Origin of the sequence: Bacteroides sp. D1 (assembly GCF_000157095.2) — a bacterium.
GTDB lineage: Bacteria > Bacteroidota > Bacteroidia > Bacteroidales > Bacteroidaceae > Bacteroides > Bacteroides xylanisolvens.
The window spans coordinates 78619-123233 of sequence record NZ_JH114334.1 but is presented as its reverse complement, the minus strand read 5'-3'; the positions used below and the strand labels follow the sequence as shown (position 1 = coordinate 123233).

Annotated in this window: 31 protein-coding genes, 1 tRNA gene and 1 rRNA gene; 16 read left to right on the top strand and 17 right to left on the bottom strand. The window is 39.6% G+C overall.

Going from position 1 to position 44615, the window contains the following annotated elements:
• Positions 1-222 precede the first annotated feature (222 nt).
• Genes BSAG_RS16145 through metA form a run of 4 tightly spaced genes read right to left on the bottom strand, consistent with a single transcriptional unit; the run spans position 223 to position 4711 of the window.
• The gene (locus tag BSAG_RS16145) at positions 223-741 is read right to left on the bottom strand and encodes a GNAT family N-acetyltransferase (RefSeq protein WP_004314570.1); all 519 of its coding nucleotides are present in this window, start codon (positions 739-741) and stop codon (positions 223-225) included.
• 36 nt (positions 742-777) lie between these two features.
• Complete coding sequence (locus tag BSAG_RS0222810) at positions 778-1971, bottom strand: hypothetical protein (RefSeq protein WP_008771510.1); 1194 nt, start codon at positions 1969-1971, stop codon at positions 778-780.
• Entirely contained in the window at positions 1968-3797 is a 1830-nt protein-coding gene (locus BSAG_RS16150) for a peptidase U32 family protein (RefSeq protein WP_004314572.1), read from the bottom strand. Before BSAG_RS16150 ends, BSAG_RS0222810 begins: the two co-directional genes overlap by 4 nt.
• Positions 3794-4711: a homoserine O-succinyltransferase gene (metA, locus tag BSAG_RS16155; protein ID WP_004314573.1), complete on the bottom strand. Its 918-nt coding sequence runs from the start codon at positions 4709-4711 to the stop codon at positions 3794-3796. Before metA ends, BSAG_RS16150 begins: the two co-directional genes overlap by 4 nt.
• Before the next feature lie 180 nt (positions 4712-4891).
• Here metA and BSAG_RS16160 point away from each other — a divergent pair, with 180 nt between their 5' ends.
• Positions 4892-5062 carry a DUF362 domain-containing protein gene (locus tag BSAG_RS16160; RefSeq protein WP_002559159.1) on the top strand — a complete coding sequence of 57 codons (171 nt, stop codon included), beginning with the start codon at positions 4892-4894 and terminating at the stop codon, positions 5060-5062.
• 255 nt (positions 5063-5317) lie between these two features.
• On the opposite strand, the gene BSAG_RS16165 is transcribed toward BSAG_RS16160, so the two are convergent.
• The 4 genes from BSAG_RS16165 to BSAG_RS16180 all read right to left on the bottom strand — a co-directional run bounded on the left by BSAG_RS16165 (position 5318) and on the right by BSAG_RS16180 (position 10178).
• Entirely contained in the window at positions 5318-6511 is a 1194-nt protein-coding gene (locus BSAG_RS16165) for a pyridoxal phosphate-dependent aminotransferase (protein ID WP_004306402.1), read from the bottom strand.
• A gap of 82 nt (positions 6512-6593) precedes the next feature.
• Positions 6594-7811: a bifunctional 3,4-dihydroxy-2-butanone-4-phosphate synthase/GTP cyclohydrolase II gene (locus tag BSAG_RS16170; protein ID WP_004309056.1), complete on the bottom strand. Its 1218-nt coding sequence runs from the start codon at positions 7809-7811 to the stop codon at positions 6594-6596.
• A gap of 5 nt (positions 7812-7816) precedes the next feature.
• Positions 7817-9715 (bottom strand): LptF/LptG family permease, encoded by a 1899-nt coding sequence (locus BSAG_RS16175; protein WP_008771508.1) that lies wholly within the window; start codon positions 9713-9715, stop codon positions 7817-7819.
• A 76-nt stretch (positions 9716-9791) separates the two neighbouring features.
• Positions 9792-10178 carry an START-like domain-containing protein gene (locus BSAG_RS16180; RefSeq protein ID WP_004314575.1) on the bottom strand — a complete coding sequence of 129 codons (387 nt, stop codon included), beginning with the start codon at positions 10176-10178 and terminating at the stop codon, positions 9792-9794.
• Between the two features lie 224 nt (positions 10179-10402).
• Here BSAG_RS16180 and BSAG_RS16185 point away from each other — a divergent pair.
• Positions 10403-10476: transfer RNA gene (locus BSAG_RS16185), tRNA-Met, on the top strand.
• A 209-nt stretch (positions 10477-10685) separates the two neighbouring features.
• On the opposite strand, the gene guaA is transcribed toward BSAG_RS16185, so the two are convergent.
• Positions 10686-11993, bottom strand: coding sequence for a glutamine-hydrolyzing GMP synthase (gene guaA, locus BSAG_RS16190; protein WP_004314576.1), 1308 nt, complete (start codon positions 11991-11993; stop codon positions 10686-10688).
• A gap of 285 nt (positions 11994-12278) precedes the next feature.
• On the opposite strand from guaA, the gene BSAG_RS16195 reads away from it, so the two are divergent.
• The 14 genes from BSAG_RS16195 to BSAG_RS16250 all read left to right on the top strand — a co-directional run bounded on the left by BSAG_RS16195 (position 12279) and on the right by BSAG_RS16250 (position 35860).
• Positions 12279-12860, top strand: a complete 582-nt coding sequence (locus BSAG_RS16195; RefSeq protein ID WP_004314577.1) for an RNA polymerase sigma-70 factor — start codon at positions 12279-12281, stop codon at positions 12858-12860.
• Positions 12861-12942: 82 nt separating this feature from the next.
• Complete coding sequence (locus tag BSAG_RS16200) at positions 12943-14133, top strand: FecR family protein (protein WP_004314578.1); 1191 nt, start codon at positions 12943-12945, stop codon at positions 14131-14133.
• A 24-nt stretch (positions 14134-14157) separates the two neighbouring features.
• Positions 14158-17487 (top strand): SusC/RagA family TonB-linked outer membrane protein, encoded by a 3330-nt coding sequence (locus BSAG_RS16205; protein WP_004314579.1) that lies wholly within the window; start codon positions 14158-14160, stop codon positions 17485-17487.
• Positions 17488-17498: 11 nt separating this feature from the next.
• Positions 17499-19001, top strand: coding sequence for a RagB/SusD family nutrient uptake outer membrane protein (locus tag BSAG_RS16210; RefSeq protein WP_008771507.1), 1503 nt, complete (start codon positions 17499-17501; stop codon positions 18999-19001).
• A gap of 11 nt (positions 19002-19012) precedes the next feature.
• Positions 19013-19873, top strand: coding sequence for a DUF4843 domain-containing protein (locus BSAG_RS16215; protein ID WP_004314581.1), 861 nt, complete (start codon positions 19013-19015; stop codon positions 19871-19873).
• A 21-nt stretch (positions 19874-19894) separates the two neighbouring features.
• Positions 19895-21574 carry a PKD-like family lipoprotein gene (locus BSAG_RS16220; protein ID WP_004314582.1) on the top strand — a complete coding sequence of 560 codons (1680 nt, stop codon included), beginning with the start codon at positions 19895-19897 and terminating at the stop codon, positions 21572-21574.
• Between the two features lie 33 nt (positions 21575-21607).
• Positions 21608-24193, top strand: coding sequence for a zinc-dependent metalloprotease (locus tag BSAG_RS16225; RefSeq protein ID WP_008997411.1), 2586 nt, complete (start codon positions 21608-21610; stop codon positions 24191-24193).
• 14 nt (positions 24194-24207) lie between these two features.
• Positions 24208-26751, top strand: a complete 2544-nt coding sequence (locus BSAG_RS16230) for a zinc-dependent metalloprotease (RefSeq protein ID WP_008771505.1) — start codon at positions 24208-24210, stop codon at positions 26749-26751.
• A gap of 81 nt (positions 26752-26832) precedes the next feature.
• Positions 26833-27252, top strand: coding sequence for a carboxypeptidase-like regulatory domain-containing protein (locus BSAG_RS16235; RefSeq protein ID WP_004309031.1), 420 nt, complete (start codon positions 26833-26835; stop codon positions 27250-27252).
• 39 nt (positions 27253-27291) lie between these two features.
• Positions 27292-28020, top strand: a complete 729-nt coding sequence (locus tag BSAG_RS25510; RefSeq protein WP_232287647.1) for a carboxypeptidase-like regulatory domain-containing protein — start codon at positions 27292-27294, stop codon at positions 28018-28020.
• Positions 27935-30076: an outer membrane beta-barrel protein gene (locus BSAG_RS0222805; RefSeq protein ID WP_232287646.1), complete on the top strand. Its 2142-nt coding sequence runs from the start codon at positions 27935-27937 to the stop codon at positions 30074-30076. Before BSAG_RS25510 ends, BSAG_RS0222805 begins: the two co-directional genes overlap by 86 nt.
• Before the next feature lie 185 nt (positions 30077-30261).
• Entirely contained in the window at positions 30262-31197 is a 936-nt protein-coding gene (locus BSAG_RS16240) for an ABC transporter ATP-binding protein (RefSeq protein WP_004309029.1), read from the top strand.
• Between the two features lies 1 nt (position 31198).
• Complete coding sequence (locus tag BSAG_RS16245) at positions 31199-33520, top strand: Gldg family protein (RefSeq protein WP_008017707.1); 2322 nt, start codon at positions 31199-31201, stop codon at positions 33518-33520.
• A 12-nt stretch (positions 33521-33532) separates the two neighbouring features.
• Positions 33533-35860 carry a Gldg family protein gene (locus BSAG_RS16250; RefSeq protein ID WP_004312965.1) on the top strand — a complete coding sequence of 776 codons (2328 nt, stop codon included), beginning with the start codon at positions 33533-33535 and terminating at the stop codon, positions 35858-35860.
• Positions 35861-35939: 79 nt separating this feature from the next.
• On the opposite strand, the gene BSAG_RS16255 is transcribed toward BSAG_RS16250, so the two are convergent.
• The 8 genes from BSAG_RS16255 to rrf form a co-directional block, all read right to left on the bottom strand.
• Positions 35940-37379 (bottom strand): ATP-binding protein, encoded by a 1440-nt coding sequence (locus tag BSAG_RS16255; protein ID WP_004312964.1) that lies wholly within the window; start codon positions 37377-37379, stop codon positions 35940-35942.
• A gap of 19 nt (positions 37380-37398) precedes the next feature.
• Positions 37399-38529: a sensor protein KdpD gene (locus BSAG_RS16260; RefSeq protein ID WP_008640697.1), complete on the bottom strand. Its 1131-nt coding sequence runs from the start codon at positions 38527-38529 to the stop codon at positions 37399-37401.
• Positions 38530-38612: 83 nt separating this feature from the next.
• Positions 38613-39377 (bottom strand): hypothetical protein, encoded by a 765-nt coding sequence (locus tag BSAG_RS16265; protein ID WP_004312962.1) that lies wholly within the window; start codon positions 39375-39377, stop codon positions 38613-38615.
• A 121-nt stretch (positions 39378-39498) separates the two neighbouring features.
• Positions 39499-40071, bottom strand: a complete 573-nt coding sequence (locus BSAG_RS16270; protein ID WP_004312961.1) for a K(+)-transporting ATPase subunit C — start codon at positions 40069-40071, stop codon at positions 39499-39501.
• Between the two features lie 16 nt (positions 40072-40087).
• Complete coding sequence (gene kdpB / locus BSAG_RS16275) at positions 40088-42121, bottom strand: potassium-transporting ATPase subunit KdpB (RefSeq protein WP_004312960.1); 2034 nt, start codon at positions 42119-42121, stop codon at positions 40088-40090.
• 18 nt (positions 42122-42139) lie between these two features.
• On the bottom strand, positions 42140-43846 hold the full coding sequence (kdpA, locus tag BSAG_RS16280) for a potassium-transporting ATPase subunit KdpA (protein WP_004312959.1): 1707 nt from the start codon (positions 43844-43846) through the stop codon (positions 42140-42142).
• 31 nt (positions 43847-43877) lie between these two features.
• Positions 43878-43958, bottom strand: a complete 81-nt coding sequence (locus BSAG_RS26160) for a potassium-transporting ATPase subunit F (protein WP_073343870.1) — start codon at positions 43956-43958, stop codon at positions 43878-43880.
• Positions 43959-44405: 447 nt separating this feature from the next.
• Positions 44406-44516, bottom strand: a 5S ribosomal RNA gene (gene rrf, locus BSAG_RS16285).
• Positions 44517-44615: the final 99 nt, after the last annotated feature.

The window sequence follows — 44615 nt, the reverse complement described above, 5'->3', positions numbered from 1 at the left end:
TCAAAAGCCAGACATGCTTCGTCTGGCTTTTGACTTTATTATAGCTTGGAGAGAAATACGGGCGAGGCCGAATGCTTACGTACCTTCACACAACTATACCGGCATCTTAACGGAACTATACCGGTGTCCTGGCATTACTTTACCTACAGTTTCCTATTGGTTTGCTTATATCTAAGATTATCTTGTCTACATCTAATACACTTCAACTACACTCCACCACGATTAAGCAAGTTTCTCTGTTCCATCAGACACACGCGTCATTTGATAAGCGATACGCTCTGTACCGTTCTTTACATAAATGATACCACAACGTTGAAAGCCATACTTCGTCAATATATGCTGCATGACTTTATTGTCCCGATGAGTATCTACCCGGAGATTGGGCCAACGTTCGAAACACCAGTTCAAGCAGGTTTCCGATACCCCCTTCTGTTTTCCGTTCGTTGCCAGCCGATGAATCACTCCATAAGGTTCATTATTGAGCCATGTTCCTTCATAAATCTGTTGATAAGTAGGGTCGTCTCCCAAGATAAAACAAAAAGTCCCCAAAATTTCTCCCTGTTCATCTATGCAGACAAAGCTATGTCCATCTTCAATTTCCTGACGAATCAATACTTCAGAAGGATAACCGTCAATCCATTGAGTAGTATTTCCGGTTGCACGCATAAAGGCACGGGCATAGTCATAAATCTCCATCACTAAAGGGAGATCTTTTATTTCGGTAGATCTGATTTCCATCATTTGAAAAGTTATTCAAGAATAAAACAGATAATAAAATTACTCATTGATAGCTCCACAATGGGGGCATACACCTTTTTGCTTCAACTTTTCCCCACAACGCCCACAACGATACTTATACCCAATGTTCCGATGGACTTTCTTCGCAAAAACCAGCATAAAAAAGGCAAGGAACAGATAACCGATATAAATATGTGTCATCAGGATAAAGAAGAAATAGCAGAAAATACAGCAAGACATCAACCCCAGCAGATAAAAGATAGCTGCAGCGGGAGTTAACTGTCGGAACAAATCATCCAGCACCGCCAAAGCGACTATCAAAAACAGCCAAATACTCAACAAGAAGACAGAGAGAATAAAAGGAACTTTGAACGGCGACAAAGTAGGATTGAAATAAAAATGCTCCCACGTTTCAGGCACAAAGACCTGCATCGATTCGTAAATCGTTGCACTGAAAGCCATCAACAAACAAAGAAATAACGGATAAACACTATCTATATCATTAAAATAGACCATCTGCAACTGCTTTCGACGAAAAGCGCGAAACAGATATACACCGACGAATAAAGCGAAGATGATAATGAAATAAGAAGCATGCGTATCACTGAAAAGATGAATGGCCTGCGAAATACTATCAGTCGGCACAAATGACTTCTTGAGTTCTTTTTCACGTATCCAGCCCTGTTCATCCTGCGTATGAGCCAGCTTCACCCAAACACTGTCTACACTATCGGCAGGGTGAACCGCAAACTCTGCCACCACTACCCTATCCCCTTTATTCAACTGAATAAAAGTATCTTTTATCGGAAGACATTCCAAAGAGATGGAATCATCGACTACTTCCAAGTTTGTATTCCATGTATAATGCCGTTCGTACAAGTAAGTCAACGAGTCTTTCGTCTTCTTCGACAGTTCTTCCGAATCCAAAGCCGGTGCTTTATAATAACAAGATGAGAGCAAAAGTAAACATAGTAGTAGGTTCATCACTGTTTTCATCACTGTTTTCACCACAGAGGACGCAGAGGACACAGAGGATAAAAAGGATAAAGAGGGTAAAAAGGGGAAAGAAGGTAAAGAAGGTAAAGAGAAAAACTTTCTACACTTTTTCCAAAAAACACTCAAACAGTCTGTATCAGAAGAATGAGTGAAGATGTTACCTCCACTATATCCTCTGTGTCCTCTGCGTCCTCTGTGGTGAAAACTGTGGTGAAAATTGTGAATAATGATTCTCATTGAGCCGCTTTTACTTTCATTTGACAATTCTTACAATCAAATTCCAGACGAAAACGTTTGCCGTCATTTGACACCAGGTAATAGGGTTCTTTATAAGGTGAACGTACCCGTTGATGGATGGGACACCATCCCATACTGTAACGCAAACAATGTTTGCAGAACATCAGTACCGCATCTTCCACCGCTTCTTTTTCGTAAGCCGCTGCTACCTGTTGAACCCCATGCTCCTGATAGAAAGAGGCTGCACGAGTATTCATGACATTCCCCAAATAGGTTAGTGTCGTTTGTGGAAAAGCATGATTGGTTGACTTCCATACCGACAATTCTTGACGGTAATTGATTCGACGGGCAGTTATTAACCGGTCGATTGCCTGTCGGCGGAAATCGGCTAATACCGAAGCCGGCAGAAACCAGTTGTCGGTAAAAGAGATTTCTATTTCTTTTGCTTCGAAAGGCGTATTCCCCAATTTGGACAGTTGCGTTTTCAGGTTGTCCGTTTGTGGAGTCCGAGCCGGCTCTTTCTCACGTGGAAGGGTGATTGTGACGCTATTATCATCTTCGTCAGTCAATGTCAAAGAGAAACCGGAATGATGGTCGGCAAGCAACATTCGCACTGCGATTTTCCTTTCGGCAGACTTACGGGAAAGCACTCGTTCAAATTCTTGGTCGAAATTACGATATAATGTGGTACGAGGCTTGATGCGAGGCATTTCCTGTGGATATAGTTTGTTGCTGTCCACCCGGTTGATGCGGAATCCCTGTAAACGTCCCTGTTCGTCGATATAACAAACACCGTCTCCATTGTTAAAGGATTTAAGTCCCGCAACCGTCAGATAATTGCCGCGAATCTCCTTCACAGTCCCCATCTCCTCGCCCAACGACTTGGGAGTGTCGAAAGAGAAAATCTCTTTGTCACGTCCATGCAGGAAATAATGTGTGAATCCACGGCTGAAACTCTTATCCAGTTGCGGCTTAAACTCGAAATTGCACGTACCCGAAGAAGCCCTTACATATTCCGGACGACGGGCAAAGATGGCATCCAGCTTCTGACGATAAGCGGCCGTTACATTCTTCACGTAAGAAACGTCTTTCAGTCGCCCTTCTATCTTGAACGAGGAAGCTCCGGCATCCAGCAATTGCTCCAGTTCGTCACTTTGATTCATATCTTTCAAGGAAAGCAGATGTTTGTCTTTGACAATCACTTTCCCGTCCGCGTCTACCAGACTAAAAGGTAACCGGCAGAATTGCGCACATTCCCCCCGATTGGCACTGCGACCGAAACAGGCTTGGCTGACGTAGCACTGCCCGCTATAGCTGACACAAAGTGCCCCATGTACGAATACCTCTAAAGGCACTTCCGGACAATTTTCGTGTATCTTCTTTATTTCACGCAACGATAGTTCCCGCGCCAGGACTACTTGCCGGAAACCCGCCTCCCAAAGGAATTTTACTTTTTCCGGTGTACGGTTATCCATTTGTGTACTGGCATGAAGCGGTATCGGAGGAAGATTCAACTTCGTGATCCCCATATCCTGCACAATCAGTGCGTCTACGCCAATCCGATAAAGTGCATGAATCATCTCCTCCGTCTCTTTCAATTCTTCTTCTTTCAGAATCGTATTGACCGTGACATAAATACGTGCATGATACAAATGGGCATGCTGCACCAATGCTTCAATATCTTCCAATGAGTTCACAGCCGCCGCACGGGCACCGAACTTCGGAGCACCGATATATACAGCATCTGCCCCATGATTGATAGCTTCAATGCCACATTCCAGGTTTTTCGCCGGAGCGAGAAGTTCTATTTTACGCTGCTTTATCATTGAATATCGTTGATGTTGTAAGGTGTTTCCTGATAAACGAAGTAGTTCAGCCAATTGGAGAACAACAAATTAGCATGAGCACGCCAACGTACCAACGGGCCTTTTTCAGGATCATTGTCTATATAATAATTGCGGGGCATCTCTATCGGCAAGCCTTTATCGAGATCGCGACGGTATTCCGTGTCCAGTGTCAGCGGAGAATATTCGGAGTGTCCCGTGACAAAGAATTCACGACCGCCCCGTGCCATTGCCATATAGACACCGGCATCTTCCGATTCGGAAAGCAACGTCAATTCCGGAACTTTCAGAATGTCTTCCCTGCGTACTTCTGTATGACGGCTATGCGGCACATAGAAACAATCATCAAAACCACGGAAGATGGAGTGGAAAGGTTCCAATACCCGATGTTCAAAGATACCGAACATCTTCTCTTTCAACGGATATTTAGGAACTCCATAATGATGATACAATCCGGCCTGCGCAGCCCAGCATATATATAAGGTAGAAGTGACATGCGTACGTGCCCAATCAAAGATTTCCGTAATCTCATCCCAATAGGTCACCTCCTCGAAGTCCATCTGTTCTACAGGAGCTCCGGTGATAATCATACCATCATACTTCTCGTGACGCATCTGGTCGAAATCCGTATAGAACGTTTTCATGTGTTCTATCGGCGTATTCTTTGACGTGTGGCTCTTGATCTTCATAAATGAAATCTCCACCTGAAGAGGTGTATTGGAGAGTAAGCGCACCAAGTCTGTTTCCGTTGTAATTTTCAACGGCATCAGATTCAGAATCACAATCCGTAGCGGACGAATATCCTGTTGCGTAGCGCGGGAAGTGTCGATCACAAAAATATTCTCTTCCTTCAAAAGCTCTATCGCAGGTAGTTTATCGGGTAAATTTAAAGGCATAATCGCTATATATTAGTAATTTGAGTGCAAAAATACGAAAAATATAGCAGATTATAGGGAGGTAGCTTATTTAGAAGACGTACAAATTAAGTCAATTTAAACATAGAAGCATAACAACCAATCAATAAAAGCCTTATTTTTGCCGGAGAAATTAGTACTAATAATTTAAATCTTAGAAAAATGGCATACGTAATTAGTGACGATTGTATTGCTTGCGGAACTTGCATTGACGAGTGTCCGGTAGAAGCTATCTCTGAAGGTGATATCTATTCTATCAACCCAGATGTATGTACTGACTGTGGTACTTGTGCAGACGTTTGTCCGTCTGAAGCAATTCACCCGGCTGAATAATACAAGTTACAAAAAGAGTATAGGCTGCTTTCTATGGAAGGCAGCCTTTTTTTATTCCTCTTTCTTCACCACAGATTACACAGATTAACACAGATTAATTCACAATCACACGGATAGAAAAATACAAAGAAGTTCCTTAAACAAAAAATCACCCTTACTGCATACTGTAGTAAGGATGATTTTATTAATCTAATATTTTTCAGACAGACAATCTCTTTTCAATCTGTGTCAATCTGTGTAATCTGTGGTGAACTCTTATTTCAACTTAGCCAATGCTTCTTTGATACGACGGATAGCCTCTACGATATTTTCATCGCTTGTAGCATAACTCATACGGATACATTCAGGAGCACCGAAAGAGGCACCACCTACACAAGCCACGTGAGCTTCTTCAAGCAAGTACATTGCCAAATCATCCGAATCTGCAATCTTACGTTCGCCGTTGCTCTTTCCAAAGAAAGCATCGCATTTCGGGAACAGATAGAAAGCACCTTGCGGAACGTTTACCTCAAATCCCGGAACTTCCTTAGCCAACTTCACAATCAGGTCACGACGGCGTTGGAATGCTTTCTGCATTTCTTTTACCGGTTCTTGTGTTCCTGTATATGCCACTTCAGCAGCTTTTTGAGAAACAGAACAAGGACCTGAAGTGTACTGACCTTGCAACTTGTTGCAAGCTTTTACAATCCATTCCGGACCGGCAATGAAACCGATTCTCCATCCTGTCATAGCGTAAGCCTTGGATACACCGTTTACAATCACTGTACGTTCCTTCATTTCTGGGAATTGAGCGATACTCTGATGTGCACCAATATAATTGATATGTTCATAAATCTCGTCAGCGATTACTATCACCTGCGGATGTTTAGCCAATACTGCTGACAATCCGGCCAATTCTTCTTTTGTATATACAGAACCTGTCGGATTAGACGGAGAACAAAGAATCAATGCTTTGGTCTTCGGAGTAATAGCTGCTTCCAGCTGTTCCGGAGTAATCTTGAAATCTTGTTCGATACCTGCCGAAACAATTACGGGAGTACCTTCTGCCATTTTCACCATTTCCGGGTAGCTTACCCAGTAAGGAGCCGGCACGATGACTTCGTCACCCGGATTTACCAATACAAGGATGGTATTACAAACAGATTGTTTGGCACCATTGGCACACGAAATTTGAGCGGCTGTATATTCCAGACCGTTTTCTTTTTTCAGTTTCTCAACAATAGCATTGCGCAAAGCCGGATAACCCGGTACCGGAGAGTAACGAGAAAAGTTATCATCTATGGCTTTTTTCGCAGCTTCTTTGATGTGGTCAGGAGTATTAAAATCCGGTTCTCCTACACTTAAGTTAATAACATCAACACCCTGTGCCTTGAGCTCGTTGCTCTTTTGCGACATGGCAAGCGTCGCCGATGGCGACAAGCTGTTCAAACGATCTGATAATTGATTCATTTTGTATCTATTTTATTGTTGTTGAGTGAAAATCGTTGCAAAATAAGCGATAATATTTGATATATGAAAACAAATTGGCAATTTACTTATTAAAATGTAAAGTATGCCCCATTCTTTCTTTCTTTGTTCTCAAGTATCGTTCATTATACGGATTAGGAACTGTTTCAACAGGTACATTTTCTACTATCTCCAATCCGTATGCTTCCAAACCAACACGTTTCACCGGATTATTTGTCAAAAGTCTCATTTTGTGTACTCCCAGTTCACGAAGGATTTGTGCGCCTACTCCGTAATCACGCTCATCGGCAAGGTGTCCCAAACAAATATTCGCGTCAACGGTATCCATACCGTCTTCCTGCAACTTATATGCTTTCATCTTTTCCATCAGACCGATGCCACGTCCTTCCTGATTGAGGTAAACCACCACGCCTTTTCCTTCTTTTTCGATCATTTCCATCGCTTTATGCAGCTGCTCTCCACAGTCACAACGTTGTGAGCCAAGGATATCCCCAGTAGCGCAAGAGGAATGGACACGTACCAAGATCGGTTCGTCTTCACTCCATGTTCCTTTAAATATAGCCATGTGCTCCAATCCGTTTGATTTCTGGCGGAAAGGAATCAGACGGAACTTTCCGTGTTCGGTAGGCATATTTACTTCTACTCCTTTTTCTACAATGGATTCCTGTTTCAGGCGATAAACGATCAGGTCATGGATAGAAATCAGTTTCAGTCCGTGTTCGTCTGCCATCTGACGGAGTTCGGGCAAACGTGCCATTGTTCCGTCTTCACTCATGATTTCCATCAAGGCACCTGCGGGGTAAAGTCCTGCCAGACGAGCCATATCAATCGTAGCTTCTGTATGTCCGGCACGGCGAAGTACTCCTTTTTCTTGCGCATACAACGGATTGATGTGTCCGGGACGCCCGAAAGTAGCCGGTGTAGAAGTCGGATCGGCCAACGCCTGAATAGTAGCGGCACGGTCGGAAGCGGAAACACCTGTTGTACAGCCCTCCAATTTGTCAATAGTAACCGTAAAAGGAGTTCCCAACACGGAAGTATTATCACTTACCTGATGCGGTAAATCCAACTCCTTGCAACGAGACACTGTGACAGGTGCACAAAGTACGCCACGTGCATGTTTCAACATGAAATTTACTTTTTCGGGAGTTATCTTTTCAGCTGCAATAATCAAGTCGCCTTCGTTTTCGCGGTCTTCATCATCCACTACTATGACAAACTTGCCTTCTTTGAAGTCGGCAATCGCATCTTCTATTCTATCCATTTTAATAGTCTCTTTCATAACACTTATTTATTGATTTTCTGTATGATGAATTGAATTTGTTCATTGTTCTTTATAATCCGTTCCATATCCTTAGCCAGATGAACGCGGAACGCCCAGATGCGGAAATAGAAAAATAAACCGATAGGGAAAATGACTCCGGCTACCAGATTCAACCAATATATATGGAACGGGCGCACATGAGCAGAAACGGAAATAACCGGATAATTGTTTAATGCACCGATCAAAGTGGCAGATTTCGTATTGGACATTTCTTCAACCAACGCTTCCAGCTTTTCATTGATTGCCATCACCTCGTTATCATCCTCACTCGCCATCCACAACTTAAAGTAATTCGGCGCTTTTTCCAATCGTTTCCTGGCGGCATACGCTTTACACTCTGCCGAAAGTTGTTCCAAATCACCCGTCAGACGTACGTAATCAGGATCATGAATAATCACTTCTTTCTTAAATATATGGCGCACACTACGAATTCCCACAATCTTTTTAAACCAGTTGATATAGGCATCTGCATTAAGCACCACAGAGTCTTTATTCGATTTATAAGTAAGGAAGATTCCTAACGGGGCAAGGACTGCGCTACTTGTCCACATCCCCATCCAAACAATCCACTTACCGTCGCGGGCCATTTTATATCCTGTATTATCAATGATATAATAAATGATAAACACCAACACTGATACGATGACCGGCATTCCCAGACCTCCTTTACGGATAATACCGCCCAACGGAGCTCCGATAAAGAAGAACAGCAGACAAGAAAGTGAAATCGTTATCTTCTTATGCCATTCCGTCTTATGTTTTCGAATACTATAATCATTGTTCTCCATCGTGAATTTCTTGAACCCAAGATCGTTAGCCACGTTCTCCGCACGACTGACAGCGGAAGAAATCACCTTCTGTTTCTGCGTTAAAGAGGCTACTTCGTAAAGGCTGTCTACATTATATTCATGAATATCCGCCTTTTCTATTTTGACCGTATCTTCTTTTGTCAATCCATAAGAAGGACGGAAATTTCCTTCTGCCACTTCCCTGTAATACTGTCGTCCGATACTATCTCCCACAACCGTCATCGAGTCAATGGAACTCTGCAACTGCGCCATGTCCTTAGCACTGGACTGCTTACCCATAATCTCACCGTCAACCATATTGAAATCGGAATTAAACTCAATAATGGTATGTTTTTCCCTGAATTCCTCACGTCGGTAAGGTACATTCTCCGATTTCATACTTTGAGCTTTCAGATTCTCAAATAAATCTCCGCTATACAAATGCAGCCAAAGATGCTGTTTATCCGCAGTCATCTCCAAACGCCCGGAATCAGCATATATAATACGTGCTTTCTCAAAGCCATCTTTCATACTATAAATCAGCACATCATATAGCATACCGGTCTTCCGGTTCTTCTTAGCTACCTTTAAATTATAGTCCTTGATTTCAGAATAGAAAACTCCTTCCGGAATGTCCAACTCCGGAGATTTTTGTTTCATCGAAAGAATCAGGGTTCCCAATTTAGCCTGGGCAATAGGACCTACTACATTTTGGAAATAGAATGAGACACCGACAAGCCCGCAAACGAAGAAAGCAAGCGGACGCATGATTTTAAGGAGAGAAATACCTGCGGCTTTCATCGCAAGCAATTCATAACGCTCGCCAAAGTTACCGAAAGTAATCAAAGAAGCCAGTAGCACTGCCAATGGCAACGATACCGGCACTAATGTTAACGCGGAATAAAAGAAGAATTGAGCCATTACGCTCATCTCCAATCCCTTTCCGACCAATTCGTCTACATATCTCCACAGGAACTGCATCATGAATATGAACAGACAGATGAAGAATGTACCAATAAAGAGCATCAAAAAACTCTTTACGATGAATATATCTAATTTCTTTATGCGTAGCATCTTAATAGGTTCGTGCAATTAGGATGCAAAATTAGCACAAAAAAAGGAGCATCGAAAATTTTTAGTTGAAAGTTAACTAAAAACCACAAGTTCTTCTTAATTTAGCTACTTGCGACTCCCACAATTCTTTCATATCGGCTACTTCATCCGGCTCTGCGAAATCGGTAATTTCCAACACATAGTCACTAGTCAGCTCATTATAAGTCATCTTGATTTCAAAATAATCGCGTTCGTTTTCATCATCCTGCCAACGGAAGCGGATAAAAGAGAAAGAGCGAATGGCAATAATCTCTGCTTTCCTCAGCTCTGTCTTCCCCCAATGGAACTCTACTATTTTATCGTCAGAAATAACTTTGTCGGCAAACCAGTCCTCCAACCCGGTCGGTGTACTAATAGCTCCCCAAAGAATATTTTTAGACGTTGCATTCAACAAATACTCCAAATGAATCTTTTCCTTTTTCATAGCAATTTCGAATTGTTTTTACGTGTGCCAAGATAAATACTTTTTTCTAAATACGCCGCATAAATCAGACACTTTATTTAATTATTCTTTCATTATCGAGCTTCAAACTTCCTGTTTATAGGGAAAATCAAACCCTTTCTTAAAGAAAAAACACAAAAAAGTTATGAATTGTTTTGGAGATTATAAAAAATCATCTATCTTTGCACCCGCAATCGAGAAACGATGGCGGGATAGCTCAGCTGGTTAGAGCGCATGATTCATAATCATGAGGTCCCCGGTTCAATCCCGGGTCCCGCTACTTGATAAGAATAAGGCATTTGGGAGGCTTCCACTTCTGGGTGCCTTTTTCTTTTATACATCAATTGGTGCCGGTTTACACCAACGCAAATCATATATCAATCAGATTAAACATCCGTCAAATTCAATGTGGCAAGGTTCAACATATTAAAAAAATAGCCTCAACTTACAAAAAATTGAGGCTATCGAAATATCACTTAAAAAGTCTCTCTATTCCCATTCTATAGTCGCATTAGGTTTCGGAGACATATCATAACAAACGCGATTTACATTCTTCACTTCTTTCAGTATACGGTCTGTTATCTTCATCAGGATAGGCCATTCTATCGGTTCGATAGTAGCCGTCATAGCATCTACCGTGTTGACAGCGCGAATAATCACCGGCCAATCAAAAGAACGGGCATTATCACGTACACCAACAGATTTAAAATCGGGTACTACTGTAAAGTATTGCCATACCTTTTTATCCAATCCGGCAATCTGAAACTCTTCACGCAAAATAGCATCGGACTCACGTACAGCCTCCAAACGGTCACGCGTTATAGCACCTAAACAACGTACGCCCAAACCTGGACCAGGGAAAGGTTGACGGTAAACCATCTCATAAGGCAATCCCAACTCCAAGCCACAAGCACGAACTTCATCTTTAAATAATTGGCGCAACGGCTCCACAAGCTCGAACTTAAGGTCTTCAGGCAGCCCACCTACATTATGGTGAGACTTCACCATTTTAGCAGTTTTCGTTCCACTTTCCACAATATCCGGATAAATAGTCCCTTGCCCCAAGAAGTCAATACCATTCAGCTTACGTGCTTCTTCTTCGAACACACGAATAAACTCACCACCAATAATTTTACGTTTCTGTTCCGGATCTTCCACACCTGCCAGTTTATTCAAGAAACGATCGGTTACATCTACATAAATAAGATTTGCTTTCAACTGGTTGCTGAATACCTCAACCACATCTTCAGACTCTCCCTTACGCATCAAACCATGATTAACATGTACGCAAACCAGATTGTTACCAATTGCCTTCAGAAGTAAAGCTGCTACCACAGAGCTATCAACTCCACCCGACAGAGCCAACAATACTTTCTTATCGCCCACCTGACGCTTAATCAACTCTATCTGATCATTGACAAAGTTCTTCATGTTCCAGTTAGCTTCAGCTTTACAAACATCGAAAACAAATGATTTCACTGCCGCCTTTATAGCCTCAATATCATCCGCAAATTCTGCCAACTTCACTTCACAAGTTGCTTTATCGTGACCTGCAGCCATGACGGGAATCCCCAAAGTATAGATAGCCGGATTTACATCAATAGCAACGCCATCAATTACATTATTCGGTCCACCATTAATTATAATACCCTTTACATTGGGCAATGCTTTCAGTTCTTCCACTGTGATATCGTGAGGATAAATCTCACTATAAACTCCTAATGCACGGATGGCGCGAGCCAACACCGTATTCTCATGACTACCCAAGTCAAGGATAACAATCATATCCTGCTTCATCTGATTTTGGTTGTTTTTTAAGTTATTGTATTGTTTATTATTCACTATCGTTTCCAAACGGTCTGCAAATATAAAGATTTTTAGAGAGACTATAATACATTGATTCTCTAAAGTTTCAGAACAGAGTCGCGTTTTTTTGCTGTTATATTATTCCAAAGAAAAAAATGAAGTTATACAGACAAGCAAAAATAAAAAAAGAAGCATTCACAAACACTATAGAGTTTGAAAGACTTCTTTTATCCTAGATATTTTATACATTTGCTGCATAAAACATAATATTTCACCATGAACGAAGAGAAAAGTTCCTTTATAAAAGGTATAAATGAGCAACACCCAGCCGCTTATCATCAGCTTTATAATGAATATTATAAAGCATTGGTGTTGTATGCCATCAACTTTCTCTCTTCCCAACAAGCTGCCGAAGATATTGTACAGGATCTTTTTGCAACTATGTGGGAAAAGAAAATGAGATTCTTATCATTGCCTTCTTTCCGAACTTATCTTTATAATTCTATACGAAATGCCTCTCTTAATTATTTAAAACATCAGAATGTAGAATCTCTCTATCTTGAACGCTTGGCAAGCACTTATCGAGAAATCACAGAAGAAGAAGATACCAATGAAGAAGAAGTATACCGACTACTATTCCGTGCTATCGATAAATTGCCAACACGCTGCCGGGAAATATTCTTATTACATATGGATGGAAAAAAGAATGAAGAAATAGCTACTGCACTAGGAATTTCGATTGAAACAGTAAAAACACAAAAGAAAAGAGCTATACAATCTATCAAAGAACAGATGGGCACATGCTATTTTTTGCTCCCCTTATGTGACATTTTGTATAGTTCCAAGTTTTTTTCGTAACCAAAATAATCTTTTTTAGAAAGTTTGTACCTCTTTTTAATCTTCATGTTGTCTTATTAACAAATGATAAGACAATAAATATATGAAAATAAAATCTGGTACAGAAGAATTAATAGCCAAATATCTCTTCGGTGATATTACAGAGCACGAGAAAAAACAACTTGACAATTGGATCAAGACCTCTCCACAACACGAAGAGTTTTTCAATCGTTTACGAACAAGCGCATCATTTCGTAAGCGCTACGAGGCATATACACAGATTAACTCACATCAGGCATGGAAACATTTCAAAAAGAAATATTGCCAAGTATCAGTCACATCAATTCTCCTGAAATATGCAGCTATTTTAATATTACCTATAATAATAGCAGCAGGAGGATGGTACTTTTATATTGCTTCCGAAAAACAAATATCTGACAATCTAGCCTTAGGAGATGCCATACAGCCAGGAATTCCTAAAGCTACATTAATTTTAGCCGGGAATGACAAACAATCGCTTACTCCAACATATCCAACACCAGTTAAGGTTAATCATTCCACAACTGCTATAGCTCAAAATGGTGCGCTCATCTATCCATCAACACCCAATATAAATATAGATATATCTCAAAAACAGCAGCCTGAAATAGTAGAAAAAAACACATTAACAACTGAACAGGGAAACGAATTCAGAGTAACCTTTGAAGATGGAACAACCGTACACCTCAATTATAATACAGAAATACGGTATCCTGTAAAGTTTAGTAAGACTAAACGCACGGTTTATCTAAAAGGGGAAGCCTATTTTAAAATAGCCAAAGATGCTCGTCCTTTCTACGTTGTCACTGACCAAGGAATAATCAAACAGTATGGTACAGAATTTAATGTTAATACATTCACCTCTGGACGAACAGAAGTCGCATTAGTGAAAGGGAGTATCAGTATTATTCCTCAAGGAAGTACACAGGAACAACTCATAGAGCCGGGCCAATTGGCACACATTGAACAGAAAGGTAACAATATATCTATATACAATGTAGACCTCACTCCCTACATAGCATGGAATGAAGGACGACTTATTTTCGAAAATCGTACTTTAGAAAATATTGTCGAAATTCTAGAACATTGGTATAATGTTAATATTTCCTTTGGCACTTCCGAGCTTAAACAACTGCGATTTACTGGTAATATGGATCGTTATGCCACAATCAGCCCGATATTAAAAGCAATAGCACGTACTACGAATTTACAAATAAAAATAGAAGGAAGAGAAATTTTAATCACAGACAATTAATTACTAATTAAACAAGAAGAAAGAATGAGAAAGACAAAAAGTAGAGAAAGAATCCGAATACTTTCTCTGGTAGTAGTATTATTACTATTACCCACAATGATGCTTGCCATTCCAGAAAGTGGCAAAAAAGTAACTTTAAATCTGGAATCTGTCACTGTCAAAGATTTTTTCGATGCTTTAAGACAACAAACCGGATTAAGCTTTGTCTACAATACAGAACAGACAAAGTCACTGAAACCCATCACTATCCATGTAAAAGATGAAACTGTGGATAACGTACTACGTACCGTACTCAATGGCACGGGTCTCACTTACAGCATGGAAAGAGATATTGTCACTATCTCTAAAGTGGAACAACAAGGAAGCAAACGTATCGCAACAGGTATCGTTTCGGATGAAGAAGGATATCCTTTGCCCGGTGTTAATGTTGTGATTAGTGATCTTCAACGCTTTGCCATAACAGATAATAATGGTAAATATAATATAGAGATTCCAGCTAATACCGCATGTACTATCACCTTTTCATATATCGGAATGTCTACTCAGCAAGTAATGATTAATAGTGGTCGGAATGATGTACGAAAAAATATTACTCTAAAAAGTGATACTAAATTAGATGAAGTTATCGTTACTGGAATTTATACTCGTAAAGCAGAAAGTTTTACTGGAGCAGCAACTACTATTTCGAGCAAAGATCTGATGCGTGTCGGAAATCAGAATGTGTTCCAGAGTTTGAAAAATCTGGATCCTACAATATACATTGCAGATAATTTTGATATGGGCTCCAATCCCAATAGTGTTCCGGATATGTCAATGCGTGGAACTTCCAGTTTTCCAACGACAGAAAGCAGTTCTTTGCGCAGCAACTATCAAAATCAACCCAATCAACCTTTATTCATTCTTGATGGTTTTGAAACAACTGCTGAGACAATAATGGACATGGACATGAACCGAATTGAAAGCATTACAATTTTAAAAGACGCCTCAGCAAAAGCTCTCTACGGTTCTAAAGCAGCCAATGGTGTAATTGTTATTGAAACAAAACGTTTAACCGGAAATCAACAGCGTATTACGTATAATGGTAGTATTTCTTTGGAAATGCCGGATTTAACCAGTTATGACCTTTGTAATGCATTTGAAAAATTGGAAGCAGAACGTTTAGACGGAGTATATACAAGTAGTAGCGCCAATACACAAATCCAATTAGATCAATTATATAATGGACGACGAAAACTTGCATTAGAAGGATTAGATACCTACTGGTTATCCAAGCCACTTCACACTGGCATAGGACATAAACATAACCTAAATATAGAATTAGGCGATTCCCAAAATTTACGTGCAATCTTAGACCTTACTTATAATCAGATTACTGGGGTTATGAAGGGATCTGACCGCCGCAATATATCGGGTGATATAAATTTATCATACAGACATAACAAACTATTACTAAAGAATATCCTATCAATCATATCTAACAAAAGTAATGAGTCCCCTTATGGAGAATTTAGCGAATATTCCAGAATGAATCCATATTGGCAAGCAACTGATGAAAATGGGAATATAGTTCAATGGGTAGAACAAATTGGCTCAACATCAAGCAAAGTAGCTAACCCTATGTATAATTCTATTATCGGAACCAGCTTTACTTCCAGTTATTTACAATTCACCAATAATTTTTATGCAGAATGGCAAGTTGATAAAAACTGGAAAGCAACAGCACGTATAGGAGTCTCTGAAAAACGAAATGATATGGATGATTTCTATCCCGCCTCACATTCCATTTTTGCAAATGTTAATGATATACTTAAGCGTGGTAAGTATATTATGGAAAATGGTAAATCCAGTTCTATTTCCGGAGACTTGAATATAAACTATAATAATCAATTTGGTAAACATACTATCTTTGGAAATGCCGGTGCCTTTATCTCCGGAGAAAAATCATCAGCATATCGACACACGGCAGAAGGTTTCCCCAATAATCAGAAGGCAGATATTTCATTCGCAAAACAATATGCAGAAAACAGTACCCCTACTGGTTATTCCACAATTAACCGTGAAGCCAGCTTCCTATTAGCCGCTTCGTATGATTATGACAATCGTTATTTAGCCGATGCAACTGTTCGGGAAAGCGCATCTTCCTTATACGGTTCAGATAACCGTTGGGCCAATAGCTGGTCTTTTGGTATTGGATGGAACCTGCACAATGAAGCCATCTTGAAAGGTGTTGGATGGATTAAACAGTTAAAACTTCGGGCCTCGATTGGTTTGACTGGAAATCAAAACTTTGATACCAACGCAGCAATTGCTACATATAATTATTACACAGGCGTCGTATATGGAGGCTTAGCTGGCAAATTTACAGGAGCTTATTTAGCATCTATGCCTAACTCCAAATTAAAATGGGAACAGAAAAAGGATCATAATATAGGAATTGATATGAGAGTTGCCGGATTATCCCTTTCTGTTGACTATTACTCAGCAGATACCAAGAATATGTTAACCGATGTAACAATCCCAACTTCTACAGGGTTCGCAATAGTAAAAGATAATTTAGGATTGGTACGTAATTCTGGAGTTGAAGCTAAAGCTAATTATACAATATGGCAAGGAAAAGAAGGTTTTGTAAATGTATATGGAACATTTGCCTATAACCGAAATAAAATAATTCGTTTGTCAGAGAGTATGCGGGCTTACAATGAAAAAATGATGAAACAAGCAGAAGATAATAATACCTCTGCACCTGTATTAATGTATCAAGACGGATTATCTATGAAAACAATATGGGCAGTTCCTTCAGCCGGTATTGATCCGCAAACCGGACAAGAAATATACATTAAAAAAGATGGTACCTACACCTATACTTATTCAGCCAATGATATGGTCGCTGCTGGTAACTCCGATCCTAAGTATCGTGGTACAGGCGGTTTCACAGCCGAGTATAAAGGTATCGGATTAAGCGCTACTATAAGTTATCTTGCTGGTTGTCAAATGTATAATTCAACCCTCGTCAGTCGGGTAGAAAATGCAAATATTGCTTACAATGTGGATCGCCGATTGCTAATTGGTCGTTGGACTACTCCCGGACAAGTAACACCATACAAGAAATTTAATTCTGAAACAACTACACGTGCTACCACTCGCTTTGTACAGGATCGGCGTGAATTATCACTTTCTTCCATCAGTGCATATTATGAGTTTCCCAGTTCCATTTATAGGAAATTAAGTATGCAACGTCTGCGTTTATCATTCTATTTAAATGATATTGCAACGTTCTCTTCTATAAAAATAGAACGAGGTTTAAATTATCCTTTCGCAAGAAATATGTCGTTCTCATTAACAGCCACTCTCTAAATTTTATAAAGATGAAAAAATACATATTAATCCTATTAACGTCCGTAGTAACATTATCCTCTTGCAGCGACTGGTTCGATGTTACTTCAGGGTCTGAAATTCGAGAAAAAGATCATTATAGCACTCTAGCCGGATTCCAACAATCTTTAATAGGTTGTTATATTAGCATGACAGACAATGCCCTTTATGGTAAAGAATTATCCTGGTATGCAATTGAAATATTAGGTCATCAATTTAATCCTGTGACTTCCAATTCAAGTAATAGTAGAGAAATGCAAGAATATGAAAAATTCAATTACGACCACACACAAATATTCTCGGACATCGAAAATATCTGGGCTAAAGCATATTCTGTAATAGCCAATGCCAATGAAGCATTAACTAATATGGAAGGACAGGAGTCAAGTCTGAACGAAGTCTATTATCATGTTATCAAAGGAGAACTTCTTGCCATTCGTGCATATATACATTTTGATCTGTTGCGCCTATATGGATATGGTGATTGGAAAAACCGTTCCGCAGAACTAAACTCTAAAAAAACGATTCCATATGTAACAACTTTATCATCGATCCCAACTCCTCAACGCACAGGAAAAGAGACACTTCAAATGATTATCAACGATTTGGAAGCCGCAGAAAAATTATTAAAGGAATACGACCCGATCACAAAAAAACATCCGGCTTCTTATTACACAAGTATAGATGCAGATGGTTTCTTCAAAGATAGAACTTTACGACTCAATTATTATGCAGTCAAAGCATTGGAAGCACGTGTATATTTATGGGAAGGCAGTAAAGAAAGCATAGACAAAGCTTTAAATGCTACTGAAGAGATAATCACAGCTATCGGTGATAATGGAATTGTTATGGACGATATGTACACTTACTCCTACCTGTTACCAGAAATTTCTCAATCTAACCGTTCTCTAGCATCCGAAGCTTTATTTAGCCTAAATGTTTCAGACGTTACGTCCAAAATTACCTCATATATAATACCCAACTTCGTCAACACAGACTATACAGCTATGTATATATCTCCAACAGATGTTGAAAATATATATGAAGGCATAAATTCAGATGTTCGTTTCACACGAATGTTAGATCAAACCCAAAGTGATTCCAGAGGATATGTCCCTATGAAAATTCATCAAGCAAGTTTAGACGAATTCAATAAGAACCGCTTGTCTCTAATACGCTTGCCTGAAATATTCTATATTGCTGCAGAATGCTATGCAACAAGTGCAACCCCAAATCTTGACATGGCATTACAAAGGCTAAATAAGATTCGCGAAAACAGAGGTATCAGCACCCCTCTTGAAAATCTAAATGCAGATCAAATCATAAAAGAAATACAAAAAGAATATCACAAAGAATTCATTTCCGAAGGTGTCATGTTCTATTACTATAAGCGAACAGGGTGTAAATCTATTCCTAATTATAGTGAAGAGATGACAGATACGCAATATTTATTGCCTTATCCTACCTTCGAAATACAATCCGGTCGTGTACAATAAACAATATTAATATGAAAAAAATAATTATAAAATCAGTCTTAGCGATAAGCTGTTTCTCTTTATGCCTCATTAGTTGCGGCAAGGAAGAAATACCATATTTTGACAGTCAATATAATGCTGTCAGATTCAATTCTACGAATGAGTACGATGCAGAAACCGACATATTTAAAGGGAATTATTCTTTTCTGGAGAATCCCTTTGATGAATATGGTGAATATGAATTGCCTTTAGTTTTGGTCGGAAATGTATCGACAGAAGACCGTACTGTGAATTATGTAATCAATGCGGAGGAAACCACTGCCCCCGAAAACAGTTATGAAATAACTGCTGCAGTGATTCCCGCAAATAGTTTAAAAGGAACAATAAAAATAAGGCTGTTTAATACTGATGAAATACAAAATGGAGCATCATATAAACTTTATATCCAGCTAAAGGAGTCATCAACTCTAGGGTTAGGCCCTAAAGAATATATCACAGCAACAGTAAGTTGGAACAACAATATCATTGCCCCTCCAGCGACTGAACGATATGTATGGATGACATATAATTCACTAATAAAATCATCCCTAGCTCCAACCTCTTATTCTACAACAGCTTATAGTTCCAATGCTTTAAAAACAATTGTAACAGCTTTAGACTGGGATGATTGGGACGATATGACTGCGCATCCTGACCAACCACAGAGACCAACATATTTTACATATAAATATCTCGCCAATTATAGATTATTCGTAACAGACAAATCATATGAAGCTTATGCTGCAAAATTAGCGGATTATCTAAAAAAGTATCAGAAAGAACATCCCGATACCCCCCTAGTTCATAACGAAGGTAATTTGAAAGGACAAATTATAGAAGCCAGAACATATTAATTTATATAATTCTATAAAATTATGAAGAAAAATAATATAACTCAATTAATAATATTACTGCTGCCTAATATTCTCTGGTTTACTTCTTGTTATGAGGATAAAAGTTCATTTGTAACAAACCTTATTCCAGAAGTACAAATTAGTATAAACGATAAAAATCAAGAAAATTCAATATACGTAGGTTATCAATCTCCTGTCGATATTGTACCATCTATTACCCAAGATGGTTTTGATGGTTCTAATTTGCGCTATGAATGGGCTGTAACCGAGGAACCCTCAACTAATAATCCTGTTTATGAAATTATTGGTACAGAAAAAGACTTTCATGGTATTATAAATCGTCCTATATCAAATGGAGCCTATACGTTAAAATTGACTGTAACAGATGTAGCAAATGATAACTTACAATATATTTATTCTTGGGAATTATATGTACAAAGTAGCTTCCTAGACGGATTGTTGATCGCAGATAGTGAAAACGGAACAACAACAGATTTTACTTTGATTAACAATTCTCAAATAACAAATCAATATACAAAAGAAGAAAGAATATTCCGTCACATACTAGAAACTGCTAATGGAGCAGCATATGATGAATTATTGACTTCATTAACCTATGAGGTGATGGGGAACACAGCAATACTTGGTAGTTCTCACTTAAATCAGATTTGGGCTATTTCTTCCACAGGAAAAAGCATTCGTTTCAACTGTAAGGACTATTCAATAAACGGGACATGGGAAGATGAAAAAATATTTTTATATTGCCCCACCGATTTTCAAGTAAAATCTTATATTCGTTCTTCACAACTTTTCATCGCTTATACAAATAATGGACTATATTCATTCTTAAACGTAGCAGGTAACAAATTCTCTATGCCTAATTCTGTTTTTAATGGATTTGAAATCAATAACAATGTATATGCAGCAAATTCTTCATATAGTATTGGAGACAACCATTTAGTATGGTTAGATAAACCCAAAGGTGCCTTTTATTCCTTAAATGGCACGAGTTATAACACATGTACTCCGTATATCTCAAATCCGGATTTCGATCCTAATGACATGGGGAGTCAAACAGCTATTGCCGCAACAAGTTCTCAAGATGGCTCATTGGCCACTTTCTTACTTAAAGACGATAATAGTGGAAATTATGCTATTTACACTTTAAGCCAATATAAAGCAGAAGAAGGCTACTATGAAGATCCTGATAATTGGGAGGGATGGATTGTGACTTCACCAGAACAACCAGCAGCAGCAAAAAACAAATATATTATTCCAACGACAGGAAAAACCTTACTAGACAAAGCTGTATCTATTTTCTTCGGACATACAAATAATGTATTATATGTAGTAACAGATGCAGCTATATACTCATTTACTTACGGTATGGGAAATGAAGTATCTGTCTCCACCACCTCACAGTTTACCCCCAGTAACGGAGAAAAAATTACAAAGGCCAAGTTATATCAACAAGGGCAATATACCAATCAAATTAATGTAATGACTGGTAATCCACCAACTATTGCCCCAAATGCATGGAATAACAAAGCCCTCATTATTGTGACCCAATCCGCAGAATTTAACGGAAAAGTCTCAATTGTTCCGATGAAACAGGCCGGTGCAGGAACCTTGGATATTTCTAAAGCCCTAATCTATGATGGTTTTGGTAAAATCCTAGATGTAACAACAACCGGATATTAATCTAATTTCATAAAAATACATTAAAGAACTGATATGAAAAAGAAAATCCTCTTACTTGCAGCAATGGTGGTAGCTTCGTCTACCACCATTGACGCACAGCGTAAATTTCCATTCTTCTGGAAAAAAAAGAAGGCAAAAACAGAACAAACAACTCCTGCTAAAAAAGAAAGTGAATATGACAAACTATTCAAGAAAAAGCATGAAATAGCCAAAGGACTGATTACTCTCCATCTGCTGGATGGAAAAGTATATTTTGAACTTCCTGTGGATTTAATTAATAAAGATATGCTTATTGGTTCCACCGTTACCAGTATCTCTGATAATGGTAATGCAGTAGTTGGTTCCAAGCCGACCGATCTTCTTCACGTAGTATTCACACGCAATAAAACACATGTACAGTTACGTCAGGTAAACACTGACTATATTACTGGTAACACACAAATTGATGAAGCTTTACGCAAAAGTACACTGGGAGCAATTTTAAGCAACCAAAAGATTCAAGCATACAATAATGACTCTACTGCTATCGTTTTTGATATGAGCAGCGTCTTCCTGGGCGACAATAAAAAGATGAGTCCCTTCGACAAAAATTCTATTTATGGAATGTACAATCGTACAGAGAATTATCAATCCGACTGCTCGTACATTTCACAAATCAAGGCTTTCAAAGATAATGTTTCTATTAAAAGCTGTCTGTCATATACATTCTCTGTCAGCAATTCACAAGGAACATCACTCATAAAAGACCGTCCATTCACCGCAGAAATGACACGTTCCATCATGCTGTTAAAAGAAAAGCCTTATCGTCCACGTATGGCAGATTACCGGATCGGTGTATTTTTTACCGGACGCGAACAACTAGGCGAAGGAGCTAAAACGACCGTACCCGTTTACTATGCCAATCGATGGGATATACAACCGTCCGACACCGCCGCCTACTTACGTGGAGAGAAAGTGAAACCCACTAAACAGATTGTCTTCTACATCGATAATACTTTCCCAGAGAAATGGAAACCATATCTGCGGGAAGGAGTCACCCAATGGAATGAATTATTTGAACAGATTGGATTCAAAGATGTTGTAGCAGCCAAAGATTTCCCGACAGATGATCCGGAATTCGATCCCGACAATATCAAATATTCATGTGTCCGCTATGCTCCATCAAGCATTGAAAATGCAATGGGACCATCATGGGTAGACCCGCGAAGCGGAGAAATCCTGAATGCCTCCGTATATCTATATCACAATGTCATCAAACTTATCAGCAACTGGTTGTTCGTGCAAACAGCACAAGCCGATAAAGATGTACGCACAGTCAATATTCCGGATGAAATGGTTGGAGATGCGTTGCGCTATGTACTTTCACATGAAATCGGGCACTGTTTAGGGTTTATGCATAACATGGGAGCTTCTTCCACCTTCCCGGTAGATTCTTTACGTTCACCGGAATTCACACAGAAGTATGGTACCACTCCTTCCATCATGGACTATGCACGCTTCAACTATGTAGCACAACCTGGCGATAAAGAACGTGGCGTTAAATTGACTCCTCCCCGCTTTGGTGAATACGACAAATACCTCATTAAATGGACGTATACTCCAGTATTCAATGTTAATTCTGCAGAGGAAGAAGCAATTATAACAGGCAAATGGATCAGTGATGCCATTAAAGAGAATCCAGTGTACCGATATGGAAAACAACAAGTATATGGAGTTGTTGATCCCCGTTCACAAACGGAAGATATTGGTGACAACTCTATGAAAGCAACTCGATATGGCATCAAGAACCTTAAGTATATCATGAATAATCTGGAAAGTTGGATTTCCGAAGGTGACGATACATACGAATACCGTGAAGATTTATTTATTGGTATCGTAGAACAACTTGCAATGTACGTTACCCATGTAGCAGGCAATGTAGGCGGCTATTTTGTCAACGAAGTTAAAGAAGGGGACACAATGCCACGTTTTGCACAGATCCCAAAGGCACAACAAAAAGAAGCCCTGAATTACCTATTCGAGATTTATAACGATCTGAATTGGCTTGACAACAAAAACTTGTTAACTAAATTCCCAATTTCCGGTTCCCCTAAACAAACTATTCAAAACTTCATGTTGAGATATATACTGCCTGTACCTTTTCAGGTATCACAATACGAAGGATTAGAAAAAGATTCATTTACTGCTGCCGAGGCTTTCAACATGATATACAATTTTGTATGGAAACCGACCATTTCCGGATGTACATTAACAGAATCCCAAATGAATCTCCAGAAACAATATATATACATGATGATGCAAACTGCCGGTTTCACAATCAAAGGAGCTGGGAAAGCATTGGCCGGAGAAAAACCACTTGACATCAATCACCGCCAGTTCGGATATACTTGTTGCCAAGGACATGCTATCAAAGAGGATGTTATACACAACCCTGTAGCAGGTTTTGAATGGAGACCGTTGAATCGTTTTTCTATGACGGCTAAAGTTACACAAGCAGATGTATACGCATATATAGCTAAAGCCAAACAACTGATGAAACAAAAGGCAGCCAGTGCATCAGGGAAGACGAAAGCTCACTATGAATTATTATTAAAGATGCTCGACATCAACTTAAAATAAGGGAGGGACAAAAGATGAAAATACTATTTTTATGGTTGATGCCAATTTTGTTGATTATCGGATCAACAAATGAAGCCAATGCCCGCTCCAAAAAGAAAAAAGGAAAAGCAAAAACCGAACAACAGACTGACAGTGTTCAAAAGAAAAAAAAGAGTGTCTACGACAAGCTTTTCAAAGATAAGAAGAAACATACAGTCAATAAAGGGACAATCACAGTTCATCAGTACGAGGATAAGATTTATCTGGAACTACCGATTGAATTAATGGGACGGGATTTTTTAGTAAACTCTGCCATCACTACTGCAAGTGACATTTCGCTGGCGGGCACAAAAGCTGCTCAAAGCAGGTATCTGATTATTGATAAAACCGATTCATTAATATTATTCCGAGATCCGAAATACAATGTTCGCCTCAACGAACAGGACGATAATCAAGAAGCGGCTTTTGCATTATCTCGTAGTAATGCTATTTACAAAGCATTTCCAATTGAAGGATACACCAGCGATTCAACGGCTGTTGTATTTAATGCCACTTCCTATTTCTCTTGTTCCAATAAAGATGTACTCAATCTTAGCGGACGCAGTTATGGAGGTATGCTCACAATTGTAAGTGCTTCCCCTCAAAGTAAAACATCTTTTGTGGACTCTGCAGACGCATTCGACAATTGTATCAGTATCACTCAAAACTGTACTGCAAAGTTGAGCATCAGCATCATGGGATTCGTCTCCAAAGAGCAACCGGAATTAACCATGTCGGTACAAACAACACTAGCCCTACTGTCGAAAGAAAAAATGAACACCCGCGAAGCCAACCCACGTGTAGGAACAGGTTATATATCATACACAGACTATCGTAATGAAAAACGTTTCAAGAAAGGATACTATGTAACACGCCGTAATATAACGACACAACAACCTGTTGTCTTCTACATCGACACTCTGATTCAAGATAGCTGGGTAAAAGCCATCCAAAAAAGTGCAGATGAATGGAATATAATATTTGAAGACTTAGGAATAGGAAAACCAATCATAATAAAACCATATGAGAAAGATTCAACTTTCCGTGCTAATAACCCAATGATAAATACGATTGCTTTCCTGAATAACAACAACTCGGAAGTTACCGCATACAATGTCACTGACTTACGCACTGGAGAAATCTTAAGTACCAAGATAGGAGTACCACGCGACCTTGCCGTCAGCGTACGTCGTAATGGAGTATACCAAATGGCAGAGATTGATCCGCGCTTCCGGACTTATTACATTGCCGATGAGGTGATCTGTGAGAATCTGACAGCACGTATGCTAAAAGCATTTGGTCTTAGTTTGGGATTGGCAACTAATTTGGCTGGTTCTGCAGCATACTCCCCTGAGGAACTGCGTTCTCCTGAATTTACTCAAAAATATGGTATCACAGCTTCAGTCATGGACAACGTATTATACAATTATCTGGCACAGCCCGGTGATAAAGAAAAAGGAGTGGTATTGATTGTCGACAAACCGGGTGTATGTGATGCATTTACGCTCAAATATCTGTATGCCGCCACCAGTGAAAATGAATCAGACATGTTGAAGAAATGGGCTATGGAACACGATGGAGATCCACGCTATTTCTATGGAAAGCGTTCACCAGCTTATGCTACAGACCCGCGTTGCCAAAACTATGATTTAGGTAATGATCCGATAGCCTCTTTAGATGCACAAATCGCTCATGTGAAATATGTAGTTAAAAATAGTCCTGCCTGGTTTCACGACGATAATATCCCCAATGATTACCGGGAGCTATTTCCTGATTTTGTGATTATTGAATTAATCAATAAAACATTGTCACCTGTATCTTCTTATATCGGAGGTATTTATATCAATGAAGCCAACGAAAAAAGCAATGTTCCTTCATATCAACCGGTATCGGCAGATATGCAAAAGAAAGTCTTACAAAAGATATTCAGTACCTTCTATGATTTAAGTTGGCTGGACTCTAATAAGGATTTCTTGCGTTTAGGTGGTGTCAATCCTGATATGTCAGCATGGATTTACAATAACGGGTATCCAATGATGTCTTTGATGTTTCGTTTGATGCGTATGGGATTGAGTGTAGAGAAATCAACTAGACCTTATACCCAAGAAGCATATTTGAATGATATAGAGAAACAATTATTCAAAGAAACTTTAAATGGGAAACCTTTAAGTGCTCCAATGATTGCACAACTGTCTGTATATATCAGTTCTTTAAAAGGAATGTGTCCGACATTAAAGGCTATTGACAAGGCTGTATCAACAAGAGTAACTTCCATTGCTCTCAACGAGCAAACTAATCATAAGTTACAATCATTAGGGTTGCTGACAACTTTTGCCTCTATATCTGCAACAGAAGAGCAATCGGGTATGGAACCTATGACTGCTGTCAATTTCTATGTCGGTACGGATATCGAAGCCATTTGCTATGATAAGTTGAAAAGTACACGTCGCTATTTGATACAAGCTCGTTCTTTGGCTAGTAATGATATTGAACGTGGAAAATGCGATTATTTGATAGCGATGATTGACAGGGTAATTTAGCCTTTCCTCTACCATTCAACGTGTATGTTTATAAAAAGTTTAGTGATAGTAAAATGTATAACAATAAAAAAAAATTATATTATGAAGCAGATTATTTTATTCATTGTATTCATATTTACTATAATGATGTGTTCTTTTGCACAAGAAGCCCCCTCCTCTCCAATAATCAAGGCAAGAGACAATAAAAGTACTGAGTTTTTCAAAAACAAAAAACTTCAATCTCCGATCTCCCCAATGGTCCTTTTCAGTCAGAAAATCACAGGGGTTGTTTATACTGAAGGAGGAAAAGAGGTACTAATAGGCGCGAGCGTTATCGAAGTGGGTAGTACTAATGGTACTATAACTGATATTGATGGAGAATATAGTATAGGCATTTCTAAGGCCGACAAAAAAATTCTCCAAGCAAGTTATCTGGGTTATGAAACAAAACAAGAAAGAATTGGAGGCCGTAGGGTGGTGAACTTCTTCCTAAAAGAAAGTTCACAAGCCTTAGACAAATAAAACCACACACTATCACTAAACTTTTTATAAAACAGCAATATGAAAAAATTTATTTCTATTTTTTTATTGTTATACATTACTTTACCGATAAATGCTCAAGATAAAACAAATGAGCTATCGGGATTTATTATACACAAACAAGAAAATGGGTCTAATGGTTCATTAGACGGTGCCAATATCTTTTTGATCTATGCAAAAGACACACTGAAAACAACAAGCATAAATGGAGTATTCCGTTTCAAACCCATAAAAACAGGAAAAGCAAAACTCATTATCACTGCAATAGGGTGTCGGAAAGTTGAAAAAGAATTAAATATAATAGCTGGAAAGAATTCTAATCTTTACATAGAAATTTTGGATGAATCCATCCAACTGGAGGAAGTCACCATCAAGGGCAGAATCCCCATTGTGACCCAAAATGGCGACACGCTAATATTCAACCCGAAGGCAGTCAACATACAAGAAGGGGATGTCGCTATGAATATAGTCGAGCAACTTCCCGGAACAGAGACTGACGACCATTCCGTCAAAATCATGGGAAAACAAGTAACCAAAACTTATATAGACGGCAGACTAATATTCGGAAGTGACCCAATGGCAGCACTAAAGAATCTTTCTGCAACAGATGTATTAAAAATCAAGGCTTATGATGAATATGAAAATACGAAAACAAAAAAACTAAATGTACAGAGGGGATCTCACCAGAGTGCTCAACATAGAAACCAAAAGCAAACTCATCAGCTCATGGAAAGCACACCTATTGGCTAGTACAGGCAGCAACATGGACTCAAAGAACGACAGAGGAAAGTTCCGTAAAGGGCTCGGACTCACCACTAACTTTTTCTCCGAGAAATTTTTACTCACAAGTAATGTATTTCACAATAATATCAACCGAAAATCAAATAATATCAAAAATGTTCTTTCCATTTCCGATCCTAGTAGTACTTACAACGAAACGACTTATGCAGATCTGGCTACGGAACGCTCATGGGACACAGAAAATGGAACATACGGTACATTTAGAGCATTTTACACTTTCGGATATAATCGCGATAATACAAATACACGATCCGAACAACATTATTTTCCTGGCAACAATTATCAGCAGCGCCTTTATGAAGAACAAAATAGCAACAGTGACAGAAAACAAAATCACTATTCCGAATTTTCTTTCTCCAATTCAAATGACAAATGGGGAGAATTCCGTTGGAACCAGCTTATAACATATAACAACAACAAAGATTGGCAATCGCTTTACATCTATAATGAAGAAAACAATCTTCAAACATCGAAAAGCCTGATGCATTACGATAATCTAAACAAGAATTTTCATGTGAAGGAAGATGTCAGTTATGTCAACAGTATTACCGACAGAATCGGATATACATTAGAAAGTTCAGTAGATATAAATAAAGGCAAAAATCATTCATTACGGATAGACACATTAGAAAGTTCGACAACACAAACTTATCTGACTATTCCATCAAAACTCCGCAATACGGAGTGGAACGGCAATGCGCAATTAATATATATACTGAATCCAGAAAATGACACCCAAATATCTTTTGACTATTCCGTTAAATACGAAAACGGATGGAAACACCAATTCGCCTGGAATATGTTGAGCCCCACAAATCCACAAACAGACGAAGCCAATACATATAGTTATAAAATAAATAACCTGACACAAAAACAGGAAGTTTCATTTCACTTTTTTCCCTTTCAAAAAACAAGTTGTGACATTTCAGCCGGACTGAAGGAAACTACACTTAAGCGGAAAGAAAAAGAAATGGACAACTACCGTAAAACATTCATCTCTCCAACAGTAGCAATATCTTTTGTGCATACAGATATAACAAAGTCATGGAGTGCCGCTTACAGACTGCATAATTTTGCACCAAACATAGTGCAGTTACGCCCACAAATAGATAACAGCAATCCTTACATGCTGCGCAGTGGAAATCCCAACTTAAAACAATCATATCTACATTCGTTCCTCTTCAATTGCAATCGTATGTTAGGAAAACATAACCACACCATAGGTGTTATTATCAATGCCTCTATCCGCCAGCACTCTCCTGTTGCAAAGACAACCTATTACAATGCCGAAACTTATCTACCGGGATTGCAATACACAGCACCTGCACACAGTTCTCTAATTAGTTTTGAAAACGTAGAAGGATATTGGGACATAAAAGGCAAACTGATATGGCAGGCTCCTATACGTAGTATAAAATCCAAATATGCCTTATCTACCGGATTCAACTACGAACATAACCCATATTATATAGGAGAAAATAAGACTACAACACGTACCTATGATCCATCGCTCGAACATTTTCTACTCTGTAATCTAACTAAAAGATTAAAAATAACAATCAGTGCCAATACTCATTATGTACATAGCATCAATACTGAAAATTATACAAGTAAAACATTCTATCAAACGGCAGGAGCAACATTTGATATAAGCCAAATATGTAAATACTTCTATCTAAGTAGTCATTATAATTTCATTTTCAGCCGTGATTATGGAATCAATAAAGAGATTAACCGCAATCACACCCTAAACTTGAACATAGGCTGTAAAGTGTTAAATCGCAAAGGAGACATTAGTATTGCCGCATATGATCTACTAAATAGTCATCGGACTTTCAACAGCCAAATGTATTCCAACTACATTCAAAACACGTGGACAAATTATTATGGACGGTTTTTCACCATAAATTTTGCTTATCGGTTTGGTAAAGTGAAATCGAACTACGAAGGTACTACAAACGATGGAAGCATACGCGAATATAGGCCGATGTCAGATAAAATGTGAATTTCATAGCTATCCAAATGAAAGATAACTATACCAGTTATATTGACCGAGAAAACTTCGGGCGGTATTTTACCATAAATTTCTCCTGGAAATTCAGAAAGATCAAATCGAACCGGATGGATATTTCAAGAGGAGTTACATGGTAATATGAATAAGAAATCTATTAATCATTTAAAATAAAAAGTATGAGTAATCCTATTGTCGAAGTTAAACACTTATCTCATCGTTATAGTGTAGATTGGGCCATTCGCGATATCAATTTTTCTATTGAAAAAACAGGAATATTAGGTCTGTTAGGGTCTAATGGGGCAGGTAAGTCCACCACTATGAATATCATCTGTGGAGTTTTAAATCAAACGGAAGGAGATGTATTTATCAATGGCATCGATCTACGAAAAAATCCGGTTGAAGCAAAAAAACATATTGGTTTCTTACCTCAAAAACCACCTCTCCATCCGGACTTGACTGTCGACGAATATCTCATACACTGTGCCACACTGCGGAGAATGGAGAAATCAAAAATTCGTGAAGCTGTAGAAATAGCTAAAGAACGTTGCGCTATTGCCCATTTTAGCAAACGACTTATAAAGAATCTTTCAGGCGGGTATCAACAAAGAGTAGGAATTGCACAGGCTATTGTACATAATCCTCCATTCGTAGTACTTGATGAACCTACAAACGGGCTTGATCCTAACCAAATTGTCGAAATACGCAATCTGATTAAAGAAATTGCTGAAGATCATTCTGTCCTACTCTCCACTCATATCCTGTCGGAAGTGCAAGCTACCTGCAATGATATTCGCATGATTGAACATGGTAAAGTCGTATTTTCAGGTAGCATGAAAGACTTTGATAACTATGTGGTTCCAAGTAGTTTCACCGTTACATTTGCCCTTCCCCCTTCTATAGAAGAACTAGCAAAGATAGAACATGTGTTGAATATAGAAGAACTCTATCCCGGTACATTCCGGATACGCTTTGATGACGATGAAAACATAACTGAACGAGTAGTAGCCTTAAGCATACAAAACGGATGGCGACTGAAAGAAATCACGATGGAACGCTGCTCTCTTGACATAATCTTTGCACAACTATCGGGAAAACTTAAAAATAATATCTAACATGACGGATTTAAAGATTATAATGCGTATTGCCCGAACCGATCTGGCTATTTTATTCTATTCGCCGATTGCATGGTTCATATTGATTGTTTTCTCATTCCTGACAACAGCAAGTTTTACGTCATTGATGGAGAATATAGTGACCGACTATGATCTGTCAGGCGGCAAGGAAGTATCTTTGAGCGGTATCTGCTTCTTAGGTAGTTACGGCTTTTTGTCCTCCGTCGTATCAAACATATACATCTATATTCCATTGTTGACAATGGGACTCATCAGTCGCGAAACGGCATCGGGTTCAATCAAACTGGCATATTCATCCCCAGTCACCAGTGGTCAGATCGTATTAGGTAAATATCTTGCAGCCATCGGATTTGGTTGCTGTCTGATGCTTGTCCCGATAGCCAGTGCTATTTATGGCAGTTTGGTAATCCCTTCTTTTGATTGGGCTCCTGTACTAGTCGCCCTTCTAGGACTCTATTTATTAATATGCGCCTATTGCGCTATCGGGCTCTTTATGTCCTCACTCACGACTTATCAAGTAGTAGCAGCAGTTGGGACTCTTATTATATTAGCTATACTGAATTTCGTAGGAAGTATCGGCCAGGAATACGATCTTATACGCGAACTGACTTATTGGCTGTCAATAAACGGAAGAACAATCGATATGCTGAATGGAGTAATCCGGAGTGAAGATGTGATTTATTTCGTGGTCGTAGTAACCCTTTTCCTGACATTTACCACTTTCAAACTTACATCCGACCGGTGCACTATCAGTCGTTTCCGGCAAGCAATCAGCTATCTGGGATTTTTTGTCGCAGCAATGGCAATTGGCTATTTCACTTCACGTCCGGGAATGATTAAGGTATGGGATACAACACGCACTAGACTAAACTCACTTACCGAAAATAGCCAACACGTATTAGCAAAATTGACAGGACCGGTAACTATTACCAATTATGTTAACCTACTTGATAACAAATCATATCGCTACCTCCCTATCATGAAGAAAGCGAATGAAACAATCTTCGAACCTTATTGTCTCGCTAAACCGGACCTGCAAGTGAAATATGTCTATTATTATGATTTCGCCCCCAACGGCGTTGCAAATAATCCTAAGTTTCAAGGCAAAACAGTAGATGAGATGCGTGATTATATGACCATGATTTATAACTTGAATCCTCATTTATTCAAATCCCCGGCAGAAATCCGCCAAATCATCGACCTGCGTGAAGAACAAAATACATTTGTTCGCATTATGGAAACGCAAGATGGAAAACGTACCTTCATCCGTGATTTTGAAGATATGGATGCAACGCCATCCGAAGCGGAAATTACAGCAGCCATCAAAAAGATGATTTCAACTCCTCCCACTGTTGCCTTTATCAAAGGAGACGGTGAACGTGAGGTGTCCAAATCCGGTGACCGCGATTATAGCAACTTCTCCATTGAGAAATATTCTAGAGCCGCCTTAATTAATCAAGGCTTTGATGTCTGCGAGATCGACATTTCTCACGGAGACACCATTCCTTCCCTAATCAATATTATGGTTCTTGCAGAAATGAGAACTCCGCTTACTGAAAAAGGAGAAAATCAACTGGAGGCTTACCTGGCTCGTGGAGGTAATTTATTTATTCTCACCGATACAGGCAGGCAAGAAGTTATGAATCCTTTTTTAAGCAAACTCGGTATCAAAATGGAAGAATACCAACTGGCACAATCTTCCGCTGATTTCTCTCCTAATCTGATTCTAGCCAAGGCAACCCGTGAATCGGGAAAACTTACATTCGGATTCAAAGATGATTTTCCCAAATATGATTTACGTGTCTCTATGCCCGGATGTGTAGCCCTTACATGCTCCGACAACGATTACGGCTTCCAATATACTCCGATTCTTGAAACAAATGCCAAAGGTGTATGGATTGAAAAAGAACAAACAGATTTACAGGAATCACCAGTAGAATGTAATGCTTCGGCAGGAGAGAAAGAACAAACCTATATCACAGCCTATGCCCTTTCACGCCAACTGAAAGATAAAGAGCAGCGTATTATCATCTCTGGTGATGCGGATTGCATAAGCAACACCGAACTGACTCTTTCACGCGAAGGATATAGATCAGGAAACTTTAATCTGATTATCGAAAGCTTCCGCTGGCTTTCCGGAGGAGAATTTCCAATCGACATACGCCGTCCCCATTGTACCGACAATAAACTTTCGATCGGAGTGAAAGATATTGGTACAATGAAAACTATTTTCATAATCATTATACCAGCTATCCTCTTACTTATAGGAGTTGGCATCTGGTTTTTCCGCAGAAGAAATTAATAAGAGAAAAAGATGAACTTAAGACTTATACTTAGAATAGCCCGTACCGAACTAGCGGTACTCTTTTACTCACCGGTCGCATGGTTGCTGCTGGTCGCATTTACATGCCAGGTAGGATTCGACTTTATGAATATCCTGACGGAAATAGTAAAAATAAAAGCATTGGGCAACACGATCACTTTTAGCGTCACAGCCGGTTTTGTCCTTGGTCTCAAAGGAATATATGAAGTAATACAAGAAACCATTTATCTGTATATTCCTTTATTAACCATGAATTTAATGAGTCGTGAATATTCATCAGGTTCTATCAAACTACTTTATTCATCACCGGTAAGCAGTGTTCAAATCATTACCGGCAAGTTTGTTTCAATGGTGGTATTTGCCCTAATCTTTGTCATCATCCTTGCCCTACCGACAATCGTAATGTTTATCTCCGTGCCGCATGTCGATATTACACTTATCTTGGCGGGATTGTTATCCATGTTTCTGTTGATACTGACCTATTGTTCTATCGGTCTCTTTATGACCACACTCACATCTTACCAGGTTGTGGCAGCTGTTGCCACCCTTTCCGCATTAGCATTTCTCAATTATGTGGGAGGAATTGGACAGGAGTCCATATTCTTTAGAGAAATTACTTATTGGCTATCCATTAAAGGACGTGCCAGTGAGATGGTTGGAGGATTGATATGTAGCGATGACGTTATCTATTTCCTTGCCGTAATTTTATTATTCCTCTGGCTATCGGTCATTAAACTGAATAATGAAAAAACACGTCGCTCACTCTTTTCAAAAACAATGCGCTATGCCTTAGCTGTATGTACCATTATAGTTATCGGCTTTGTCAGTTCCCGTCCGGCAATGATGGGCTTTTATGATGCTACCCGCAGCAAACAACGTACACTTTCAGAAGAAAGCCAGAAAGTAATGGAGCAATTGTCCGGACCTATGACGATCACAACTTACGTCAATATTTTCGATAAAGAATTTGATGTCGCTTCTCCAAGAGAGCAAAAAGAGGATATGGCACGCTTCAAAATGTACACACGTTTCAAACCAGAGATAAAAATGGAGTATGTTTACTATTACTCTACACCGAAAGACAGCACCCTTTATCGCCAATATCCGAATAAAAACATTCGTGAGATAGCTTATGAAGTTGCCAAGAAGAAGAACTTCAATCCTAAAAAGCTTAAAAGCGCCGAAGAACTGAAAGAAAAAATAGACTTGGCTAAAGAAAATTATCGATTTGTGCGGGTTGTTGAACGTGGCTCCGGTGAACAAGCCCGCCTTCGTTTGTTCGACGATATGGAATATCACCCTTCTGAAACAGAAATCTCCGCAGCATTGAAGAAAATGCTTGTTACTCCTGTGAAGGTAGGCGCCATCACAGGACATCAGGAACGTTCCACCACTAAAAAGGGAGATCAGGATTACTCACTTTTCGCCACACATGGACGCTTTCGTTATTCCATGATTAATCAAGGTTTTGATTTGGTGGAACTGAATCTAAAGGATATGAATGATATACCAAGTAATATCAATATATTACTTATTGCTGAAATGCGTTCTTCCATGAGTTCCAAAGAACAAGAAATCATAGACCGTTTTCTTGAACGCGGAGGTAATATGATGATTATGGGCGACGTCGGACGTCAGGAAGTAATGAATCCTTTACTCCGGAAAGTTGGTTTAAAACTGTTGCCGGGAATCATTGCACAACCTTCTGATGTTAATCCCGGAGACCTCGTTCTCGCGAAAGCTACCCAGATAGCCGCCGACAGTATAGGAGGCTTCTACAAACGTATGGTTGACAGGCAGAAGCATAGTGCAGTCACCATGCCATCGGCTGTTGCTCTGGAAGTTGTCGATACAACAAAATTCCATCCAATAGTTTTATTACAAAGCAACGCCCAACAGACATGGATTGAGTATCAAACAAAAGATTTTTTGAATGACTCCCTTTCATTAGACTCTCTTCAAGGTGAAAAGTTAGGAGCCTATCCCACGGCAATAGCGTTAACCCGCAAGATTAAAGCCAAAGATAAAAAACAACGGATCATTGTGTTGGGGGATGCAGACTGTTTCAGCAATGCCGAACTACAAAAAAGCTCAAGACCGGGTATCTATTCATTCAACTTCAATATGATTCCCGGTTCATTCCGTTGGCTATGCTATAATAAATTTCCGGTATCTTCTTCCAGAGCCCCTTATCTCGACAAAGATATCAGCCTGACTCCTATGGATCTATCTACTATCAAAATTATCTATTGCTATGGCATCCCATTTATTATTGGTCTGTGTGGTATTTGGATATGCTGGAGGAGAAGAAAACGATAAAAAGAGAGAACAGAGAAACTTCCGGCAAGCAGATTTCATGCCTGTCGGAAGTCTAATTCTTTCATAGACTCCTTCAAAACTATGCCTTCAACCGCATCACAAACCGACTCCCCTTACCCAATTCGCTCTCTACCGTCAGCGTACCGCCATGAGCTTCCACAAAATCCTTGGAAATAGATAACCCCAAGCCACTACCTTGCACTTTCGTTCCGGGTACACGGAAATAACGGTCGAAGATACTTTTGTGATAACGCGGATCAATGCCTTTGCCAAAGTCCTGGACATACAATTCAATCCAGTTTTCATCCTGTTTGGCACCAATAACCACATGCCCGTTTTCTTTTGAATAACGAATAGCGTTACTTAACAGATTCGTCAATACCCAAGCAATCTTCTCGCTGTCGACAAACAGTTTACCGATTTTCTCCTCCGGATACTCCACTTCTATCTGAATATTAAACTTATCCGCTTGCACCTGATTAGCTTTAATCGCATACTCAATCAATTCAATCGGTTTGGTGATCTTCGGCATCAACTGTAATTTACCAGCTTCCACCTGCGTCATGTTAAGCAATTCTCCGGTGATGCTTAACAAACGTTCGCTATTCTCCTTGATACTCTTTGAAAGCTGTTCCTGCTCATCATTCAGTGCACCGACACGCTTATCCTCAAGCAGTTGTAGACTCATCATAATAGCAGCAATCGGAGTTTTCAATTCATGAGAGATCGTTGAAATAAATGTAGTCTTGGCAGAATCCAGTTCTTTGAATTCCGTGATATTCTTAAGTAAAATGACATCACCCAGTTTGCGAGGTTCCCCTTTTTCAGCCTCCGTATTAATGATCGGGACATAAGAGACCTTAAAATAACTTTCCTTATTATCCGCATAAATTTTTAAAGCCTCTTTCTGATCGCTTGGCGTCACCAACTCACGAATTAGTCGACGGAGCAGGTCATTCTTCAAAGAAAGTTCCTCTGCCGATTTACGAATCACATTCTCCCGTTTCATATTCAGAATACTTAAGGCTTCATCATTGATAAACAAAACCTCACGTTCTGTATTCAGACCGATAATCGGGTCGTTAATACTGTTAACAATAGCTTCTATAAACTTTTTAGCAGAAAGAATATCCGACAAAGTACTGGCACGATATTCAGTCAAACGCTCCGCCATCCGGTTGAAACTGTCAGCCACTTCACGGAACTCTTCATTGTCACTCATGTCGAGACGCTTCTCATAGTTATGATTGGCTATTTCAAGAATTCCTTCTTTCAGTTCCTTAATCGGCTTGCTGATAGAACGAGGTAACCAATAAAGCAATATCAGTCCGGTCAAGATACAGATTCCCCCTGTTATGGAGATCCATAGCAATGCACGTTCCAAGGCAGGCATAGCAGCAGGACTATCAGGCTCTGTCGCAGTCAGAGTTTGAAGATTCACTACTGAAAGTGTTACCAACAAAATAATCATTCCTGCCAACATCCCAATGCCAAGAATCAGTTTCGTTTTAATATTCATAACGTTCATACGATTAATATTATGCAAGTATAATCAAATCTACATTAGCTTGCGACAAATTATTTAAAAACTTTCTATATCCCAGTATAGAACAAATTGCGTACGGCAACCTCAAATTAGGAGTTCCCATACACACTGTCGATATCTGTTTCTCTTTACAAACCTTGACGATGCTCCCCAAAATGTCTTTCGACTGCACCTGGACAACTTCTCCCCCAAGTTCCGCCACCAGTTTAAAATGATTCAACAAATACCGTTGACTGGCCAAATCAATTCGATCCATACTCTCTCTCGGAGTCTGAACATACAAAGCTATAAAAGTAGTATTATACCGGGTTGCCAACTTTGCCGCCTTTCTGATAATTCGCCGGGGTGTTTTCTCGTGACTACTGATACAAGCCATAAACTTCTCATGCCGAAGTCCGACGGCTACTCCCATCATCACTTCATTCTCCACCTTTTTTTCTACCCGCAACGCCACTTCCTTCAGAGCCAACTCACGCAATTGAAGAATATTCTCGGTTCTAAAGAAATTATCCAATGCTGTCTGAATCTTTTCCGGACGATAGATCTTTCCCGCTTTCAAACGGGCAATCAGTTCTTCTGCCGTCAAGTCAATATTCACCACCTCATCCGCTTCCTGAAGCACACTGTCGGGCACTCGTTCTTTCACTTCAATCCCCGTAATCTCCTGCACTTCTTCATTCACGCTTTCGATGTGCTGAATATTGATTGCCGAAATCACATTGATTCCTTCATCCAACAATGTCATTACATCTTGCCAACGTTTCTCATTCAGACTTCCTTCCACATTGGTATGTGCCAATTCATCCACTATCACAATTTCGGGATGAAGGCGAATAATAGAATCTAAATCCATTTCTTCCAATTCCTTTCCCTTATAGAAGATTTTACGTCGCGGAATGACAGGAAGTCCTTGTAGCATCCCTTCCGTCCCGACACGTCCATGAGTCTCGATATAGCCGATTTTCACGTCCACACCATTTTCCAACAGTTCATGTGCCTCCTGAAGCATACGATATGACTTTCCCACACCGGCTATCATACCGATATAGACCTTAAACTTACCTCGCTGAGATCTCTTTATCAGATCCAGAAAATGCTGTACACTTTGTTCTCTATCATCCATTATGTTGCTCTGTTATTTTAAACATCCTAACCCGTAGCAATCATCACGATCACCACGGGTTCACAAAAATTCATGAGTTTATTTTATGGCCTTAAAGTTACGCCAAATACTAGATGGGCATCCTCCAAACGCGGATTCCATATAGCTTGCACAAATATAGGCAATGAAAACTTATCATTAAAATTGATAGCTTTCGTTGCTTTCAAAGCAAGGTTCGTCACTGCAAAACCATTCACATTATACTGCGGAGTTTCATAAGGAACCACTCCACAGGTAGCATTCAAGTCTACCCCTTTTACGCTGAACGGATAATTCAGTTCTACGTAAGAAGAATATGCCTGTTTTTCTTCCCCCTTGTCAGTCATCTTTCTGTCAGCACCGGCAAACATGGTATACCATGCAATAGACAACGGAAATTTTTCAACAGGAAGCGTATAAGCTAATCCTGCTTCAAAATGATGTCCGGTGTCGCCACTCTTAAAATGGAAATAATCATTTGTTAGTTCTCCATTAGCTACATCAGCTTGTCCGTTCCACCAAAGACTGGCTACTGAAAGTGTCGGTCCTGCTTCACCAAACTTATAAGCTGCAGTGAGGTCAATTTCTTTATTACTCTCACTCAAACTGGTTGATCCCCATGCAGTAAGTGAGAAATTACCTACGCTAACTCCCAAAGTCGGTTGAAAAGAAGCGGCCCCCCCCTGATAAATACCACGCCATACATACGAACTTACCAAATCACCTTGTATAGTAAACTCTTGTGCTTGTGCATTGCCAGTTCCCAACATACATACGGCCGCTACAGCCATTGTTCCTAAAATACTCTTTTTACTAAAAAAACTTTTCATACTTCTTATCTAATTCTATTTTATGTTCCTGTAAAAAAGCAGCGCCCCATCCCCCCCTGTTTATTTGAACCGCTGGTATCACCCAAACGATTCGGACAGGAACGCTGCTCCTGATCTTCATCTACTTATTACTTTCTTCAAGAGCTATATTCAATTTCAGCACATTCACCTTTTCTGTTCCCAACAATCCCAGGAACGGTTTTTCGATGCTTTTATCAACAATCGCTCTTACTTGTTCTTCTGTTAATCCGCGTGCTTGTGCCACTCTCTTCACTTGTACGTATGCACATTGGGGAGTAATATCAGGATCTAGCCCCGAAGCACTGGCTGTAACCATTTCGGCAGGCACATCCGCACGGTCTAAATAAGGATGATGTACAAGGAAAGTATCAATACGCGCTTTCACTTCATCCAGATATTCCTGATTCGTAGGACCTTTATTACTACCTGCAGAACTCGTAGCATCATATCCGTCACCGGCAGAAGACGGGCGTCCCCAGAAATAAATATCTTTTGTAAACATCTGGCCCACATTAGCTGCTCCCACTACTTTCCCATCCAGCGTAGCTACCTCGGCATTTCCCTTATTAGGACCTGCAACCTGCGCAAACAACCACAAGATAAGGATATAGAACACGGAGAAAAAGACACAAAAAGCAAGTGTTATTTTTAATGACTTCAATAAAGTTTTCATTGCTATTGTTTTTTAATTAAAAGAATAAACCTACCAATAAATCTATCAACTTGATTCCCACAAAAGGAACAATCACACCACCCAAACCATAGATCAACAGATTACGGCGAAGTAAAGCACTTGCACCTATCGGTTTGTATTGCACGCCACGCAAAGCCAGCGGAATCAGAATCGGAATAATAATCGCATTAAAAATGACCGCTGAAAGAATGGCGCTTTCAGGACTATGCAGATGCATGATATTCAGAGCTGCCAGTTCAGGAATAGCAATCATAAACAAGGCCGGAACGATCGCAAAATACTTCGCTACGTCATTGGCGATAGAGAAAGTGGTCAGAGTGCCGCGTGTCATCAGCAATTGTTTACCGATTTCCACAATCTCGATCAGTTTCGTCGGATCGTTATCCAGATCGACCATATTACCGGCTTCCTTCGCAGCCTGTGTACCACTATTCATGGCTACACCTACATTGGCTTGTGCCAGAGCAGGAGCATCGTTCGTTCCGTCTCCCATCATTGCAACCAATTTACCAGCCTGCTGTTCCTTCTTGATATATTCCATCTTATCTTCCGGTTTAGCTTCAGCGATAAAATCATCCACACCGGCTTTTTCGGCAATATATTTTGCAGTTAATGGGTTATCTCCTGTCACCATGACCGTCTTCACTCCCATCTTACGCAGACGTTCGAAACGTTCCTGAATACCCGGTTTGATAATATCCTGCAACTCAATGACACCGGTCACTTTCTTGTTTACACATACTACCAACGGCGTACCACCATTACTGGAGATAGAAGAGATGACCTCTTCCACTTCTTTTGGGAATTCATTTCCTGCACCTTCCACCATCTTACGGATAGCGTCGAAAGCACCTTTACGAATTTGAGTTCCATCTGCCAGGTCTACTCCCGAACATTTGGTTTCAGCCGTAAACTTAATCATTCGTGCTCCCGTTGTATTCAGGTTACGCATACGGATGCCCGACTCGCGTCCCAGTTCTACGATAGACTTACCTTCCGGCGTTTCATCGGACAAGGAAGACAACAGACAAGTCTCTACAAAATCGTGCAAATTGACACCCGGAGCCGTATGGAAATGAGTTGCTTTACGGTTACCGATGGTGATAGTACCCGTTTTATCCAGCAACAACGTATCAATATCACCAGCAGTCTCTACTGCTTTACCGGATTTAGTAATCACGTTGGCACGGAGCGCGCGGTCCATACCGGCAATACCGATGGCAGAGAGAAGTCCACCGATAGTTGTCGGAATCAGACACACAAATAAAGAAATAAGCGAAGCAATGGTGATGACCGTATGACTATAGTCGGCAAACGGTTTCAAGGTAACACACACTATGACGAAAACAAGCGTAAAACCTGCCAGCAGAATAGTCAACGCAATCTCATTCGGGGTTTTCTGACGGGAAGCACCTTCCACCAATGCAATCATCTTATCAAGGAAACTTTCTCCCGGTTGAGCAGTCACCAGTACTTTTATATGATCGGACAATACCTTCGTGCCACCCGTTACGGAACTCTTGTCGCCACCTGCCTCACGAATAACCGGAGCAGACTCGCCGGTGATAGCACTTTCATCAATAGAAGCCAAGCCTTCAATAATCTCACCATCGGAAGGAATTACGTCTCCGGCCTCACAAACAAACACATCTCCTTTCTTCAACAGTGAAGAACTGACGGTAACAATTTTATTGCCTTCCACTTTCTTTGCCGGTGTCTCTTCACGAGTCTTACGCAAGCTGTCGGCCTGTGCTTTACCACGCGCTTCGGCAATAGCTTCGGCAAAATTGGCAAACAACAAGGTTACAAACAGAATGATAAACACAGCAATATTGTAAGCAAACGAACCTTGTGAAGAATTTACAATGGAGTAGAGCGTTACGAGTAGCATGACCACTGTAGCCACTTCTACTGTAAACATAATCGGGTTCTTTATCATCATCCGCGGGTTCAGTTTCACGAATGACTGTTTCAAACTTTCTATAACTTGCTCCTTTGGAAACAAAGAAGCTGATTTATTATCTTTCATATCTTCTCTAATTCAGTATTACAAACTTAAATGTTCAGCAATTGTACTCAATGCATGTACCGGGAAGAACGACAGCGCAGCAATAATGAAGATAACCACAAATGTCATGACTCCGAAAGTCAATGTATCGGTCTTCAATGTGCCGGCACCTTCCGGAATGAATTTCTTCTGTGCCAGTAATCCGGCAATGGCAACCTGCCCGATGATAGGAATAAAACGGCTCAAAATCAGAACAATACCACACGTATAATTCCAGAAATAAGTATTATCTCCCAAACCTTCAAAACCGGAACCGTTATTGGCGGCACAAGAAGTGTACTCATAAAGTTGCTCACTTAAACCGTGGAATCCCAAGTTGTTCAACCATCCACCTTCACTTTCCACAAAATCAGGATGGTACACATAAATATAACTTGAGAGTGCTGTAAATACCAAAATGACAAACGGATGAAGCAGAGCTACAATCGTAGCGATTTTCATTTCGCGGGCTTCCACTTTCTTGCCGAGAAATTCCGGCGTACGTCCTACCATCAAACCGCTGATAAACACTGTAATGATAATAAATGTATAGTAATTCATCCATCCTACACCTACACCGCCAAACCAAGTGTTAATCTGCATATTCAGCATCTCCATCATTCCGGACAGCGGCATAGTAGAATCATGCATACCATTCACAGAACCATTAGAGGTTACAGTAGTTACAATACTCCATAATGCTGTTGCTCCGGCTCCCAAACGAACCTCTTTACCTTCCATCGCACCATTATCCTGCGCAATTCCCAATTCATCAATGCGTGGATTACCACCCATTTCCTGACTGACATTAATACATACGCCTACCAGAAAAGCGAAAAGCATTACTCCGAATATACTGTAAGCCAACTTCTTTCTGCGGGTATAAAATCCCAGCGCAAGTACTATTGCCATCGGGATAATCAGGATAGACCAACATTCTACCATATTAGTAAGATAAGTCGGGTTTTCCAACGGATGAGAAGAGTTTACACCAAAATAACCACCACCATTTGTACCCAATTGTTTGATAGGAACAATCGCAGCCGTAGGACCTTGAGAAACCATTTGTTCCTGGCCTTCCATCGTAGTTACCTTCATCTTACCGTCAAATCCCATCGGAGTTCCCTGGAGAATCAGGATAAAACCTACAATCAGAGAAAGAGGCAATAAAATACGTGTACAGCTTATTACCAGAAATTGCCAGAAGTTACCAATCGTTTTGGTTGTTTTTGCAGCAATACTCTTCATAATACCTGCCATAGCAGCCATACCTGTTGCTGCGGTAATAAACTGGAAAAGCATGATGACGAACAGTTGAGTAAAATAAGTCAGTCCGCTTTCACCGCTATAGTGCTGCAAGTTACAGTTCACCATAAAACTGATACAGGTATTGAATGCCTGATCCGGAGTCTGCGGTCCGTTGCCGTCCGGATTTAAGGGCAACCATCCTTGTGAAACCAAGAGTACCATTCCCCAGAAAAACCAGAAAGCATTCAAAATCAACAATGCTTTCAGGAATTGTTTCCAGTTCATTTCTTCATTGGGGTCGATTCCACAAACTTTATAAATGACTCTTTCGATAGGAGCCATAAAATCAGACCAAGTCTTTTCTCCTCTGTAGACCTTGGCAATGTATTTTCCCAGTGGATAAGCCAGAATCACCATCAAGGCTATCTGAACAACCACGCCTAAAATTTCTATATTCATATACTTTTTACCTTAAACTGTGTGTGTTACTTTAAAACTTTTCGGGTTTGACGAGCACGTACATCAAATAACCGAAGATCGCAATACCTAATACGAATAATGCTGTGTACATAATCAATTCTCCTTTTTCTTTAAATATTCTCAAACCAGTCTACACATTTCCAAAATAGCCAGAAACAAGCGAAACCGCTTAACAAGCAGAAAATAAATGATAGTGTTATTCCCATGTTTTTACCTTTTAAATGATTAATAATCCTAATTATTTGCCATAAGTAATGCTAAAGGTATGCCAGAAAAAGAGAAAAGTAAGTAAGCTATTGATTTTCAAAACAATAAAAAAGAACTAAAAAGAATAACAAACGGAAAACACCCTACCATTTTGAAATGGATTATGCTATTATGAAAAACAATATAATAGAGAGGTGAAAATAAAAAAGAGTAGTAAAAGAGGAAATACAAGTATACCAAAGTATCATTGATAAATCAAAAAACAGAAATTTTGCAAAGTACCCAAAACAGAAAGCCCCTTGATTCGTTGCTGAATCAAGGGGCTTCTTTAAAACGGCGGCTACCTACTCTCCCACTGTTACGCAGTACCATCGGCGTGACGAGGCTTAACTTCTCTGTTCGGAATGGGAAGAGGTGGAACCCTCGTGCTATAACCACCTGAATAAGGTTATGACATGATGAAAAGTAAAATCTCAAGTTCATTACTAGTATGTTTCTGTTCTCTGTTTCCAGTTTCTGTATCAGTAATCCGCTAAACGTA

What these genes read in the sequence shown, in the direction of transcription:
- BSAG_RS16145 (WP_004314570.1), bottom strand. Translation starts at nt 741, where the DNA reads ATGATGGAAATCAGATCTACCGAAATAAAAGATCTCCCTTTAGTGATG.
- BSAG_RS0222810 (WP_008771510.1), bottom strand. Translation starts at nt 1,971, where the DNA reads ATGAGAATCATTATTCACAATTTTCACCACAGTTTTCACCACAGAGGA.
- BSAG_RS16150 (WP_004314572.1), bottom strand. Translation starts at nt 3,797, where the DNA reads ATGATAAAGCAGCGTAAAATAGAACTTCTCGCTCCGGCGAAAAACCTG.
- metA (WP_004314573.1), bottom strand. Translation starts at nt 4,711, where the DNA reads ATGCCTTTAAATTTACCCGATAAACTACCTGCGATAGAGCTTTTGAAG.
- BSAG_RS16160 (WP_002559159.1), top strand. Translation starts at nt 4,892, where the DNA reads ATGGCATACGTAATTAGTGACGATTGTATTGCTTGCGGAACTTGCATT.
- BSAG_RS16165 (WP_004306402.1), bottom strand. Translation starts at nt 6,511, where the DNA reads ATGAATCAATTATCAGATCGTTTGAACAGCTTGTCGCCATCGGCGACG.
- BSAG_RS16170 (WP_004309056.1), bottom strand. Translation starts at nt 7,811, where the DNA reads ATGAAAGAGACTATTAAAATGGATAGAATAGAAGATGCGATTGCCGAC.
- BSAG_RS16175 (WP_008771508.1), bottom strand. Translation starts at nt 9,715, where the DNA reads ATGCTACGCATAAAGAAATTAGATATATTCATCGTAAAGAGTTTTTTG.
- BSAG_RS16180 (WP_004314575.1), bottom strand. Translation starts at nt 10,178, where the DNA reads ATGAAAAAGGAAAAGATTCATTTGGAGTATTTGTTGAATGCAACGTCT.
- guaA (WP_004314576.1), bottom strand. Translation starts at nt 11,993, where the DNA reads ATGAAGCAGGATATGATTGTTATCCTTGACTTGGGTAGTCATGAGAAT.
- BSAG_RS16195 (WP_004314577.1), top strand. Translation starts at nt 12,279, where the DNA reads ATGAACGAAGAGAAAAGTTCCTTTATAAAAGGTATAAATGAGCAACAC.
- BSAG_RS16200 (WP_004314578.1), top strand. Translation starts at nt 12,943, where the DNA reads ATGAAAATAAAATCTGGTACAGAAGAATTAATAGCCAAATATCTCTTC.
- BSAG_RS16205 (WP_004314579.1), top strand. Translation starts at nt 14,158, where the DNA reads ATGAGAAAGACAAAAAGTAGAGAAAGAATCCGAATACTTTCTCTGGTA.
- BSAG_RS16210 (WP_008771507.1), top strand. Translation starts at nt 17,499, where the DNA reads ATGAAAAAATACATATTAATCCTATTAACGTCCGTAGTAACATTATCC.
- BSAG_RS16215 (WP_004314581.1), top strand. Translation starts at nt 19,013, where the DNA reads ATGAAAAAAATAATTATAAAATCAGTCTTAGCGATAAGCTGTTTCTCT.
- BSAG_RS16220 (WP_004314582.1), top strand. Translation starts at nt 19,895, where the DNA reads ATGAAGAAAAATAATATAACTCAATTAATAATATTACTGCTGCCTAAT.
- BSAG_RS16225 (WP_008997411.1), top strand. Translation starts at nt 21,608, where the DNA reads ATGAAAAAGAAAATCCTCTTACTTGCAGCAATGGTGGTAGCTTCGTCT.
- BSAG_RS16230 (WP_008771505.1), top strand. Translation starts at nt 24,208, where the DNA reads ATGAAAATACTATTTTTATGGTTGATGCCAATTTTGTTGATTATCGGA.
- BSAG_RS16235 (WP_004309031.1), top strand. Translation starts at nt 26,833, where the DNA reads ATGAAGCAGATTATTTTATTCATTGTATTCATATTTACTATAATGATG.
- BSAG_RS25510 (WP_232287647.1), top strand. Translation starts at nt 27,292, where the DNA reads ATGAAAAAATTTATTTCTATTTTTTTATTGTTATACATTACTTTACCG.
- BSAG_RS0222805 (WP_232287646.1), top strand. Translation starts at nt 27,935, where the DNA reads ATGTACAGAGGGGATCTCACCAGAGTGCTCAACATAGAAACCAAAAGC.
- BSAG_RS16240 (WP_004309029.1), top strand. Translation starts at nt 30,262, where the DNA reads ATGAGTAATCCTATTGTCGAAGTTAAACACTTATCTCATCGTTATAGT.
- BSAG_RS16245 (WP_008017707.1), top strand. Translation starts at nt 31,199, where the DNA reads ATGACGGATTTAAAGATTATAATGCGTATTGCCCGAACCGATCTGGCT.
- BSAG_RS16250 (WP_004312965.1), top strand. Translation starts at nt 33,533, where the DNA reads ATGAACTTAAGACTTATACTTAGAATAGCCCGTACCGAACTAGCGGTA.
- BSAG_RS16255 (WP_004312964.1), bottom strand. Translation starts at nt 37,379, where the DNA reads ATGAATATTAAAACGAAACTGATTCTTGGCATTGGGATGTTGGCAGGA.
- BSAG_RS16260 (WP_008640697.1), bottom strand. Translation starts at nt 38,529, where the DNA reads ATGGATGATAGAGAACAAAGTGTACAGCATTTTCTGGATCTGATAAAG.
- BSAG_RS16265 (WP_004312962.1), bottom strand. Translation starts at nt 39,377, where the DNA reads ATGAAAAGTTTTTTTAGTAAAAAGAGTATTTTAGGAACAATGGCTGTA.
- BSAG_RS16270 (WP_004312961.1), bottom strand. Translation starts at nt 40,071, where the DNA reads ATGAAAACTTTATTGAAGTCATTAAAAATAACACTTGCTTTTTGTGTC.
- kdpB (WP_004312960.1), bottom strand. Translation starts at nt 42,121, where the DNA reads ATGAAAGATAATAAATCAGCTTCTTTGTTTCCAAAGGAGCAAGTTATA.
- kdpA (WP_004312959.1), bottom strand. Translation starts at nt 43,846, where the DNA reads ATGAATATAGAAATTTTAGGCGTGGTTGTTCAGATAGCCTTGATGGTG.
- BSAG_RS26160 (WP_073343870.1), bottom strand. Translation starts at nt 43,958, where the DNA reads ATGTACACAGCATTATTCGTATTAGGTATTGCGATCTTCGGTTATTTG.